At 30.8% G+C, this 57671-nt stretch carries 61 protein-coding genes (1 of these 61 running past the window's edge); 15 read left to right on the forward strand and 46 right to left on the reverse strand.

Going from position 1 to position 57671, the window contains the following annotated elements:
• Positions 1-250: 250 nt before the first annotated feature.
• Positions 251-1282, forward strand: coding sequence for a low-specificity L-threonine aldolase (gene ltaE / locus CLLI_RS09340; RefSeq protein ID WP_106063950.1), 1032 nt, complete (start codon positions 251-253; stop codon positions 1280-1282).
• Positions 1283-1407: 125 nt separating this feature from the next.
• Positions 1408-2478: a GerMN domain-containing protein gene (locus CLLI_RS09345; RefSeq protein WP_106063951.1), complete on the forward strand. Its 1071-nt coding sequence runs from the start codon at positions 1408-1410 to the stop codon at positions 2476-2478.
• Positions 2479-2533: 55 nt separating this feature from the next.
• Here CLLI_RS09345 and CLLI_RS09350 read toward each other — a convergent pair whose 3' ends face one another.
• The 5 genes from CLLI_RS09350 to CLLI_RS09370 form a co-directional block, all read right to left on the reverse strand.
• Complete coding sequence (locus tag CLLI_RS09350; RefSeq protein WP_106063952.1) at positions 2534-3043, reverse strand: NUDIX hydrolase; 510 nt, start codon at positions 3041-3043, stop codon at positions 2534-2536.
• Between the two features lie 12 nt (positions 3044-3055).
• Positions 3056-4414 carry a PFL family protein gene (locus CLLI_RS09355; protein ID WP_106063953.1) on the reverse strand — a complete coding sequence of 453 codons (1359 nt, stop codon included), beginning with the start codon at positions 4412-4414 and terminating at the stop codon, positions 3056-3058.
• 14 nt (positions 4415-4428) lie between these two features.
• Positions 4429-4698 carry an ACT domain-containing protein gene (locus tag CLLI_RS09360; RefSeq protein ID WP_106063954.1) on the reverse strand — a complete coding sequence of 90 codons (270 nt, stop codon included), beginning with the start codon at positions 4696-4698 and terminating at the stop codon, positions 4429-4431.
• A 74-nt stretch (positions 4699-4772) separates the two neighbouring features.
• Positions 4773-5459 (reverse strand): hypothetical protein, encoded by a 687-nt coding sequence (locus CLLI_RS09365; protein ID WP_106063955.1) that lies wholly within the window; start codon positions 5457-5459, stop codon positions 4773-4775.
• 1 nt (position 5460) lies between these two features.
• Complete coding sequence (locus tag CLLI_RS09370; RefSeq protein ID WP_106063956.1) at positions 5461-6120, reverse strand: tetratricopeptide repeat protein; 660 nt, start codon at positions 6118-6120, stop codon at positions 5461-5463.
• A 202-nt stretch (positions 6121-6322) separates the two neighbouring features.
• On the opposite strand from CLLI_RS09370, the gene CLLI_RS09375 reads away from it, so the two are divergent.
• Positions 6323-7306, forward strand: coding sequence for an alpha/beta hydrolase (locus CLLI_RS09375; protein WP_106063957.1), 984 nt, complete (start codon positions 6323-6325; stop codon positions 7304-7306).
• A gap of 50 nt (positions 7307-7356) precedes the next feature.
• Here CLLI_RS09375 and CLLI_RS09380 read toward each other — a convergent pair whose 3' ends face one another.
• The 13 genes from CLLI_RS09380 to CLLI_RS09440 all read right to left on the reverse strand — a co-directional run bounded on the left by CLLI_RS09380 (position 7357) and on the right by CLLI_RS09440 (position 20674).
• The gene (locus tag CLLI_RS09380; protein ID WP_242975571.1) at positions 7357-10614 is read right to left on the reverse strand and encodes an ABC transporter permease; all 3258 of its coding nucleotides are present in this window, start codon (positions 10612-10614) and stop codon (positions 7357-7359) included.
• Positions 10608-11312 (reverse strand): ABC transporter ATP-binding protein, encoded by a 705-nt coding sequence (locus CLLI_RS09385; RefSeq protein WP_106063958.1) that lies wholly within the window; start codon positions 11310-11312, stop codon positions 10608-10610. Before CLLI_RS09385 ends, CLLI_RS09380 begins: the two co-directional genes overlap by 7 nt.
• A gap of 83 nt (positions 11313-11395) precedes the next feature.
• Entirely contained in the window at positions 11396-12367 is a 972-nt protein-coding gene (locus tag CLLI_RS09390; RefSeq protein ID WP_242975572.1) for a phospholipase D-like domain-containing protein, read from the reverse strand.
• Between the two features lie 35 nt (positions 12368-12402).
• Positions 12403-12867, reverse strand: coding sequence for a GNAT family N-acetyltransferase (locus CLLI_RS09395; protein ID WP_106063959.1), 465 nt, complete (start codon positions 12865-12867; stop codon positions 12403-12405).
• Between the two features lie 268 nt (positions 12868-13135).
• Positions 13136-14221, reverse strand: coding sequence for a radical SAM protein (locus tag CLLI_RS09400; protein ID WP_242975573.1), 1086 nt, complete (start codon positions 14219-14221; stop codon positions 13136-13138).
• A gap of 103 nt (positions 14222-14324) precedes the next feature.
• Complete coding sequence (locus CLLI_RS09405) at positions 14325-14756, reverse strand: DUF6442 family protein (protein ID WP_106063960.1); 432 nt, start codon at positions 14754-14756, stop codon at positions 14325-14327.
• Positions 14753-14959: a helix-turn-helix transcriptional regulator gene (locus tag CLLI_RS09410; protein WP_106064018.1), complete on the reverse strand. Its 207-nt coding sequence runs from the start codon at positions 14957-14959 to the stop codon at positions 14753-14755. The genes CLLI_RS09405 and CLLI_RS09410 overlap by 4 nt, the downstream gene beginning before the upstream one ends.
• A gap of 213 nt (positions 14960-15172) precedes the next feature.
• Positions 15173-15418, reverse strand: coding sequence for a DUF3784 domain-containing protein (locus tag CLLI_RS09415; protein ID WP_341457006.1), 246 nt, complete (start codon positions 15416-15418; stop codon positions 15173-15175).
• Positions 15419-15465: 47 nt separating this feature from the next.
• Complete coding sequence (locus CLLI_RS09420) at positions 15466-16671, reverse strand: RNA-guided endonuclease InsQ/TnpB family protein (protein ID WP_106063962.1); 1206 nt, start codon at positions 16669-16671, stop codon at positions 15466-15468.
• A 345-nt stretch (positions 16672-17016) separates the two neighbouring features.
• A complete protein-coding gene (locus tag CLLI_RS09425) occupies positions 17017-18822 on the reverse strand; it encodes a M56 family metallopeptidase (protein ID WP_242975577.1) in 1806 nt (601 codons plus the stop codon).
• A gap of 5 nt (positions 18823-18827) precedes the next feature.
• Positions 18828-19205, reverse strand: coding sequence for a BlaI/MecI/CopY family transcriptional regulator (locus CLLI_RS09430; protein WP_106063964.1), 378 nt, complete (start codon positions 19203-19205; stop codon positions 18828-18830).
• A 528-nt stretch (positions 19206-19733) separates the two neighbouring features.
• Entirely contained in the window at positions 19734-20171 is a 438-nt protein-coding gene (locus CLLI_RS09435) for an NUDIX hydrolase (RefSeq protein WP_106063965.1), read from the reverse strand.
• 218 nt (positions 20172-20389) lie between these two features.
• Positions 20390-20674, reverse strand: coding sequence for a hypothetical protein (locus CLLI_RS09440; protein WP_106063966.1), 285 nt, complete (start codon positions 20672-20674; stop codon positions 20390-20392).
• A gap of 404 nt (positions 20675-21078) precedes the next feature.
• Here CLLI_RS09440 and CLLI_RS09445 point away from each other — a divergent pair, with 404 nt between their 5' ends.
• The 4 genes from CLLI_RS09445 to CLLI_RS09460 all read left to right on the forward strand — a co-directional run bounded on the left by CLLI_RS09445 (position 21079) and on the right by CLLI_RS09460 (position 22566).
• Positions 21079-21300: a helix-turn-helix transcriptional regulator gene (locus CLLI_RS09445; RefSeq protein WP_106063967.1), complete on the forward strand. Its 222-nt coding sequence runs from the start codon at positions 21079-21081 to the stop codon at positions 21298-21300.
• Positions 21281-21505, forward strand: a complete 225-nt coding sequence (locus CLLI_RS09450; RefSeq protein ID WP_106063968.1) for a hypothetical protein — start codon at positions 21281-21283, stop codon at positions 21503-21505. The genes CLLI_RS09445 and CLLI_RS09450 overlap by 20 nt, the downstream gene beginning before the upstream one ends.
• Before the next feature lie 121 nt (positions 21506-21626).
• The gene (locus tag CLLI_RS09455) at positions 21627-21953 is read left to right on the forward strand and encodes a PadR family transcriptional regulator (RefSeq protein WP_106063969.1); all 327 of its coding nucleotides are present in this window, start codon (positions 21627-21629) and stop codon (positions 21951-21953) included.
• Positions 21946-22566 carry a DUF2812 domain-containing protein gene (locus CLLI_RS09460; protein ID WP_106063970.1) on the forward strand — a complete coding sequence of 207 codons (621 nt, stop codon included), beginning with the start codon at positions 21946-21948 and terminating at the stop codon, positions 22564-22566. The genes CLLI_RS09455 and CLLI_RS09460 overlap by 8 nt, the downstream gene beginning before the upstream one ends.
• A 154-nt stretch (positions 22567-22720) precedes the next feature.
• On the opposite strand, the gene CLLI_RS09465 is transcribed toward CLLI_RS09460, so the two are convergent.
• Positions 22721-26491: a phosphoribosylformylglycinamidine synthase gene (locus CLLI_RS09465; protein ID WP_106063971.1), complete on the reverse strand. Its 3771-nt coding sequence runs from the start codon at positions 26489-26491 to the stop codon at positions 22721-22723.
• Positions 26492-26686: 195 nt separating this feature from the next.
• On the opposite strand from CLLI_RS09465, the gene CLLI_RS09470 reads away from it, so the two are divergent.
• From CLLI_RS09470 to CLLI_RS09485, 4 genes are all read left to right on the forward strand, one after another.
• Entirely contained in the window at positions 26687-28567 is a 1881-nt protein-coding gene (locus CLLI_RS09470) for an LTA synthase family protein (RefSeq protein WP_106063972.1), read from the forward strand.
• A 99-nt stretch (positions 28568-28666) separates the two neighbouring features.
• Positions 28667-29704, forward strand: a complete 1038-nt coding sequence (locus CLLI_RS09475; protein WP_106063973.1) for an FAD:protein FMN transferase — start codon at positions 28667-28669, stop codon at positions 29702-29704.
• On the forward strand, positions 29688-30077 hold the full coding sequence (locus tag CLLI_RS09480) for a NusG domain II-containing protein (protein WP_106063974.1): 390 nt from the start codon (positions 29688-29690) through the stop codon (positions 30075-30077). Before CLLI_RS09475 ends, CLLI_RS09480 begins: the two co-directional genes overlap by 17 nt.
• 27 nt (positions 30078-30104) lie before the next feature.
• Positions 30105-30635, forward strand: coding sequence for a Gx transporter family protein (locus tag CLLI_RS09485; protein WP_106063975.1), 531 nt, complete (start codon positions 30105-30107; stop codon positions 30633-30635).
• Positions 30636-30668: 33 nt separating this feature from the next.
• Here the strand turns inward: CLLI_RS09485 and rnfB are convergent, their stop codons facing one another.
• The 7 genes from rnfB to CLLI_RS09520 all read right to left on the reverse strand — a co-directional run bounded on the left by rnfB (position 30669) and on the right by CLLI_RS09520 (position 36780).
• On the reverse strand, positions 30669-31496 hold the full coding sequence (rnfB, locus tag CLLI_RS09490; RefSeq protein WP_106063976.1) for an RnfABCDGE type electron transport complex subunit B: 828 nt from the start codon (positions 31494-31496) through the stop codon (positions 30669-30671).
• A 15-nt stretch (positions 31497-31511) separates the two neighbouring features.
• Positions 31512-32087 carry an electron transport complex subunit RsxA gene (gene rsxA / locus CLLI_RS09495; RefSeq protein WP_106063977.1) on the reverse strand — a complete coding sequence of 192 codons (576 nt, stop codon included), beginning with the start codon at positions 32085-32087 and terminating at the stop codon, positions 31512-31514.
• Between the two features lie 39 nt (positions 32088-32126).
• Positions 32127-32732 carry an electron transport complex subunit RsxE gene (gene rsxE, locus CLLI_RS09500; protein WP_106063978.1) on the reverse strand — a complete coding sequence of 202 codons (606 nt, stop codon included), beginning with the start codon at positions 32730-32732 and terminating at the stop codon, positions 32127-32129.
• 2 nt (positions 32733-32734) lie between these two features.
• Positions 32735-33295, reverse strand: a complete 561-nt coding sequence (locus tag CLLI_RS09505) for an RnfABCDGE type electron transport complex subunit G (protein WP_106063979.1) — start codon at positions 33293-33295, stop codon at positions 32735-32737.
• A 1-nt stretch (position 33296) separates the two neighbouring features.
• Positions 33297-34229 carry an RnfABCDGE type electron transport complex subunit D gene (locus CLLI_RS09510; protein WP_106063980.1) on the reverse strand — a complete coding sequence of 311 codons (933 nt, stop codon included), beginning with the start codon at positions 34227-34229 and terminating at the stop codon, positions 33297-33299.
• Positions 34230-34258: 29 nt separating this feature from the next.
• Positions 34259-35533, reverse strand: coding sequence for an electron transport complex subunit RsxC (gene rsxC / locus CLLI_RS09515; RefSeq protein ID WP_106063981.1), 1275 nt, complete (start codon positions 35531-35533; stop codon positions 34259-34261).
• Between the two features lie 407 nt (positions 35534-35940).
• Entirely contained in the window at positions 35941-36780 is an 840-nt protein-coding gene (locus CLLI_RS09520; RefSeq protein ID WP_106063982.1) for a PhzF family phenazine biosynthesis protein, read from the reverse strand.
• Positions 36781-36921: 141 nt separating this feature from the next.
• Here CLLI_RS09520 and CLLI_RS09525 point away from each other — a divergent pair, with 141 nt between their 5' ends.
• Both CLLI_RS09525 and CLLI_RS09530 read left to right on the forward strand, forming a co-directional pair.
• A complete protein-coding gene (locus tag CLLI_RS09525; protein ID WP_106063983.1) occupies positions 36922-37695 on the forward strand; it encodes a threonine/serine exporter family protein in 774 nt (257 codons plus the stop codon).
• A complete protein-coding gene (locus CLLI_RS09530; protein WP_106063984.1) occupies positions 37692-38135 on the forward strand; it encodes a threonine/serine exporter family protein in 444 nt (147 codons plus the stop codon). The genes CLLI_RS09525 and CLLI_RS09530 overlap by 4 nt, the downstream gene beginning before the upstream one ends.
• A 15-nt stretch (positions 38136-38150) precedes the next feature.
• Here CLLI_RS09530 and CLLI_RS09535 read toward each other — a convergent pair whose 3' ends face one another.
• Positions 38151-38420 (reverse strand): metal-sensitive transcriptional regulator, encoded by a 270-nt coding sequence (locus tag CLLI_RS09535; RefSeq protein ID WP_106063985.1) that lies wholly within the window; start codon positions 38418-38420, stop codon positions 38151-38153.
• 190 nt (positions 38421-38610) lie between these two features.
• Between CLLI_RS09535 and CLLI_RS09540 the strand changes: the two genes are divergently transcribed.
• A complete protein-coding gene (locus tag CLLI_RS09540) occupies positions 38611-39081 on the forward strand; it encodes a DUF4883 family protein (RefSeq protein WP_242975575.1) in 471 nt (156 codons plus the stop codon).
• Between the two features lie 143 nt (positions 39082-39224).
• Here CLLI_RS09540 and CLLI_RS09545 read toward each other — a convergent pair whose 3' ends face one another.
• From CLLI_RS09545 to hprK, 4 genes are all read right to left on the reverse strand, one after another.
• Positions 39225-40634, reverse strand: a complete 1410-nt coding sequence (locus tag CLLI_RS09545) for an aminopeptidase (protein WP_106064020.1) — start codon at positions 40632-40634, stop codon at positions 39225-39227.
• A gap of 103 nt (positions 40635-40737) precedes the next feature.
• Positions 40738-41676: a magnesium transporter CorA family protein gene (locus tag CLLI_RS09550; protein ID WP_106063986.1), complete on the reverse strand. Its 939-nt coding sequence runs from the start codon at positions 41674-41676 to the stop codon at positions 40738-40740.
• An 8-nt stretch (positions 41677-41684) separates the two neighbouring features.
• Positions 41685-42236 carry a 5-formyltetrahydrofolate cyclo-ligase gene (locus tag CLLI_RS09555; RefSeq protein WP_106063987.1) on the reverse strand — a complete coding sequence of 184 codons (552 nt, stop codon included), beginning with the start codon at positions 42234-42236 and terminating at the stop codon, positions 41685-41687.
• Positions 42226-43155 (reverse strand): HPr(Ser) kinase/phosphatase, encoded by a 930-nt coding sequence (gene hprK, locus CLLI_RS09560; RefSeq protein ID WP_106063988.1) that lies wholly within the window; start codon positions 43153-43155, stop codon positions 42226-42228. Before hprK ends, CLLI_RS09555 begins: the two co-directional genes overlap by 11 nt.
• A 130-nt stretch (positions 43156-43285) precedes the next feature.
• Here hprK and mtnP point away from each other — a divergent pair, with 130 nt between their 5' ends.
• Complete coding sequence (gene mtnP / locus CLLI_RS09565) at positions 43286-44071, forward strand: S-methyl-5'-thioadenosine phosphorylase (protein WP_106063989.1); 786 nt, start codon at positions 43286-43288, stop codon at positions 44069-44071.
• Between the two features lie 25 nt (positions 44072-44096).
• Here the strand turns inward: mtnP and glpX are convergent, their stop codons facing one another.
• The 15 genes from glpX to CLLI_RS09640 form a co-directional block, all read right to left on the reverse strand.
• Positions 44097-45068 (reverse strand): class II fructose-bisphosphatase, encoded by a 972-nt coding sequence (glpX, locus tag CLLI_RS09570; protein WP_106063990.1) that lies wholly within the window; start codon positions 45066-45068, stop codon positions 44097-44099.
• Between the two features lie 224 nt (positions 45069-45292).
• The gene (locus CLLI_RS09575) at positions 45293-45853 is read right to left on the reverse strand and encodes a flavodoxin family protein (RefSeq protein ID WP_106063991.1); all 561 of its coding nucleotides are present in this window, start codon (positions 45851-45853) and stop codon (positions 45293-45295) included.
• Between the two features lie 28 nt (positions 45854-45881).
• Positions 45882-46283 carry a hypothetical protein gene (locus tag CLLI_RS09580; protein ID WP_106063992.1) on the reverse strand — a complete coding sequence of 134 codons (402 nt, stop codon included), beginning with the start codon at positions 46281-46283 and terminating at the stop codon, positions 45882-45884.
• Positions 46284-46306: 23 nt separating this feature from the next.
• The gene (locus CLLI_RS09585) at positions 46307-47482 is read right to left on the reverse strand and encodes an FprA family A-type flavoprotein (protein WP_106063993.1); all 1176 of its coding nucleotides are present in this window, start codon (positions 47480-47482) and stop codon (positions 46307-46309) included.
• A 50-nt stretch (positions 47483-47532) separates the two neighbouring features.
• On the reverse strand, positions 47533-49809 hold the full coding sequence (gene helD / locus CLLI_RS09590; RefSeq protein ID WP_106063994.1) for an RNA polymerase recycling motor HelD: 2277 nt from the start codon (positions 49807-49809) through the stop codon (positions 47533-47535).
• Positions 49810-49925: 116 nt separating this feature from the next.
• Positions 49926-50423, reverse strand: a complete 498-nt coding sequence (locus CLLI_RS09595; protein ID WP_106063995.1) for an ECF transporter S component — start codon at positions 50421-50423, stop codon at positions 49926-49928.
• A gap of 175 nt (positions 50424-50598) precedes the next feature.
• Positions 50599-51006: a hypothetical protein gene (locus CLLI_RS09600; RefSeq protein ID WP_106063996.1), complete on the reverse strand. Its 408-nt coding sequence runs from the start codon at positions 51004-51006 to the stop codon at positions 50599-50601.
• 217 nt (positions 51007-51223) lie between these two features.
• Complete coding sequence (locus CLLI_RS09605) at positions 51224-51868, reverse strand: V-type ATP synthase subunit D (RefSeq protein ID WP_106063997.1); 645 nt, start codon at positions 51866-51868, stop codon at positions 51224-51226.
• Positions 51869-51882: 14 nt separating this feature from the next.
• Positions 51883-53274, reverse strand: coding sequence for a V-type ATP synthase subunit B (locus tag CLLI_RS09610; protein ID WP_106063998.1), 1392 nt, complete (start codon positions 53272-53274; stop codon positions 51883-51885).
• Positions 53267-55039: a V-type ATP synthase subunit A gene (locus CLLI_RS09615; RefSeq protein WP_170063695.1), complete on the reverse strand. Its 1773-nt coding sequence runs from the start codon at positions 55037-55039 to the stop codon at positions 53267-53269. Before CLLI_RS09615 ends, CLLI_RS09610 begins: the two co-directional genes overlap by 8 nt.
• Before the next feature lie 18 nt (positions 55040-55057).
• Positions 55058-55375 (reverse strand): V-type ATP synthase subunit F, encoded by a 318-nt coding sequence (locus CLLI_RS09620; RefSeq protein WP_207655091.1) that lies wholly within the window; start codon positions 55373-55375, stop codon positions 55058-55060.
• Positions 55362-56363: a V-type ATP synthase subunit C gene (locus tag CLLI_RS09625; protein WP_106064000.1), complete on the reverse strand. Its 1002-nt coding sequence runs from the start codon at positions 56361-56363 to the stop codon at positions 55362-55364. Before CLLI_RS09625 ends, CLLI_RS09620 begins: the two co-directional genes overlap by 14 nt.
• A 12-nt stretch (positions 56364-56375) precedes the next feature.
• Complete coding sequence (locus CLLI_RS09630; protein ID WP_106064001.1) at positions 56376-56972, reverse strand: V-type ATP synthase subunit E; 597 nt, start codon at positions 56970-56972, stop codon at positions 56376-56378.
• A 68-nt stretch (positions 56973-57040) separates the two neighbouring features.
• Positions 57041-57547, reverse strand: a complete 507-nt coding sequence (locus CLLI_RS09635; RefSeq protein WP_106064002.1) for a V-type ATP synthase subunit K — start codon at positions 57545-57547, stop codon at positions 57041-57043.
• Positions 57548-57558: 11 nt separating this feature from the next.
• A protein-coding gene (locus tag CLLI_RS09640) for a V-type ATP synthase subunit I (RefSeq protein ID WP_242975576.1) crosses the window boundary here: on the reverse strand, positions 57559-57671 show its 3' portion. 1861 nt of this gene lie beyond the right edge of the window; 113 of the gene's 1974 nt are visible here — the last part of the coding sequence; its start codon lies beyond the right edge, outside the window — the gene reads right to left on this strand; it ends in the stop codon at positions 57559-57561.

Consider the following 57671-nt stretch of genomic DNA (forward strand, 5'->3'; position numbering starts at 1 on the left):
TAAAAAATTAAGGGGATAAGTACGCCCTTTCGGGCCGCGGGCGAAGCCCTATTGGATAAAATTTTCAACTGAATTTATAATGGGAAAAATTCAAAAAATAAATTGCCCACTTTAACTTGACACAAACGTTTAGAACAATTGGCATTTATTTATATCTGTTATTAGACTATAATAATAGTAAGAAAGTATAAATATATATTATTAAGGCTCAAGTATTAACTTTTTTAATAACACTAAGGGGGTAATATTAATGAACTTTATTGATTTAAGGAGTGATACTGTAACTAAACCTACAGAAAAAATGAGAAAAGCTATGTATGAAGCCGAAGTTGGCGATGATGTTTATGGTGATGATCCCACAGTAAATGAGTTGGAAAGTTATGCTGCGGAATTAGTAGGAAAAGAAGCTTCCCTATTTGTTCCTAGCGGCACCTTTGGGAATCAGCTTTCTCTATTTACTCATTGCACTAGAGGAAATGAAGTAATTCTCGGGGAAGATTGCCATATACTAATGCATGAAGTTGGAGCACCTGCAGTTATTGCTGGTGTACAGTTAAGACCTATAAAAAGTAATAAAGGAGAAATAGATCCACTTGAAATCGAAAAAAGAATAAGAGGTGTGGATATTCATTTTCCAGAAACCGGTCTTATATGTGTTGAAAATGCTCATTCCAACGGAAGAGTTATATCCTTAGAAAATATGAGAGAAATATATACAATAGCTAGAAATCATAATCTTCCTGTTCATTTAGATGGAGCAAGATTATTTAATGCAGCTGCCTATCTTAATGTAGACCCAAAAGAAATTACTCAGTATTGCAGTTCCGTAATGTTTTGTTTATCTAAAGGGCTTTGTGCCCCAGTAGGCTCAATGGTTGCAGGGAGCAAAGACTTTATTGAAAAGGCAAGGAAAAAGAGAAAGATCATGGGCGGAGGTTTAAGGCAAGCTGGTATATTAGCTGCTGCAGGATTGGTGGCTTTAAAGGACATGAGAAAATATTTGATGGAAGATCATCAAAACGCCCTTTATTTAGGAGAAGAATTGAGTAAAATACCTGGAATAAATATAAATCTTGACGATATTAATATAAATATGGTATTCTTTAACATGAACGATGAGTTATATGATATGAATAATTTGGCGAAAGAATTTTATAAAAAAGGGATAAAAATCAATGGTCCAGAAAATGGAGAATTAAGATTTGTAACAAATTATTGGATTAAAAGAAAAGATATAGATTATATAATAAATACTATGAAAGAAATTTTAAATAGAAAATAAAAGCTGTATGGGGGCAGACTTAGTTCTTCTCCCCCATTTTTTACTTATATTTTTAAATAATAATAATGTACTTATATTTATTGTTTTCGTATATCATTACAAGAACTATACAAGGAGGGTTATATATGAAAAAATTTATAGTATTACTTATTTTACCTTTTGTTTTGCTAACTTCCTGTAGTAAACCTATTAATACCGAAAAGAATAAACCTGATAGTACAAAGATTGAAAGTCATGTAACTGATAAAAATATTTCCCATAGTGTTAAAGATTACTATCCTTTTAAAGAAAATATTAAAATGAAATACAAAGGAACAGGTAATGAATTTGCAGAAAAGACTGTATACACTGATTATATAAAAGGTGACAGAATTCAATTGAGGATTGTAAATCCAGGAACAACTTCTGCACAAATACTAGAAAATAAGGATGGAGAATTAAGGCTTATAACTTCTAAAGGCGAATTTTATTACAGAGATGATATAACTGATAGTAAAAATGATAAATATGAAATTTTATTAAAAGAACCTTTAGCAAAAGGTACTTCCTGGACTTTGGCCAATGGAAGCAAAAGATATATATCTGATGTAGATAAAGAAATAGAGACTCCTGCAGGAAAGTTTAAAGCTTTAGAAGTTACTACAGAAAGTGCTGAATCAAAAACCCTTGATTATTATGTCTTAAATATGGGTCTTGTTAAAACCGTTTTTAAATCAAAGGATGCTGAAGTTATTACTACCCTTGAAAATGTTGAAGAAAATGCTCCTGTACATCAAACAGTTAAATTTTACTATCCAGACTATGTAGAGGATAAAATTATATTTGTAAAAAGGCAATTAGATTTTAAAACTAATGATGATTTAAAAAATCTTCTAGAAAATAATTTTAAAGAAGTTCCAAATAAGGATATTAGTCATATCTTTTCAAAGAACGTAAAAATTAACAAAGTATATTTAGATGATAAAAGCAATACTGTAAAAATTGATATTTCTGATAACTTTGTAAAGGAAATGAATGCTGGTGGTGGATTAGAGTCTGCTATACTAAAATGTATTACAAATACCTTAGGTGATTATTACAATGTGGATAAGGTTTCTATTACTTTAAATGGTAAACCCTATGCTTCTGGTCATATAATTTTAAATGAAAATGAAACCTTAAAGGTAGATTATAATGGAATATCAGAATATAAATAATAAAAAATCTGTTGAGTGCAAACTCAACAGATTTTTTATTAAAGAGAAAATCCATTTATTTAACAATACTTTTTAAATAAAAATATGCCATTATAGTTTTATCATCTACTATCTTCTCATGCATAATCATATTTTCAAATTTTTTAAATGGAACCCAAGCTCCTTCAGTAACATCCACATCCTCTATTCTTTCTGAATTGAAAGCATTTTTACTTACTTTTACCTTAAACATATACATAGTACTTGCACTAAATCCTAAAATAGGCTTATAGGAAACAATCTTTTCTACTTCCTCTTTTTTTATATCTAAAGCAGTCTCCTCTTTAAGTTCTCTTACCAAGCACTCTTCTATGCCCTCTCCTTCTATATCCAACAGTCCCGCTGGTATTTCTAAGGTTTCTTTCATTATAGAAGGTCTAAATTGCTTAACTAATAATATTTCATCAAATTCGTTAATAACAATAGCTGAAACTGCACTATGATTTTTAACTACTTCATAGTTTTTCCCATTTATATTTCTTTTATACAGCTTTAGCCATCCATCATATATGCAAGTGTCTTCCATTTAACTCACTCCTTAATTTTTAAAACTATGTATAGGTGCAGGTATTCTTCCTCCCCTATTAACAAAGTCAGCACTAGAAAATTTACTTACAGCCATAATTGGAGCCCTTCCTAAGAGTCCTCCAAATTCAACAGTGTCTCCAATAGTTTTACCTGGCACAGGAATAATTCTAACTGCTGTGGTTTTATTATTTACAACTCCTATGGCAGCTTCATCAGCTATTATAGCTGATATAGTTTCTTCTGGGGTATCACCTGGTATTGCAATCATATCAAGACCAACTGAGCATACACAAGTCATAGCCTCTAATTTTTCTATATTTAAGGAACCTTTTACCACCGCATTTATCATTCCAATATCTTCACTTACTGGTATAAAAGCTCCGCTAAGTCCTCCTACATGACTGCAGGCCATAACTCCACCTTTTTTTACTGCATCATTTAAAAGAGCAAGAGCTGCTGTAGTTCCTGGTGCCCCACAGCTTTCAATACCCATTTCTTCTAAAATATGAGCTACACTATCCCCTACAAAAGGTGTTGGTGCTAAAGATAAATCCACTATGCCAAAAGGTACATTAAGCCTTTTTGATGCTTCTTTGGCAACTAATTGACCCATTCTTGTGATTTTAAAGGAGGTTTTCTTTATGGTTTCTGCCACCACATCAAAGCTTTCCCCCTTTACGCTTTCCAATGCAGATTTAACTACTCCTGGTCCACTTACACCTACATTTATTACACATTCTCCTTCCCCTACGCCATGGAATGCTCCTGCCATAAATGGATTATCTTCCACTGCATTTGCAAAAACTACAAACTTAGCATTGCCTATGCCATCTTTATCCCTAGTTAATTCTGCTGTGCTCTTAATTATTTTTCCCATCTGTTTTACTGCATTCATATTTATGCCCGCTTTTGAAGAACCAATATTTACAGAAGAACATACTTTTTCAGTAACACTAAGGGCTTCTGGTATAGATTCTATAAGAATTCTATCTCCCTTTGTATACCCTTTATGTACAAGAGCAGAAAAACCTCCTATAAAGTTTACACCTACTGTGTCTGCGGCTTTATCTAAAATTCTTGCATACTCTACATAATCATTATCATCTGAAGCTCCTGCTATTAATGAAATAGGAGTTACGGATATCCTTTTATGTATTATAGGTATTCCATATTCTTTTTCTATGTCTTCACCAACTTTAACTAAATTTTCAGCTTTTGTTACTATCTTGTCATATATTTTTTCTCTTGCTGCCCTACCATCAGAGCTTATACAATCTAAAAGAGAAATACCCATGGTAATAGTTCTAATATCCAACTTTTCTTTTTCTATCATCCTTATAGTTTCTAAAATATCATATGAATTAATCATTTGTCTTCCCCCTTTTATATGCGGTGCATGGACTCAAATATTTCTTCATGCTGTATTCTAATGGATACTCCTAATTCTTCACCTTTTTTATTCAATGCATCTTTTATCCCATCAAAAGATACATTGGTTTTTCCTATATCTACTAGCATAATCATGGTAAAATACTCTTGGATTATTGTTTGACTTATATCCAAAATATTTACCCCCATACTTGAAAGTTCACTACTGACACCAGCAATTATTCCTACTTTATCTTTGCCTATTACAGTTATTATAGCCCTCATTTTTATTACCCACCTTTATTTATTATTATATTTAATCCCCAAAATTTAATAATAAATTTTGGGGATATTTACAGTTAAAAATCACATTCTATATTCATTTCTTTTAAGAATTTAATTTTTCTATTATATATTTCTTCCCTTTCTTTTATTATAGCATTCATAGGATTATCACTACAAATTTCATCATATGCTAATTGCCAAGCTCTCAAATACTCCATTGATTTAATTATTGCACTACCCTGAGTATGAAACTTTTTGCCTTGCATCATATCAGTTAGTTTACCACAAAACTGAAGCAATAATTCTTTCTCTAGCTTTCCTCCACCAGCCCAAACTAGTTTAGGAGATAATGAACTCCATAGCTCTGATTTTGTATCTTTCCATATTTTTATGGCTTTGTTTTTATCTTCATTTTTCCTAAATAGCTCTTTTAGCTCACTATCCATGCTTTCATTAATTTCTCCATGAAATAAGTTTAGTACTCCGCCAGTTTTCTTATATGCAGATTGATATAAAAATTCTGTCTTATCTAATGGAAGCATCCTATTGTACTCCTCTAAAATAGGAGAGTTTTTTAATTCAGGGAGTATTTTTAATATTCCCGAATTATCATTATGTATTATTGTATATTCATAAAGAGTTTTCCCATCTAATTGCTCATAACTTTCATTAATTGAAAACTCTACCTGGTCCAAAAATAATTTTACTGCTGACAACTGATTTGGAAGCCATACACTTTTTTCTTTTGCCTGATTTTCCATTCTATGCATCTCCCTTCAATGCTCTTAAAGTTGCTAGTGCTCTATCATAATTAGGATCTTCCTCTAGAATATCATTTAAAATTTTTTCCGCTCTATCATAGTCATTTTCTACAGTTATATAATAAACTGCAACGTTATGAAGAGATTTTAGTTTAAGTTCCTTTGGATTTTCAGAATTCTCGCTATAGTATACAGCTTTATTAAAGCATTCTAAAGATTTATGAAAAACTCCTAATAGATTATATATAAATCCAAGAGCATAATAACAGTTAGAATCATCTTCCTTTAATTCTAATGCCTTTTTAAATCTATCTTTTGATTCAAAAATATTTCCATAATACATTAGATTAATATCCCCTAATGTGTATTCTATAAAATAATTTTCTGGATAAGATTTTAACTTTTTATAGAATTCTTCCACTGATGTTACATCTTTTTTCTCGGCAGATTTTATAAATAAGTACATTAAACATCCCCATTCAAGATCTAGCTCTGCATTATTTTTCTCCATGTACTCATTAAAATAGCCTTTTAAACTTTCTTTCCCATCCATTTCCTTTAATATACATTTTTTATAATTTTCTTCAGTTATTGCAATTTGATATTTTTCTAAAATTGTCTTTTGGTAATCCTTAGTAGTATATTTTATACTCTTACTCATTTGCTTCACTCCTTGTATTATGGTTAACATTTCTATTATATATCGAAATCTATAAAAAAATCTACACTAAATCACTTTTGTTAACAATTAATAAGGGTGGAAAACTCCAATTTCCTTTTCTTCAATATATAACCATTTTACTAATGCCCTGTTTTTATTGTACAATTATATTTAAACTTTAATATTTTTAAGGAGCTATATTATGAAAAAAGTCTTTAAGTCTCTTAAAATATTTTTACTTTTAATCTTTATTGTTATTTCATGTTTTGCTTTTATTTATAAGGACAAAATTAAACTTTATATAAATATAGGGGAAAAGTATGTAAATTTACAAAAGGATACATCTTCTATACCTAAAGTTAATAATTCACGCAATATGAAGGCCTCTGACTTTGAAACTATTGTTTATAAAAATACTAATAATGTCCCATTAACTTTAGATATTTATAAAGCAAAAAAACAGCTTTCAAAAGGTTCTCCCGTAATTTTATATGTTCATGGCGGATCATGGATCTATGGTGATAAAAATATTCCATCAGTACTTTCTCCCCCTTTAGATTCTTTTCGAGAAGAGGGTTTTACCATTATAAGTGTTGAATATAGGTTGATGAAACCTGGAGTTAGTTTTGATAGACCTACCTCTGATGTAAAAGATGCTATAAGATGGGTTTACAAAAATAAAGATGTTTATAATTTTAATTCAAATGAAATAGGAGTTTTAGGTATTTCATCAGGGGCTCATTTATCTTTGCTGGCAAGCTATACAGATGACAAACAATTTATGGATGATAAAAATTTAGAAAATTATCCTTCTAAGGTTAAATACCTTATTGACTTTTTAGGGCCTACTGATTTAAGCACTCTAGATACTTCAAAAGCTAATTGGGATATGAATAATATTTTAAAATCTGTTCCCAATGTTAAGGAGCTAACTTCCAAATATAGCCCTATAAGCTATGTTCATAATGGAGCTCCAAAGACTTTAATGATTTATAGTAAAAATGATACTTTAGTTCCTTATAAAAATGGTGTTGAACTTTATAATAAATGTAAAGAAAATAATGTTTTTGCAAAATTAATACCCCTTGAAAATTGCAATCATGATTTATCAGGTTTGAGCAAGGAAGACATGCTTACTTTATCAAAAGAAGTATTAAAATTTATCCTTCAGAACTCATCTATTTAATAAAAAGAGCTTTTCTGCAGTTTAATACAGAAAAGCTTCTTTTTATTACACTAATCCACTGTTTTTAGTGATTCCACCATTTCAATATTCTTAAGCTTATAATACATTGCAATATTAACTAAAACTGCAAATACAAGTGTAAGTATTGTTGAAATTATATAGCTTTTTATATCTATGGTAAGTCCAAATATCATATTATCCATTTCAACAGTAGTCATTATAAATTTGTGAAGAAATACCCCCATAACCAATCCAGCTGCTGTTCCTATAAGTGTTAGAATTGTGTTTTCCCTATAAATATATGCGGATACCTCATTATCATAGAAACCAAGGACCTTTATTGTAGCAATTTCTCTTATCCTTTCACTGATATTAACATTAGTTAAATTGTATAAAACTACAAAAGCTAAAGCCCCTGCTGATACAATCATCATAAGTACAACATAATTTAAACTTCTTATAGTATTTTCAAAGTTCTCCTTTATTGCAGTATTAAAACTTGCATTGGATATTCCCTTCTCTTTTATAAGCTCCCTAGACAACTTATCTTCAAAATCCTTTGAAGTATCTTTTAAAGAAGCTATTACTTCATTAAATTCTACAGGTTGTAAAAACAGTTCTTCATAGTAATCTTGGGATATATATGCATAATTGAAAAGATAGTTTTCAGCAATTCCAGTTATCTTAACTTTAGCCTCTTTGTCTTCACTATTTATTAGCTTTATTTCATCTCCAACCTTTGCTCCTATGTCTTTTGCAACCTTTTCCGTAATTACAACACCTTCAGATGGTATTGGAATACGAGATCCTTTCTTTAGTGTTTGAAGGTGTATAAAGTTTTCCACATCTTTTATATCCTTTGGAACTATTATTGATAAACTCTTTTTTTGTCCATTTAAAGAAAGACTTCCACTTTCACTGTTGATTAATTCATAACCAGATATTCTATTATCTTTTGAAATGTATTCTAAAGCTTCATTTCTTTCTTTTTCATTTGCCTTTTTATCTAGATTTACAGTCATATCATAGGTAAATATAACTCCAAACTGTTTATCTACAATAGTTCTAATAGAATCCCTTACTCCAAATCCTGTAACTATTAATGCTGTACAGCCTGCTATACCCAATACTGTCATTAAAAATCTCTTTTTATATCTAAATATATTTCTAACTGTAACCTTACCGCTAAAGTTTAATCTATTCCAAATAAAAGGTATTCTCTCAAGAAGGATTCTTTTTCCTTCCTTTGGAGCTCTTGGCAGCATTAATGCTGATGGAGCTTCTATTAACTCCTTATAGCATGCGAAAAAGGCTGATAATGTAGTTACTAATATAGCTGCTGATGATATTGTTACCGCTAAAGGAATATCAAAGGTTATAACTACAGGTGGTAACATATACATTATTCCATATGCATTAAACACCACCGTGGGAAATATGGTAAATCCTATAGCTAAACCTATTATACATCCTAAAGTACTGGCAGCTAAGGCGTAACATATATATTTTGAAGCTATGGCTCCTTTTCCATATCCTAGAGCTTTTAAAGTTCCAATGTTAACCCTTTGCTCATCCACCATTCTTGTCATAGTAGTAAGGCATACTAGTGCCGCTACTAAAACAAAGAATACAGGAAATACCCTTGCTAAGGCATCAATTCTATCCGCTGCTCCACCGTAATCCATATAGGAGTAATGGCTTTTTCTATCTAATACATACCACTTAGGTTTCTTAATTTTTTCTAAAGCTTTTTCTCCTTCATCAATTTTATTCTTAGCCTTTGATAGTTCTTTATCCGCTTCTGCTTTTGAATTTTTATATTCTTCCTCACCTTTTAATAAGTCTTTCTTTCCACTTTCTATCTTATCTCTTCCATCTTTAAATCCAGCAAGGGCTTTACTCTTTTCCTGCTGAAGATTAAGTTTTTCCTTCTCCAGTTTTGTCCTTGAAGATATTAAAAAAGCTTTAGAATTATTTAATTTTTTTTCTCCTTCAGCTAACTGAGCTTTCTTCTCTTCTAACTTCATTTTCCCCTGTGCAACTTTGTCCTTAGTTTCCTGCAGCATTCCAATTGTTGTTTGTAATTCTGACTGCAGCTTATTTTTTTCTTCTACTGAAAGCCCTGGATTTTTAAGAGCATCTTGAAGCTGGACTATTTTACCTTCTAATAGTTGTATAGATTGCTGCCCTTTTGCTAGTTCTTCCTCAGCTTTTTTGGAACCTTCTTCCGCTAACTTTTTATTATCATTAAAGGTTTTAATATTTTTTTGTAACTCATCTTCACCTTTTGATAAATCTTCTTCACCTTTAGCTATCTTATCTTCTGCTTCTTTAATTGAAATATTAAAAGTTCTTTCCTTATCATTTAAATCTTTCTCTGAATTATTTATTTTTACTTTAGAATCTTCAATTTCTTTTGAGGCTTTATTTAACTTTTCTTCTGTTTCCTTTCTCCCCTTTAAATACTCTTTCCTGCCTTTTTCTAAATCATCTTTAGCTTTTTTTAAAACTTCTTCATGTCTAATTTCTTCTCTAGATTTTGCTAAATTCTCAATATCCTTTGTAACCTTATCAACCACATTAAAATAATCATCCTTATAGGAATTCAGCCCTTTAGCTCCATTTACAGTAGCAAAAATTTCCGTATAGGCAGGCATCTTAAAATCTTCCTGTGGAATCATTATAAAACTTTTTATTTTCCCATTGCCAATGGCACTGCTGCCTTTTTCAGAGGATAAATAGTATGGAGTCTGCACCTTTCCAACAACCTTATATTCTGTTTTCTTAATATCCTCTGACAATGATTTATCTGTACCAGAATATAACCTAATAGTGGAACCTATGGGGATAGTTAAATCATCACTTTTCCCCTTTTCTATTACACATTCCCCAGACCTTTCTGGTAATCTTCCTTCTATTAAATTTACCCTGTTTATATAATCCTTATGATTATTTTTTAATTTATCTAAAGACAATCCATGAACTTTTAGTACAACTTCCTTAGAATCAAATTCAGCAAGCACATCCATACTGCAATTTCCTGAAACTCCATTTACTCCTGGCACTTTTTTTATTTCATCAACATCACTCTGGGTTAAGCCTAGGGTTGATACAATTCTAATATCCATTAAATTATAATCATCATAATATTTATCTGCAGTTATTTTCATATCCTGTGGTGATACCTTTACTCCTGAGAAAAAAGCTACTCCCAAGGCTACAATAGCTAAAATGGATGTAAATCTGCCTATAGATTTTTTAATATCTCTTATGGTATCTTTCATTAAAGCATTTATTCGCACTACCACTCAATCCTTTCTACTGGAGTAGGATTCTCATTTATGGTTACGCTTTCAATTTTGCCATTCTTAACCTTAATCACTTTATCCCCCATAGGAGTTATTGCTAAATTGTGAGTTATTACAACTACAGTCATGCCCATTTTTCTACAGGTATCTTGAAGGAGTTTTAATATAGATTTTCCTGTATTATAATCTAAAGCTCCTGTTGGCTCATCACAAAGAAGCAGCTTTGGATTCTTTGCTAAGGCTCTTGCTATTGCAACTCTTTGCTGTTCTCCCCCTGATAATTGAGCTGGAAAGTTATTTTTTCTATTACTAAGGCCTACTGCCTCTAATACTTTATCAATGTCTAGTGGATTTTTACATATTTGTGTTGCTAATTCTAAATTCTCAATGGCGGTTAGATTTTGTACTAAATTATAAAATTGAAATACAAACCCTATATCAAATCTTCTATAAGTTACAAGTTCCTTATTGGAATAGGCATTGATTTCATTATTATCCACTATAACCTTTCCGCTGGTTGGCTTATCCATGCCTCCTAATATGTTTAGTATTGTACTCTTGCCAGCACCACTAGCTCCTGCTACAATAACAAATTCTCCTTTATCAACAGAGAAGTCAACTCCACTTAGAGCCTTAATTTTCACTTCACCCATTTTATATACTTTTTCTACCTGTTTAAATTCTATATATTTATTCAAAATAAATCTCTCCTTATCAAATAAACATTATCTTCATTATAAAATTGGTGATAATAATCTTGTTATGGATTCTAATATTTTACTTAATATGCCCATAATTGCTGTTCCAACACTGCATAAGGAATTATCTGAAGCAATTGTTTTATAATGTATAAAGCCATTGTTATATAAAAATACTCTAGTACTGAGAAATATTTGGTGTAATCATTAATATCTTCTTTAGAAGCATAAGTCCAATCCATTAGAAATCTTCCTTGTAATTGATTAATGGCTTCTCCTTCTATTTTCATGTGAGTATCTCTCCAGTTACCTATTTTTTTATCCTCACCTATGTATTCATTGCCTACATTAAAACCACCAAGAAAAGCTGTTTCACCATCAATAACTACAATTTTTCTATGATTTCTATAATTAACTCTTTTACCTATTAAGAAAAGGGAGCCTGGAAAAAATATAGCATATTTACCTCCGGCTTCTTTAAAGGGTTTAAGAAATTTCTTATTATTTCTAGCAAATTTGCTAGAACCCATAGCATCAAACAGAAGCCTAACCTCTACTCCCTCTTTTGATTTTTTCGTTAATAAGTCCATGAGTTTACTTCCCAATTCATCAGGCTGTATTATGTAATATTGTATATGTATATATTTTTTAGCATTGTCTATATAGTAAAAAAGATCCTTAAATTTTTCTTTGCCATGAAAATATAATTTTATATTATTTCGTTGAGTGTACAGAGCTTTAGCATTTCTATAATGCATTTTTATTATATCCTTATTTTCTAACATACTTGTGTCATATTCATAACTCTTTGCTATTTGGGTCATATATTCATTTTTTTTCACATCTTCTATAAGCTTTTTATTGAATATTTTTTCATTACTTAAACTTTTTCCAAAAAGTAAATAAACAATAAAACCTACTATAGGGAAAATGGTCAAAATTAAAAGCCATGCCCAAGTAGTAGCAGGATTTCGTCTTTCGAAAAATATTAAAAACATAATAAATACTATATTTATTATTACAATTAACGTTCCTATATTAACAGATATATTCATACATAGATTCCCCTTCTACAAATTAATTATAAATGCTATTCATTGATCTGTTCTAAAATTACTCTCCTTTTATAAAAACCATACCTTTTATAAAACTCCAATACATTTTCGTTTCCTTCTGCTACTGCGATTATCTTTGTTTTTACTTGTCTGCTATTTAACCAATCTAATGCTCTATTCATCAACTTATCCCCTAGACCATATTTACGATATTCTTTTTCAACAAAAAGAGAATCAATTTCCCCAACTAATTCCTTGTTAACTGTGCTAATACAGTACCCAATATATAAGTCTTTCTCTATATCCTTAATTAAATCCACCTTAACCTCTAAATTGTTATCATTAATAAACTTATTTTTTCTAACCTGAAATTTAAGATCTGTAAATCTACTTTTGAAATAATTTGAGTTAACTTGATGGTGTTTATTTAACTTTTCCCATAAAGGTTGTACAAAATCAAGTAATTCTATACTTCCAGTTACAAATTTAAAATTATCCATGTTTAATTCCCCATTTATTCTTTATTATTTTTTCTTTATTATTTAAAAAAGTTACGATTATCCATATATCGATTATACACTACTTATACGCCATATGGAATAAATTCAATGAGTATATAATCGTAAATATTCTATAAGCAAATAAACATACATAGATTTGATTTACACAAATCCATGTATGTTTTCTTATATATTTAACCTCAACAATGGCTGAATCGATTTATTTCTTTTAATGCTTGTTTTTCCAAATTGTGTTCCCCCTTTATTCTTATAGCAGATCCATAAATAATATATCTTTTCCATATTGCTTTTCACAAAATTGATTTTGAATATAGGTTATATAATCACCTTTTATGAACAACCTTTTACTTCTCGAGTTCCCACATTTCTTTATCATTTGTCCAATTGGCATTGCGTTTATGATACTCTGTGCTTTTGTCTTATTGTTTATATAATTATCTAAAATAGCATTTACTGAATCAGTTTTTAGGTTTCCTAAACACCACCAAGAAGCTGGGTGAGTGATATTTGGGTAAACATTAAAAGTATTATCTATATAAAAAATAGGTGAGCTTGAAACAAAAGACATTGTAGAATTATCATTTATTAATTCTGAAAATAACTCCTCTTCTGTTTTACCAAGCACATCAAATAAATCCCGCTTACCAAAATATTTTAATGTGTACTCCACTAATTTGGACGAAATCTTTATTACATCTTCTGGCATTATACGAATATTATATAATTTTTCGTTTTCTCCATCACAAGAACCTTGATGAATAAAAAGTTCAAATTCTTGTCCAATTGTTTTGCATCGTTTATCTAGGTCTAATTCAGCTATGAGTTTCTCAATTAAAGGTAATTCCATTACATTATCTTTATTAATAAAAATTTGTAGTCTGGGAGCTATGTTATTTTCCAGCAGAATATTTATTGATTTCAGAATTTCTTCAAAAGCACCTTTTCTTCCTACATAATGGTCAGTCATTTTTTCCATACCAAAAATCGTCAATTGACATACCCTAACACCCAAAGAATATATCCACTTTACATATTCACTATCTCTAACTATTCTCCAGTAACTCAGCAACTCAAAATGCTTCATATGCTCTGTTGAGAGCCAATGTTCTAATTTCCAAAATTCTTTATAATCATTTCTAAAATCAGGTTCCCTATACCAACTTGTAACTTCTAAATTGTTTGCATATGATCTAAATATTGAAGCAACAAATTCCAGATCTGATTTTTTCAAACTAACATTTGGAGTAACTCCAAGCCAACAATGTTTACACCGATTCGGGCAACCTGCCATATCAAGACATGCGGTTATTTTATTAAAGCTTAGTTTTTCCACTTTAACAAACTCCTTTTTTGTTCATCACATGAATTCAACTTGAAAGCATTTTCTTACAGGTAGGCACATTTTAAGAATAATGTGTAAGCATAATGCTCATTATCTACATTTCTTTATCAAATTTGCAACGATAATAAACACCATATCCAATGACAAATAAATACGCAAAAACTAAAAGAAGAACAGCTACCATATCAACGCCCATCAAAGCGAAAGCAAACATTAAAGCCCCAAAGACAAATATCATCATATCATATGCCTTAGCTTTTGCACGATTCCCAATAGTAACATTACGTTCGTCATGTTTGTCAATTTTCATTTGTTTCTCAACATTAGGATGATTTTTTATTGCTATGCGACTGATAATTTCTCCCATGCCATGGCCAAAAATACCACATCCCAATCCTATGCACACATATGGTAGTGCTCGCAGAATTCCTTGTGGTTCAATAATTATTTTAATAAGGTATAACCCTGTACCTAACAGTAATAATCCAAATACGATTTCAATGTAATGTGTAATACTTCTTTTCATTTTATTTCATCCTCCTCATAAATAAAAATTTCTTCGATACTCATACCAAAATATTTTGCAATTTTGAATGCCAATATAATCGATGGATTGTATCTTCCGTTTTCTAATGAACCGATTGTTTGCCTTGATACTTCAAGAGCAACTGCTAAATCTTCTTGCTTTATACCATGCTCTTTTCGTATTTTCTCTAAACGATTTTTCACATTTACACTTCCCTTTACGTAAAGCTCGCTTTCCATATCTAAATAATATTACTTCCCTTCAGAAATGTCAAGCTAACTTTCCATAAAAAATAGCAGACCATATTTCATGTCTGCTAAGGGGCATCTAAATTATCCTTACTTCGTATTTTCTTACTGATGTGACACATAAATAAGAAGATTATGAACTAAATATTGTATTTATTTTGCACAATATCATTTTTTAAATCTATTTTTGGTGTTTGTATAAATTACAATAAATATGACTGTACCGATAAATAAGACTATTCCAATACCAAATACTATAGGTTGTTTAATTAGCTCACTTAACCCCCACAAAAAAACACAAAAAGCAAATACAAACATTGATTTTCCCATAAACTTACACAGTGCCTTTTCATCATATTCAGCTTTCTCTTCTTTGCTGGATGTATTATATCCTGATAGTGAACTCACCCCCACTTTAGAAGTTGGGGCTTCTTGGGTAATACCCTCCAATGAGGATAACTTTACCAAGCTAACAAGGCAGAACCAGCCTCTTTTATGTTTAGTGCTGCATTATAATCCCTATCTATAGTACAGCCACACTTTTCACATTTATATATTCTTTCTGATAGCGGTAACTTTTCTTTGATAGCTCCGCAATTACTGCACATTTTGGAAGATGGAAACCACTTATCTATTTTGATAAATTGCTTTCCTCTATCTTCTAACTTATACTTTAGAAAGTTTCTGAATGTTCCGAAACCATTATCGGATAATGATTTACTTAGCTTTAAGCATTGTCCTACTGCCTTCAAGTTTATATCTTCTACTATTATTGCATCATATGCTTTTGCTAGATTATATGCTTTTTTATGAAGCCAATCTTTCCTTTGTTCTGATATTTTGTTTTGTATTTTTGATATTTTCTTTTTTTGTTTAATCCAGTTATTCGATTTTAATACTTTTCTACTTAACTTTTGCTGTTCTTTTTTTAATTTTTCTTCAGTCTTTTTGTAATATTTAGGGTAGTTGGCTTTCCTACCCTGGCTATCTACATAAAAATCATGCTGAGAATAATCTAATCCTAGAATTATTTTTGAAGGAGTTTGTTTTTCCTCAATATAATATTCTACTGTGAAGCTTATATAATATTGATTTCTACAATTCTTTGATAATGTAGCACTTTTTATAATGCTGTTTCCAGGTAATTGTCTATGATTAACAAACCTAATAGGTTCTTTTAATTTAGGTATCTTAACATACTTTTCATCTACTATTGATATAGTGCCATTTTGATTATTGGTGGTGAAAGAATTCTGATTTTTTCTTTTACTTTTGAAGTTTGGAATACCCTTTAAGTCCTTGAATGTTAATTCTTTGCCTAAAGTTTCAACTTGCTTCAATGCTTTTTTTGAGTATGTTTTACCATCAAATTCACTATTGTATTTTTTTATGGCATCCCTAAAATTAAGCTGTACATTTGCAAAAGCTAATGAATCTATTTCTTTCATATACTCATAATCTTTTTTTATTATTGCTGGTGTTGGCAAGTTTATAGCCTTGTAATCAATTTTTCCATTAATAAAATTTTTCTCGTCAAGCTGTTTATACAACATATCAACATATAAGTTATACATTTTTCTACTACAACCAAAAGCTTTTTCTAAGTATATCATTTGCTCTTTATTAGGTTTTAGCCTAAATTTATACCCCTTATTTTTCTTAATCACAGATTTTCACCTCATTTCATCATTTATTACTTTTCCCCTATATTTAATAACTAATACTAAATGATAATTTGGTAAGAATACTGAATGATTAATCGAACCTAAAATAATAAGAGGGGTATCCATCCCCCACCTAAGAGAATGGGAGAATTCCGTCCATTATGTTAAATTTATAAGATATGAGCATATCAAAAGTTTTCCAATTCCTCAGCATTTAAAACCATTTTATAAAAGTTTAAAACCTAATTATTAATTCTAATAGCCAAATTAAAAAACATCCATAGATTTAATTTACACAAATCTATGGATGTTCCCAACTCCACCTGAACCTAAGAATCACTTGATATTTTATCCCTCTCCTCCATCATCGATTAGCCAAGGAGAATTATCATTTTCTTTTATTACTGTATACCATTTAGTGTATTTTCCGCTATCCTCAGGGCCTACACCATCCTTTTTATATTTAACTTCATAATCTACCTTATAAACTCGTACATTTTCTTCTTTAACCCCATTGATTTTTCCACGTCCATAATGCATATACGCATCTCTTTGAGCTTTTGTATCATCTTCTATTTTAATTACTTTAATATACTTTAGGTTATCAAAGCCCCATACTACATTAGGTGCCTTATGCCAATCCGTTAAAGTTGTAAGTAGCTTTTCCTTATTTTTTTCATTATAAAATTTAAAGTAGTTTTTTACTACCTGCTCTGGTGTTTGAGTTTTTGGATCATATATTTCACTCCAATCTTGTTTCTCCAGCATAGGTAGAAATTCCTCTTTAAATGTTTTTAATGAGGAAGAATATTCTCTTATATCTTTTTTAAATACACTATTAAAAATTTCTCGTTTAAATGAGAAACTACTAATTTTCTCTCCGTCATCAAATTTAAATGTAACTGTACCAACATTATCCACAAGACAAAATATTACCGCTGCATTTTCTAGCATATTACTATTTGCCTTACTAATATTATTCTGCCACAGTACTTCAGGCTTAATTTTATAGTTTACAGTTATACCATAGGGCTCAGAATCTGTTTGTAAAGAAAATCCATTCTTATACTCAGAATAATTTAAGTAATCAGTAAGATTACCAATTTTATATGCTGCTCCCACATACTGCGTCTTATACTGATATAGTTTTTCAGCATTGAACTTACTATTAACTTTTGTATAAGATTTCACTACTGGATTTGTAAGGCAAATGGCTGTAACTAAAATTCCAATGGAAATTGCAGCAATGCTCCATATTACCTTTGGCTTTTTGAAATAGACAATATATTTAATTCTTTTAGTTACATCCTTTTCCCCATTTTGCAGTGATGTAGTACCTAATATAAATTTATTTTTCTTTAAAGCAGTTTTAAGAAGTACACTAGCATATTCTTTTTTGTTTTTATTTATTTCTACAACTCTATAATCACATAAAATCTCCATGTCTCTTCTAAATATAAAGAAGCAATACCACATAATAGGATTATACCAATAAACACAAAGTAATAAAGTGCTTATAATATTCCATAAAACATCTTTATGCTTAAGATGTAAAAGTTCATGAGTAAATACACTGTATAGCTCTTCTATTGTATATCCTTCTGGCAATAAAATTTCTGGTTTTATTATGCCCTTTAACAAAGGGGTTTCTCCACCTAACTTTACTATAACTCCCCTATTTATTCCTACTGCTTTCCTGCATTTATCTAGTATAGAAAGGGTTTCTGAATCTTTCAGTGTCTGAAGTTTACTTGTTTTTTTATGAAATGAGTAATATGTCACTATCATAAACAATAATATAATTATTGCACCAATTGCCCAAATAAAAAATATATTATTCACTAAGGCTTCACTAAAAATAAATTTCTTCTCCCTTTCTCCCAAAACAATATTTCCTGTAACAAAGCTTTTGCTTTCAGCAGAAATATTCTCCACAGCCTTTTGAGAAATTTCAATATTTTTAATCTGAGGCACAGAATTAAAAATACTCATATTGCTTTCAGGGAAAACAGGTATTAATAATCTTATAGCAAGTATACTCCAAATAAGGAACTGCCAATTAGGTGAAATTTTGTTTTTCAGTATGGTCTTTACTATGAGTATAACAAATGCTGTGATAGAAGTTGTTATGGTTATATTTATGAAATAATCCATCACCACTACTTACCTCCATCCATGTTTTCAATAATTTTTTTAAGCTCTGCAATCTCTTTTGAAGAAAGTTCCTCCTGCTTAGCAAGTGTTGAAATCATCATTGATACAGATCCATTAAAAACTCTTGTAAGAAAACTTTTTGTTTCCTGTACTTTGCATTCTTTTTCCGGTGCAACAGGAAAGTATCTAAAATTCGAAGATGATGATTTATCTGCATCAATTGCTCCTTTTTCCATAAGTCTTGTTACCAAGGTTCTTATAGTGGTATAGCTCCACTTTGTATCTTTAAGGCTTTCTGAAATTTGTTTTAAGGTTAAATTAGGTTCCTTCCATAAACAGGTCATTACCTTCCACTCTGCCTCACTTATATTATATTTACTCATAATATATACCCTCCGATTACATTTGTAGTTATATTTAAGTTTACATCTGTAGTCAGCATTTGTCAATATTAAACAGGCAAACTTTGTATTTTTATAAATTAAAAAACATACATAGAATTAAGTAAAAAAAGCAGCATACTAACTATTAGTGTAATAATTATGCTAATACTAAATAACTTTTCAAATTCCTTTATCCTTTCTCCTTAAAAATTATGAATTCAACATTCGGGGTAGCTCCAGGCCAACAATGTTTACAATTTGAAAACATTTTCTTACAGGTGGGACACATTTAAAGAAGGTTGCGATGCGACCTTTTTAAATAATAAGGAAAAAATAATAAAGAATAAATATGGATGATTTTCTTTCGTTTCTCTACAGAAAATCTTTAAATTAAATTTGACCTAATGAAAATGGAGAAAAATTCTCCTTATTTATTATCTATTCTCTATTATTTATTATTTTAAAAAATTATGTCATAATTTTTTACCATTATGAGCTTAATATCTTCTCGACAATAGAGAGGCACAGTTATATATCTTTTAGAATGTCTAATACTTTCTTATGTAAAAATGGTTGAATCAAAGGATAAGTTAAGTTATCTGGTATATCATCAAATAATTTAATTTCACTTATCTCAAAATGAAGCAGATTATCTAATTCTTCTACTTCTGAATAAAATAGTTGTCCAAAAGATTCAGTATAGTCAATAGTTTCATCTCTTTCTACAGAATAGACACATATTGGCGTTAATCTAAACTTTGTTGCTCCAGTTTCCTCAAATAATTCTCTTGAAGCAGTATCATTAATATTTTCATTTTCTTCTCTATGTCCTCCAGGAATTTCCCAAGTATTCCTATCTCTATGTCTTACATAAAGCCATTGTCCGTTAAATCTTGTCATTATTACAGCAAATAGTAATTTATTATCTTCTATAGTATTTAGTTTGTAAAAGTTTATTTTAAACATATACCGTACCTCACTTGTTAATTCATTTTTCTAAAATAGAAGTTAATGTAACGGAGGATTTAAATTTAATAATATTAAACTACTTTTATCATTAAATTTTATAATTACAGTTGCCTGCTTAATGTCTTTTTTAAAAAATTTCTCTTCATAAACAATTCTCCTTTTAATATATTACTAATAGGACTATATATAAGAAGAATGCGTAATTATAAAAGAAATTATTTTTTATTTTTTAATTCTAAAAGTATAGGTGTTATATTAAGTACAATAGATATAATCGTCAAAACCCATAACGCCCTTTCCATACCAGGTACTACATCTAATAAAGCCGACCAATCCTCCACTTTTACCCACCCAGATACAAGACTGTATTCTAAACAAAGTTCTAATGCTGTAAATGATAAACCTATTGCCATAGCAAGTTTATAATCCTTTCCTGCTTTATACATATAAAGATTAGTAAAAGTTGCTACTATAGCAATAGCCCCTAATATTATCCACATAATTTTACCTCCATTATATTTTTATTTATGTAGTATAAACTTACTATTTAGTCTCTCTTTCATTGTACAAAATATGGAAACATAAATCAAATATACAACATACTGTAAACAAATTATCCAAAAAATAAAAACATACATAGATTTGATTTACGCAAATATATGTATGTTCCTAATTCAAAAATTTTTCGTAATATCAATGGAGAAAAATATCCTTTCCATTTCACCATATACGTTAATGCTTACATTTCCCCCTATTCTGCCTAAGCGTGCCATTTTATCTATTATTCTTCCACCTAAACCCAAGGATCACTTGACCACCAGCCCTTGACACATTAAATCCATATGCTATAATATGAAATATACTTCATGTGAAGCTTACTTCATATTAATAAGGGGGTATATATTTGAAAAATAAAGTTAAAGAACTGAGGGTTGCTAACAATTTAACACAACAGCAATTAGCTGATTTAGTCTGTGTTTCATCACGAACTATTATTTCACTTGAAAAATGGCAATATAATCCCTCTATTATGTTAGCATATAAAATAGCCTGCATTTTTAACACAACTATCGAAGATCTATATTGTTTGGAGGAGAATTTAAAAAATGAGGAAAAAAATATATAATAAAAAAGGATTTTTTAGTGGAATCATAAGCTTACTATTAGCTACAATACTTATTATAACTATGATTATTAAAGACTATCATCAAATGAGTAATATGAAAATCCAACTTAGCCAGCCATATTTCTCATTTTTTGAAATAGCTAAAAATACACCTCCTATTAGACACAAAGGAATACCTATGATAACTACTTTACCAAAATTATGAATATAAATACTTTGAATTACTATTAAAAAATTTCAATATAATGTATGAAACTTCATTGACACATATTACGTTTAGTGATATATCTATATTACAGTAACCGTAATAAGGAAGGGGTGATTATATGAGGGACAATGTAAAAGGTGGTGCTTTAACGGAAACGACTTTATTTGTGCTGCTAGCTGTGTATCAGCCTAACCATGGATACGGCATAATGCAGTTCATCGAAAGTAAAACTTCAGGTCGCTTATCTTTGGGGGCAGGGACACTTTATGGAGCCATCAATACTTTAGTAAAGAAAAAGTGGATTGTTCTTTATGGGGAAGATAGGCGTAAAAAAGAATATATAATAACAGAAGAAGGAAAAAAAATTGTTGAACTAGAGGTTAAGCGTTTAAAGAAACTTCATGATACTGCTATAGAAATTATTGGAGGTATAAGTAATGAATAAAAGGGTGTATCGATATTTTTTAGGTTTTTTAGAGAAACAGGAGAAATTTTTAAATGATATGTCTGCCAAGGGTTATCGCTTAGTAAAAACAGAGAAACTATTATATGAATTTGAAACTTGTACTCCAGAAAAATATGAGTATTGTATTGAATTTGTAGCTGATAAATCTTATAAAGAGATAAAGGAATATCAAGAGTTTTTAGCTTCAATGGGTTTTAGGAGCTTTAATAAAAATTTAAATCTGAATTATTCCCATGGTAAAGTAAGGTGGCGCCCTTGGGCAAAAGGTATGGGTCAAATTGCTGCAAATCCTGGAAGCTATAATAAAGAAATATTAATTCTTGAAAAAGAAAGGGATGGTAACCCTTTTAAGCTGCATACAGATTTTCGGGACTTGATAAGCTACTATAAATCCATTCGCAATATATATTTAACAACTATGGTATTAGCATTGGCTTTTTTCATATGGAGCTTCTTTCCTCATTTTATCACCAATGGAACCATTGTATTTAGAATGGCCATGGCTGCAATAGAGTTGATATTTTTAATTCCTACAATTATGTATACAAGGATAGTTTTAGAATATAAAAATGAATTGAAAATCTATGAATAATAAAAATTAAGGTAAGAGCTATTACTTCTTAGTTCTTACCTCTTACTTATCCATAAATTAATAATTTAATTTTTCGTAATGTCAATGGAGAAAAATTCTCTTTAACTGTCAATTGTCCATTGTCAACTGTCAACTAAATAAAGTGCTGTGCACTTTATTTAAAGTACTCCACTCCAGACTTAAATATCTTCATATCCATTTCGCCATATACATTAATGCTAACATTTTCCCCTATTCTCTCTGAGTGTGCCATTTTACCTAATACCCTTCCATCTGGGCTTGTTATTCCCTCTACTGCATAGTAGGAACCGTTAGGATTAAATTCAATGTCATAGGTAGCATTTCCATTAAAATCTACATATTGGGTAGCTATTTGTCCATTGGCAATAAGTCTTTTTATTTCTTCTTCACAAGCCACAAATCTTCCCTCACCATGGGATACTGGCACTGTAAAAGTATCTCCCACATTTACATTGCTGAACCAAGGAGATTTATTTGAAGCTATTTTTGTTCTAACCATACGGGATACGTGTCTCCCAATTTTGTTATAAGTCAGTGTTGGAGAATCCTCAGTTATTTCCCTTATTTCACCATAAGGTACTAGTCCTAACTTAATTAGTGCTTGGAAGCCATTACATATACCTAAAGCTAATCCATCTCTCTTGTTTAAAAGATTCATAGCAGCTTCTTTAATTCTTTCATTTCTAAATACAGTTGCAATAAACTTTCCCGATCCATCTGGTTCGTCTCCTGCACTAAATCCTCCAGGAATCATTAATATATTACATGAATTTATAGCCTTTACCATAGCTTCTATAGAATCTTCTATATCTACTATACTGTTATTTTTAAACACTACTATATTTGACTTTGCTCCTACCCTCTGGAATGCTCTACTAGTATCATACTCACAGTTAGTTCCCGGGAATACAGGTATAAATACTTCTGGTTTAATATTTTTTAATACTGAAACCCTCTTTACTTCACTATCGTATTCTATATTTTCTATATTCATATGAATAGCTTCTGTTTTAGTTTTAAATACGCTTTCTAAAGGAGCTTCCCACCCCTGTATTAATTTATCTAGGTCTATTTTTTCATCTCCTATAGAAAAATAAGATTCCGCTGTTGTTTCTCCTAATAATTTATAAGAAATATCCTTTAATTCTTCTTCCACTTTTACTTCATCATTAAATTCTACTACTATAGAACCATATTCTGGTGAAAGTAAGTTCTCTATATTTATCCAAGAATCTTTTTCAAACTGAACTCCAACCTTATTACCAAAGGCCATTTTGCTTACTGCCTCTACTATACCACCCCCTGTTACTGCATAAGCTGAAATTATTTTTTCTGTGTTTACAAGGGAGTTAATTCTCTCATAGTTTTTCTTTAATGCTTCAAAATTTGGCACATAGTACTTATCCCTTGGTAAGCTGATTAATACTACTTTATGTCCCTCACCTTTAAATTCTGGTGATATTACATTCTCTACATTTACTACATTTACTCCAAAAGCTATTAAAGTTGGTGGCACATGTAATCCTTTAAAGCTTCCTGACATACTATCTTTTCCACCTATAGCTGGTATATCTAAAGCAGTCTGAACTTTTAATGCTCCTAATAGTGCTGAGAAAGGCTTGCCCCATTTTTCTGGATTTTCACCAAGCTTTTCAAAGTATTCCTGACAGCTTAATCTTATTTTTCTGTAATCTCCACCAGAAGCTACTATTTTAGCTACAGCTTCAATTACCGCATATAATCCTCCATGAAATGGACTCCACTCTCCAATATAAGGATTATATCCATAACTCATTATAGTACCAGCATTAGTTTCCCCTTCTAGCATAGGAATTTTAGCTGCCATACTTTGAGAAGGTGTTAAAGAATATTTTCCCCCAAAAGGCATTACCACAGTTCCAGCTCCAATAGATGAGTCGAATCTTTCTACCAACCCTTTTTGGCTGCATACATTTAATTTTTTTAATGTATTTATAAATGCGCTTTCAAAAGTTTCATAATTCTTATCATATTTATTAAAGAAGTTTTCACTTTCTTCTGGAGCTTTTACCATTATATTTGTATAGCTTGTTGCTCCACTGGAATTTAAAAATTCTCTATGAATATCTACAATTAAATTTTCTCTCCAGTACATTCTAAGTCTTTTTTCTTCTGTTACTTCTCCAATTTTTGTAGCTTCTAAATTTTCCTCATGGGCAAGTTTTATAAATCTATCTACATTATCTGGACTAATTGCTATAGCCATTCTTTCCTGTGATTCAGATATAGCAAGCTCTGTTCCATCTAATCCTTCATATTTTTTAGGAACTAAATCTAAGTTTATATTTAAGCCATCAGCAATTTCTCCTACAGCTACGGACACTCCGCCAGCACCAAAGTCATTACATCTTTTAATCATTCTAATTACTTCTTCATTTCTAAAAAATCTTTGAATTTTTCTTTCTGTTGGTGCATTTCCCTTTTGAACTTCTGAACTACATTCTACTATGGATTTTTCATCGTGTTCCTTTGAGGAACCAGTAGCTCCACCGCAGCCATCTCTTCCTGTTCTTCCACCTAATAGAATAATACAATCCTTCGGCATTGGAGTTTCTCTTATAACATTTTCTTTCTTAACTGCTCCAATAACTGCTCCTACTTCCATTCTCTTAGCTACGAAACCTTCATGATAAACCTCTGACGCATGACCAGTAGCTAATCCAATCTGATTACCATAGGAACTGTATCCTTTAGCAGCTGATAGAGTTATTTTTTTCTGAGGTAATTTTCCCTCTAAAGTTTCCTCAATGCTCTTTCTAGGATCTCCACTTCCTGTTACTCTCATTGCCTGATATACATAGGATCTTCCTGATAGTGGATCTCTTATGGCTCCTCCAAGACAAGTAGCTGCTCCACCAAAAGGTTCAATTTCTGTAGGATGGTTATGGGTTTCGTTTTTAAACATAACTAACCATTCTTCTAACTTTCCATGTACTTCTATATTCACCGTAATACTACATGCATTTATTTCTTCACTTTTATCTAAATCTTCTAATTTGCCTTCCTTGGATAACTTTTTCATGGCAATAGTAGCTATATCCATAAGTGAAACTTTTTTATCTCTTCCTTTATATAAATCCTTTCTAATGTTTAAATAGTTTTCATATGTTTCTTTTAATGGTGCATTTTCTTCTTTATCCTCTATATTAACTTCTTCAATTACAGTGTTGAAAGTAGTGTGCCTACAGTGATCTGACCAATAAGTATCAATTACTTTAATTTCTGTAATTGAAGGATTTCTATTTTCCTTTATAAAATATTCTTTACAGAACTTTAAATCATTTAATGAAAGAGCTAAGCCTTCACTATCTATAAATGCCTTTAACTCTTCCTCACTAAAATTAATAAAATTGTCTATAACTTTTATATCCTTTGGGGTTTCTAAATTTAAATCTAATGACATAGGCTTTTCAAGACTTGCTTCTTTAGAATCTACAGCATTTATGCAATATGATTTTATTTTTGAGAATTCTTCTTTGTTTATATTTCCTTTTAAAATATAAACTTTCGCAGTTTTTATGTTAACACCACTGCTTTCAGTAAGTATTTGAACACATTGAATTGCTGAATCCGCTCTTTGATCATATTGTCCTGGTAAGTATTCTACTCCAAATACTTTTTCTCCAATTCCTACAGGTAATTCTTTCTCATATATATAATCTACCACTGGTTCAGAAAAAATTATATTCTTAGACTTATCTAACTCTTCCTTAGTAATTCCTTCTATGTCATATCTATTTATTATTCTTATATTTTCTATGCTGTTAATTCCTAAAGTTAATTTTATATCCTTTAAAATTTCATCTCCTTCTACATCTAATTCCTTTTTCTTTTCTACGTAAATTCTAAATATTTCATTTTTCATAATGCTATTTATCCCCCTCATTACGAACAATATTTTATTAATCATATTATTTATTCGCTTTTATTATAACATATAATATTTAACATTCATAGATAAAATCAAAAATTAATAAATAGTTTATTGTTATTAAATCTTCATTATGTTATTTTAATTAGTGGGTAATGTGATAATTATTTTCATCTAAGGAGGACAATTATGATTTTGCTGAAAAAATATATTAAAAAGCTTTATAATTTTTCATGGAAATTTGAGGATATTATACTATTTATCTTTATCTTTATAATTAAATCCTATATTTTTCAAAAGAATATTTCTCCCACATATTTTAACTTTAAGAGTATATTAAATCCAATTTTATGTTCACTACTAATTATAATTTCTATAGGACTTTTATTGACTAGGAGATTAAGATGGATTTATCTATATATAGTAAACATTTTTATTAGCATACTGTATATAATTGATTTAATTTATTACAAAAGCTCTGGAGATTTATTATCCTTTGTTTCAATAAATAATGGATATCTAAAAGATATTATTTTAACTAGTCCTTTAAATAATTTTTTAAATATACAAAACTTATTATTTATTGCTGATTTTATAATTTTATTTCCTCTTATCCGTAAAAATGCTACTAAGCACAGTAAAAATATACACTATATGACAAGAATAATAATCTCCCTAATGCTTTTTTTAGTAAGTATTGTAACTAATAATTCATTTATAAATACTTTAGATAAAGAACAACCTGGACTTTTAAAGAATATGTCAAACAAAACCTATGTGAGCCGAGTTATTGGAGATTTAAATTATCATGCCATTGATGCTTATAATTATTTTATAAGAAATAAAAAGGACATCATTTCAATAAATTATAGTGATAAAGAAATAAAGGATTTTCTATACAGCAATTTTAATAAAAAAGCTGCCAATAATTATACTGGACAAGGTAAAGGCAAAAATTTAATAGTAATACAGATTGAATCACTACAAAATTTTCTTATTGATAAGAAAGTTAATGGTGAAGAGATAACCCCTAACTTAAATAAATTTATAAAAAGAAGTTTATACTATAATAATTGCTTTTATCAGGTTATGGATGGCAATACTTCAGATAGTGAGTTCATGTTAAACAATTCACTATATCCTTTAAGCTCTGGGGCAGTTTATTATAAATATGCATCAAACTATTTTAATTCATTGCCTAAGTTACTTAATGATAAAGGCTATACTACTGCCGCTTTTCATGGAAATAATGAGGGCTTTTGGAATAGAGCTGTTATGTACAAGTCCCTTGGCTTTCAAAATTTTTTTGGTGCTCACAGTCTTAATATCGATGAAGAGATAGGTTTAGGACTTAGTGATAAATCTTTTTTTAATCAAAGTTTAGAAAAGATAAGTTCACTTCAGGAACCTTTTTATTCTTTCTTAATAACCTTAAGCAGTCATTATCCTTTTACAAACACTGATAACACTTTTAATAAGGGAGAATTAAAAAACACCTTTTTAGGTGATTATTTTAGCTCCATACACTATACGGATGCTCAACTAGGAATGTTTCTAGAAAAGTTAGAAGCTGAAGGACTTCTTGACAAATCCATTTTAGTTATCTATGGAGACCATAATGGTGTTCCCTATGGCTATATGGAGGATTTATACAAATTAGATAAAGTCAATAATCCAAATGAGCTGGATTATTTTATGTATCAAAAGGTGCCTCTTTTAATTCATTTTCCAAAGGATGAGTACAGTGGATTGAATAATAAATATGTAGGTCAAATGGATATATATCCTACTATAGCAAATTTATTTAATTTGAATAATCCCTATATGTTTGGAAATGATATTTTAGATTCTTCACAAAATAAGGTACTTTTCTCTAGTGGTTCATTTATAGATAAAAATATAGTATATTTTTCCTCAAGTAATTGCTATTATGATATAAGCTCTGGTAAGAAAATGCCTCCTTCTGAATATCTTAAAAATTTAACTAACCAATATAAAAAAGAATTGAATTACTCTGAAACCATATTAAAAAATGACTTGATTAAAACATTTGCTAAAAACAATCCATAATAATTTTAATAGAAAGGTTAATATGTTATAATGATTATGTTTGAAAACATTTTAGCTATATAAAATAATAAACAAATCATATTTCAAGGTGGGAAGCGCATGAAAAAGAAATTTACTCTACTGTTTACAATAATTTTTGTATCTTCTATTTTATTTTCATCCTGTGCTAAAAAAGAAGAACCTTCAGTTACTAAAGAAAATTATTTATTAGGCACCATAGTTCAGTTAACGGTTTACGGAAAAAATGCAGAAGCAGCTTCAAATAAGGCTATGGATGTTATTTCTGATTTGGATGATAAAATGTCACCTAGCAAAGATACTAGTGAAGTATCCAAGATAAATAAAAATGCAGGTAAAGCCTTTGTTAAGGTTAGTGATGATACCTTTACAGTAATTAAAAAAGCTTTAGAGTATTCATCCCTTTCAAATGGAGCCTTTGATATAACTGTAGGACCATTAGTTAATCTTTGGGGAATAGGTACAGATAAAGCTAGAGTGCCTTCTCCACAAGAGATAAAAGATAAATTAAGCTTAGTAAATTATAAGGATGTAATACTAGATGAGAACAATAGATCCGTTAAATTAAGAAAGCCAAATGAGGCTATTGATTTAGGTGGTATAGCAAAGGGTTATACTGCAGATAGGGTTAAAGAAGTATTAGTTAATGAAGGAATAAAGACTGCTTTTATAAATTTAGGTGGAAATATAGTTACTTTAGGGAATAAGCCAGACGGTTCTTTATGGAACATTGGCGTACAAGATCCATTACAGACTAGAGGAGAATACTTTGGTATAGTTAAGGTATCTCATAAATCTATAGTCAGCTCAGGTAATTATGAAAGATATTTTATGAAGAACGGTAAAAGATATCATCATATTTTAGATACAAAAACTGGATATCCTTCAGATAATGGTATAATTGCTACCACAATTATATCAGATAAGTCTATAGATGGAGACGCACTTTCCACTACAGCCTTTGTACTAGGTTTAGATAAAGGAATGAAATTAATTGAATCCTTAAAGGGTGTGGAAGCTATTTTCATAACAAAGGATAAAAAGGTATATACCACCTCTGGATTAAAGGATAATTTCAAAATTACAAATCAGGAGTATATTTATGAAAAAGGGAGATAAAGTAATTCTTATTGTAATATTAGTTGTGATTATATTAGGATTCTCAGGTACTTTTATTTATAAAAATTATATGAAATCCTCAGATAAAATTGCTGTAATAAAACAGGATGGAAATGTACTAAAAAGAATCAATTTAACTAAGCTGACTAGTTCTACAGAAATGACTATAAAAACTAAAAATGGACATTTCAATAAGATCGTTATTGAAAAAGACAAAATAAGAATATTAGATGCAGATTGCCCTGATAAAGTTTGTGTAAAAACGGGTACAATATCACAGCCAGGAGACAGTATTGTATGCCTTCCACATAAGCTGATTATTACTATTGAGGGAGATAAAACTCATAGTGAAGTGGATGCTACTGCTTATTAAAATTATTGGATACGTGCAGGTGATTAGATGAAAAATACAAGAAAGTTAACTTTTTTAAGCTTATTAATTAGTATTGCCTTAGTTATATATATAGTGGAGGCTCAATTTCCTTTAATAATCCCAGGGGTTCCAGGTATAAAATTAGGTCTTGCTAATTCCGTATCACTTTTTGCTCTTATTACCCTGGGAGGCAAAGAAGCATTACTTATAATGTTTCTAAGAACTATTCTAGGTTCCTTTTTAGGTGGAACAATGTCCTCCTTCATTTACAGCATAGCAGGAGGATTATTGAGCAACCTAGTTATGATACTGCTTTATAAGAAATTTAATAAGCATTTAAGCCTTTGGAGTATTAGTATATGTGGAGCTGTATTCCATAACATTGGACAATTATTAGTTGCTTCTTTGGTAATACAAGATTTTAGAGTTTATTTATATCTGCCAATACTTTTAATTGCTGGTGTAATTACAGGTTATTTTATTGGTGTATTCACTAGCTTTCTATATAAACATACAAAAAAATTGCCTCTATTTAATGACTTAAAAACTTTAAATTAAAAAAAGCGTAGGTTTAAACCTACGCTTTTTTTATTAGCTATTTACAGCTTTACTTTCTACTTTTGTATTTAAGTTAGCAATAGCCTTCGTTGGACATTTTCCTACACATACACCACATTGTGTACATTTATCATAATCTATTACAGGTAAATTATTGACCATAGTGATTGCTTCACTTGGACAATTTCTTACACATATACCACAGGAAATACATCCTACTGAACAAGCATTTTTAACTTCTAGTCCTTTATCATGTGAGTTACATGATATACGTACTTTCTTTGATACAGGTGTTAATTCAATAACATTCTTTGGACAGATATTGACACAAGCTCCGCAGCCTGTACATGCTTCTTCATCTACTACAGCTATGCCGTTTACTACATGTATAGCATCAAATGTACATGCCTTAACACAACTTCCTAATCCCATACATCCAAATCCACAGGACTTTGAACCTGCTCCTGGAATGTTTGCTGCGTCAACACAACTCATAGATCCAAAATATTCATATTTTTCTTTAGCTTTATCACAAGTTCCCTGACATTTTACATATGCCTTTTTAGGTTCTGATGTATCAACTTTTACACCCATTATATCACCTATTTTTGCTGCAACAGCTGCTCCACCAACTGGGCATCTATTTGGCTCTGCACCTGCATTTACAACAGCGTCAGCATAAGCGTCACACCCTGCAAATCCACATCCACCGCAATTTGCGCCAGGTAATGCTTCTCTAACTTTTGGAACTCTTTCATCAACTTCTACAGCAAATTTTTTAGATGCATATCCCAATAGAATACCGAACACTATACCAAGTCCACCCAGACTTAGCATAGGATATAATATAGCACTATCCATTATTTTGCACCTCCCTTAAATTAATCCTTGGAAGCCTAAGAATGCAATAGACATAAGTCCTGCTGTAATTAAGGATATTGGTAAACCTTTTAAACATTCTGGCATTCCTTCATTTAAATCCATCTTCTCTCTTATTCCTGCAAGGAGAACTATAGCAAGAGTATATCCTAAAGCTGCTCCTAATCCGTTTACAATAGATTGTATTAAATTATATTTTTCATTCATATTTAAAACAGCAACAGCAAGAACAGCACAGTTAGTTGTTATAAGTGGAAGATATATACCTAATGCTTTATAAAGATCAGGACTTGATTTTTTAATAACCATTTCAACAAACTGAACCAATGCTGCTATAACAAGAACAAAGGCAAGAGTATATAAATATTCTATATGCAATGGTACTAAAATATAATTAAATACTAAATATGCCATTGTAGATGCTAATACCATAACAAAAGTAACTGCTGCTCCCATACCAGTTGCAGTTTCAACCTTTTTAGATACTCCTAAGAATGAGCATATTCCAAGAAATCTTGACAAAACAAAGTTATTTATTAATAACGCACTTATAAATATGGCAAAAAGATTCAATATGGTTCACCTCTCTTTTATTAAAAACCAAAATACAAATTAATTGTTTTTAGCTTTCTTTAAGTTGTTTTTTGCTATTAAAGCCATGATAATTCCAAGAGTGAAGAATGCACCTGGAGCGAGTATCATTATTAGCGCTGGTTGATAGCTTCCAGGCATTATTTGGTATCCAAGTATTTTACCTGTTCCTAAAATCTCTCTTATGGATCCCAATATAACTAGTGCTAAAGTAAATCCGAGTCCCATACCTACTGCATCCCAAAATGATTCAATAACAGTATGTTTATTGGCATAAGCTTCTGCTCTTCCAAGAATTATACAGTTAACAACTATAAGTGGAATAAATATACCTAGAGCTTTATTTAACTCAGGTGCATATCCTGCAAGTAAAAACTGAATAACTGTAACAAAGGCTGCTATAATTGTTATATAGGCTGGTATACGTATTTCATCAGGTATAACCTTTCTAAGAAGGGATATAGCTATGTTCGAACCTATTAAAACTACAGTAGCAGCTATTCCCATACCAATACCATTTTTAACACTTGTACTAACTGCTAAAGTTGGACACATACCTATAACCTGAACAAATATAGGATTCTCTTTAAAGACTCCCGCTTTTAACCTTTCGGACATTACGCTCATTGTTATTTTCCTCCTTTCAAATTGGAATCATAAAACTTAACTGCTTCGTTAACTCCAGTTGTTACTGCTCTAGAAGTTATTGTTGCGCCAGTCAAAGCAGAGATTTGGTCATCTCCTGAAGCTTCACCTTTAACAACTTTTAATTCTTTTGCAGGCTTATTTGTATATTGACCCGAAAATTTTGGGTTAGGAGCGTTAGCACCAAGACCTGGAGTTTCTGAATGGCTTAATATCTTAATTCCAGTAATTTTTCCATCAGTTGATATTCCAACCATCATATCAATTAATCCACCATATCCCTTTGGATCAACTCTTAATATATAGCCATCTATTTTACTTCCATTGTATCCTTCATTTACTTCTTTAATTAACCCAGAAGCTTGTTTATTGGAAGCCTTAAATTCAGTAGCAGATGGAAGGATTATCTGCATTGCTTCACTTTTAGTTTTTTGTTCTTGTATAGCTATAGGTTCCTTAGTAATCTTTTGTGCAAATCCTAAAAGGAAACCAGAAACTGCTGTAATTATAAGTAAAATTATACCTAATCTAATATCATCCTTCATTTTATTTCACCTTCCCGAATATTTTTGGAGTTGTCCATCTTTCGATTAGTGGAACAAATAAATTCATTATAATTATTGAATAACAAACACCTTCTGGATATCCTCCTAATATACGGATGATGGAAGTCAATACTCCGCAGCCAACTCCAAATATAATTTTACCCTTAGGAGTAATTGGTGATGTGGCATAGTCAGTAGCCATAAATATAGCCCCTAGCATTAATCCACCTGTGAATAATTCATAAAAAGGATTTGGAGCTCTTCCAACTATTGCAGTAATTACAAAGGTTGTTCCTATAAAGGTTACTGGAATTCTCCAATCAATTACATGTTTATATAATAGATAAGCTCCCCCTATTAAAAGGGCTAAAGCTGAAGTTTCACCTATGGATCCACCAACATGTCCTATAAATACATTCATTAAACTTGGAGCAACAGCACCTGTTACTTCTTTGCCTTTTAATATAGCAAGTGGTGTAGCTGTTGTAACTCCATCTAATGTCCAAGTAGTCATTAGTACTGGCCATGATGCAAGTAAAAATGCTCTAGCTGCTAAAGCAGGATTCATTATATTTTGACCTATTCCACCAAAAAATTGTTTCACAATTATTATTGCGAATATACCACCTATAACTGGTATCCAAAGTGGTACTGATGCTGGTAAACAAAAGGCTAAAAGTAATCCTGTTACAACAGCGCTCAAATCTCCAGTAGTATTTTTTTGTTTTGCTGCTTTTTGCCAAATATACTCAGAAGCTACACAGGAAATTACTGATACAAGTATTACTAATAATGCCTTTAATTTAAAGAAGTATACTCCTGCAATAGCTGCTGGAAGTAATCCAATTATAACATCTCTCATAATTGACTGTGTAGTGTCTTTTGCACGTATATGTGGAGATGAGGATACGGTATACATTGTTGTTTCAGACATTTATATTCACCTCTTCATACTTTCTATTATTATTTCTTCTTAGAAACTGCTTTTTTGCCTGTACGAATTCTTTGTAATAAGTGACGTTTTGCTGGACATATAAATGAACAACATCCACATTCAATACAGTCTCTCCCGTTGAATTCATTGAACATTTCAAAGTTATTTAAGGCTGCTGCAGTAGCAATTTTTGTAGGCATTAAATTCATTGGACAAACTTGTAAACACTTTCCACAACTTATACAGTTTGATTCTTCTCCAATTTCAGCTGCACTCTTAGTTAGGCAAAGAATTCCTGATGTTCCCTTAGTTGCTGGTACATCTAATGAATACATTGCCATACCCATCATAGGACCGCCAGATATAACCTTTAATGGTTCTTCTGAGAATCCGCCTGCAAAATCTACTAATTCTCTTACAGAAGTTCCAATTTTAAATCTAATATTCTTTGGTTCCTTTACAGCGTCACCAGTAACAGTAACAACTCTTGATGTTAAAGGTTTACCATTTACAACTGCATTGTATATTTCATATACTGTATCTACGTTTTGAACTATACAACCTGCATCTGCTGGAAGTCCGCCTGATGGTACTTCTCTCTTAGTTATTGCATAAATCAACTGTTTTTCTGCTCCCTGAGGATACTTTGTTTTAACAGCTTCCTGCATAGCTTGGATAGCATTCATCTTATTATCCTCTATGCCAATATATCCTTTAGCATTTGGGAACAATTTTAAAATTATTTTCAAACCCTCAATAATTTCATTAGTTTTTTCAAGCATCATTCTGTGGTCACATGTTAAATATGGTTCACATTCTGCTGCATTTACAATTATGAATTCTATCTTTTTATCTGGTGGTGGAGCAAGTTTTACATGAGTTGGAAAAGTAGCACCACCCATACCTACTATTCCTGCTTCTTTAATAGTATTAAGGATTTCTTCATTTGAAAGCTTGCTATAATCTTTCTTTTCAGTTGGTATTTCTTCATACTGTCCATCATTTTCGATGATAACAGCTGTAGATTTAGCACCATTAAATAATGTTACTGGAACTACATTTTTTACAGTACCAGAAACACTAGCATGTACATTGGCTGAAACAAATCCTTTGGCTTCACCTATTTTCTGTCCAACTAATACTCTGTCTCCCTTTTTAACAGTTGGTTCAGCAGGTGCGCCAATATGCTGTGACATTGGAATAACAATATCTCCCTTTGGTAAATATTCTTCTATTTGTTTGTTTTCAGTATAATGTTTACCATGAGGAGGATGTACTCCGCTTTTAAAAGTTAATAATTCCATAAAGACCCTCCAATCTATTAATTTATACATTAAATTACCAATATTGAATTTGGTCAATTTATAATAATGCCCAACTTCAATATTAAATTGTTCTGCGAATCATGTCAAGGGTTTTTAAATATTTTTAATTTTAAAACGGTGAAATAAAGAATATATACTTTCAACCAGTTTATTATTCTACAATAATATATAAATTACTCTATTTTTATCAATTTGAATACATATTTTATCCCATGTAATGATGAGAATACTTGCTATATTTCAACTATTTACACTATTCTGATGAGGAATTCCACTTCCTACATAACACTGTAACCTCATCATTACAATACCAATATATCCATTGGTTAACACTGCTATAATTAAGGAATAATTATAGATAATTGAATATTTTTTTTATTATTTATTCATGCATCTATTTCTACCTCTCCAAATATTATAGCATTACCACCCAAATATATGGAGCCATTCTTATTAAGTATATAAATTATACCCTTTTTATTCATAATCCACCCTTGTTCTACAGAAAATTCTTCTAAATCCTTATTCCAATAGGATTTTAAATATTCTCCTAAAGCTCCAGCAGCAACCCCTGTAATGGGATCTTCATTCACTCCAAATAGTGGATTAAATTGCCGAGCATGTATTAAATTTCTTTTATCTATAGTATCAAAGGTAAAGGGATAAAAGCCCTTACTATTGGTGCGTTTTGATATTTCCTTTAATTTCTCAAAACTTGGTTTCAAATTAAATAATATCTCTCTATTCTTTAAAGGTATCATAATTTTAGGTGTACCTATAGAAGCTATTTTTATGGGTAAAGAATAATCCCTTTGTTCTTGACTGATGCCTAAAGCTTCTAATATTATATTTTCTTTTATATTTATATCCTTTATTTCAGCCTTTGCCCCTTGCATAAATATTTTATCTTCATTAATAATCACATTAAGTTTACCTGCTTTGGTGTGCATAAATACTTTTCCATTAATGTTTTCTTTAATCTTCATATATTTAAAAGCGGAAATAGTGCCATGTCCGCATAGGTTTGTTTCCACCTCTGGAGTAAAATATCTCAATTCATAGTTTAAATTATCCATTTTCCTTATAAAGGTGGTTTCTGAATAACCTAACATCTTTGCTATCTTTAGCATTTCATCTTCTTTAAGTCCTTCATTTAACACTATTCCTGCAGGATTACCCTGATCTTTTGAATCTGTAAAAGCTTTAAATAAAAATACTTTAACCATAATCTTACCCCCCAATTCCCCTTATTTATATTATAGGAGATTAATTTTTTCTTGCAATAACATATATTCATTTTATTATGATATAATACCGTTGTAAATATATGAAATTCTAAATGTAATGCTTAGAAATGGAGAAATGTGATGGATACTAGTAGAATACTTTATATAGCAGCATTTGCTGGAGAAATAATGCTTCAAAGCGGCGGGGAAACCTATAGAGTAGAGGAAACTATTTCTAGAATTTGTGCTTCCTATGGTGTAAAAGATGCAGATAGTTTTGTAACACCTACTGGAATAATTATTTCCGTAACAGATGTGAAAGGTACTACTATCTCTAAGGTAATACGAGTTAAACATAGGACTGTGGATTTAGATAAAATCTCTGAGGTTAACGATTTATCTAGAAGAATTTGCGCTGAAAATTTATCTTTAGATTTTGTTGAAAAAGCATTAGATGATATACTTAATAACACTAAATATAGTAATCGCACTCTGATTTTTGCTTCTTCTATAGCAGCTGGCTTTTTCACATTACTTTTTGGTGGAAATTATAAAGACTTTTTTGTATCATTATTTATAGGGGCAGTCATAGAAGTTCTTTCTATAGCATTAAGCAGAATAGAAACAAATGCATTTTTTATAAATGCCATTGGAGGTGCCACTGCATCTTTTATCGCTCTTTTAAGTACATCTTTAGGTATAGGAAACAATACAGATAAAATAGTTATTGGATCATTAATGCTTCTTGTTCCTGGTCTTGCAATTACCAATGCAATAAGAGATTCAATAGCTGGAGATTTAGTTGCTGGCACTTCAAGAACCGCTGAGGCATTTTTAACAGCTATTGCTATTGCTGTTGGCAGCGGTATTGTATTTACACTATGGATAAAATATTTTGGAGGAGCTTTTATATGATTGGTAATATATTACTTTATTCTCTTTATTCCTTTATTGCTACTTTTGGTTTTGCAATTATTTTTAATATAAAAGGCAAAAAGCTTTTCTTTGCTGCCCTAGGCGGAGGTTTAAGTTGGTTTATATATTTAATATCTTTACAATGTAATATGACCAATGTCTTATCCTTTTTTTATGCTTCTGTAGTTGGAGCTATTTACTGTGAAGTCATGGCAAGGATTTTAAAAACTCCTGTTACCACTTTTATAATTTGTACTATAATTCCCTTAGTTCCTGGTGGAGGTATGTATTACACTATGTTAGAAACTACTAGAGGAGATATAAACAAATCCTTAAGCACAGGTTTAAATACAATTATAATTGCCGGAGCTATAGCCGTAGCATTGGTTATGGTATCATCCATTACCAAACTTATTACCTATAAGAAAAGGAAAAAATGAGCAAATCCATTCTGCTCATTTTATAAACATAGTTAATGTACTTAACAGTTCATCTACTTTGCCTTCTGATTTATCATTGTCACCTTGAAGAAAACAGTCCTTAGCATAATTTTCTAAAACCAAGGTCCCAACCTTATTGATTGCCGCCCTAATAGCCGCTATTTGAATCAATATATCTTTACAACAGGTTTCATTATCCACCATTTTTTCTATTCCCTTTACCTGACCTTCAATTCTTTTAAGTCTATTTTGAATATCTTTTTTTGCTCCGCAATCTTTCGCCATGATATCACTCCTATTCCGAATACCCTTACCAGGTATATGGGTATTATATCATTTATCTTTAACTTATTCAATGATTATTATTCAATACTTATTTAAAAACCTTTTTATTTAATCATATATAAAATGTAGTGAATAATATCCATGTTTAATACATATTCTTCATATATAAATAAATTTAAAGGTGATTGATTTGAAAAAGAAAAATTACATATTAGTGTGGATTATTATAGGTGCTTTATTTTCACTGACTTCCTGCAATAATATGAATACAATAGGCAAAACTAAAAAAAATAATTATTATTATACAAATATAATTGCCAAAAATATTAAAATGGAATCTGAGTATAAATGTGCTATAGTAGATACAAACTTTTACAAAGGAAAAGAATTGACAAACAAGGATTCACCTATTATAGATAACTTTATAAAATGTTTAAATACTAAATATTTTATATCCAAACCTAAGGATCTGCCAGATAAGCCTCTTTATAAAATGTTTTTAACTTTTAAAGAGGATAAGTTTGTGATAAATGTATATAACAAAAAATATGTATCTATTCATCCCTGGGATGGTTATTATGAAATGGACTTTATAGATATGACCAATATACCTTCCTCCTACAATCTTTTTAATCTTTGTAATTATCTTATTCCAAGATAAAAAAAGTGCGATGCACTTTTTTATCTTGTAGATAAGTAAGTGGCAAGAGCTAAGAAGTAATAGTTGTAGTTAAACTCTTACTTCTTAACCCATTAGCTCTTACCTAAATAACACTGTACTCTAAAAAAGTGTTTCACACTTTTTTATGCTTCAATTAAGAAAGCATGGTATCCTTTCATAGTCTCATATATATCCGCCTTGCTTGCTATTTCCCAAGGTGCATGCATATTATGTAGAGCAACACCGCAATCTATAACTTCCATACCATATTCAGCTAGAATATATGCTATAGTTCCACCGCCTCCTTGGTCAACCTTTCCAAGTTCTGATGTCTGCCATGATACATTATGCTTTTCCATTATATTTCTTATCTCTGCTATAAATTCAGGATTAGCATCATTACATCCTGATTTACCCCTGGCTCCAGTATATTTGTTAAATACTATTCCCTTTCCAAAATAAGCTGCATTTTTCTTTTCCATTACTGATGGATAGTTAGGATCAAAAGCTGCACTAACGTCGGAAGATAACATCTTTGAATTTGATAGAGCTCTTCTTAATTTTAAGTCATTATATTCTTCACAAAGATCTATAATTTCCGCTACAGTATTTTCAAAGAATCTTGAATGCATTCCAGTAGCACCAACACTGCCTATTTCTTCTTTATCTACTAATAGAGTAACACAAGTTTTATCCGTGGATTTCATTTTCATCATTGCTTCAAAGGAAGTATAAGAGCAAACTCTGTCATCTTGTCCATAAGCCATAACCATGCTTCTATCAAAACCATAGTCTCTAGCCTTTCCTGATGGTACAATCTCTAATTCAGCGGATACAAAATCTTCTTCTTCTATATTATATTTTTCATTTAAAAGTCTTAATATATTTAATTTAACTCTTTCTTTAGTGTCCTTATCCTCTGCTGGAATACTTCCAACTAAGATATTTAAATCTTCTCCCTCTACTCCTTTAGCTAACTTTTTGTCCATTTGATCTCCAGCTAAATGAATTAAAAGATCGGATACTCCTATAACAGGATCATTATCCTCTTCTCCTATAACTATATTTATTGCGGTGCCATCTTTTTTAACTATAACACCGTGGATAGCAAGAGGTAATGTAACCCATTGATATTTCTTTATTCCGCCATAATAATGAGTTTCGCATAGTGCTAAATCTGTATCTTCATAAAGCGGATTTTGTTTCAAATCTAATCTAGGAGAATCTACATGGGCTCCTAATATTTTCATTCCATTTTCTAAAGGTTCCTTACCTATTAAAAATAATGCTAAGGTTTTATCCTTATTATTAGCATATACCTTATCTCCAGCCTTTAGTTTCTTTCCGCTTTTAATAATTTCCTCTATATTCTTATATCCATCTTTCTCAGCTATAACTATAAATTCCTTTACACATTCCCTTTCGGTTTTGCATTTTGACATAAAATTTTTATACCTGTCAGACAATGAAAATACATCCTTTAAATCCTGCCTTGAGTACTTTTCCCAAGCATATTCATATTTTTTGGTTAAATTCTTTTTATTTTCAGCCATATTTTCTGCTCTAAAACTTTTTAGAGCATTTTCACCTCCATGTCTAAGATTTACTATATACATTTTATCATAAAAGGAACATTTTCCATAGAACTTGTTATATTTAAAACCATTTTTTTCTTCTGAATAGCCAAATCAGCCATAAGGATATTGATATCATCATAATAATCACATAGTAATACCCATATTCTAAATGCATGAAAGGAATATGCTTTACATTCATACCATATATACTAGTAATTAAATTTAAGGGTAAAGAAATAGTAGCGATAATAGTAAATATCTTCATAAGTTCATTGGTTTTATTAGCTATCTCTGATTCAAAGGCTTCTCTTGCCAAAGCCAAATCTCCAACTAAACTTTCCAGAGCCATCATTAATTTATCTATTTTATTGTTTAAACTTTTAAAATGATCTATAAATCCATCATCTATCATAGAATTATCATTACTTATCAAACTATCTCCAATGTATCTTAATGGATTTAAATATTTCCTTATCTTATATACCTGTCTTCTTAAATTTATTAGTTCATTTAATTGTTCATGCCTGGGATTTTTTAATACCCTAATTTCAATTTTATCTGCCTCTGCTTCAAGTTCTGATATAACCTCATAATTCTTTAGTATAATTCTATCTAAAATATAGTATAAAAGCATAGATGGATCGGGATTCTTCTTAAGCATAAAACAATTTCTAAATTCCTTTAAGTCCTTTAATATATTCTTAATTAAGTCTAAATCCTCCTTATAGGAAGTTATTATGTAATCTTTATTTAAGAATATATATAATTCCCTAGAATGTACTCCTTCATCATAATAATCTAATATGTTAAATATGATAAATATGTATTCTTCCAAGAACTCAATTTTTGTGGATTTATCAAAATCCTTGCAATCTTCAATATTGTCTTTACTCATTTGAAATATATGTTTTATGCTATCTAATTCATCTACATAGCAGCAAATCCAATATTTGCTTTCCTCAAATTTTTCTTCTCCATGAACTTCACTAAATTTATTTAAAACATCATATACCCTCATTGATGATATCACCCATTGTATATTATGCCATCAATCTTTACATCCAATTCATCCATAGGAACTTTATCTATTATCTGCACATTATAAGCTATTGCAATTTTAGGGACATCTTCTCTGAGTTTAACTAAAAATCTATCATAAAATCCTCCCCCATACCCAATTCTGCCACCTTGCATGTCAAATACAGCCCCTGGTACTAATACCAAGTCTATATCCTGCTCATTAACCTTCTCATTTTCTATACCCGGTTCCAGTATTCCATATTTACCGGGTTTTAAATCAGAGAATTTATTAATTTTGGCACCATACATTCCATCTTTTTTAGATATTACCTTAGGAACACATATAGTTTTTCCATCCTCCAGTGCTTTTTTAATTATTTTATGTGTATCCACTTCTGTTTTATAACTTACAAATATAAAAATATTCTTTGCTTCCTTATAATACTCACTTTTAATTACCTTATTAAAAATTTCTTCATCATATTTTTTTCTCTCATCTGTAGAAATTCCATCTCTAATTTTCAATATTTTTTCTCGTATTATCTTTTTATCTTCCATTTCTTTCCCTCCTTATAGCCTCTTCATCCATTCTTGCATTTATAATATCCACTGGTGTAGTATCAGAGTTAAGGGCATATCTATAATTTACTGCAGCTGTTTCTATTATTACTGCAATATTTCTTCCAGGTCTTATAGGTAATGTTATTTTTCTTACAGATACATTGAGAATTTCCGCAGTTTCTCCGTCCACCCCGAGCCTATCATAGTCATGTTCCTGCTTCCACGGCTCTAAATTTATAATAAGTCCAATAGTTTTTACATCCAAAACAGAGCTCAATCCATATAGAGCTGGTACATCTATAATTCCCATTCCTCTAACTTCCATCATACCAGAGGTAATGTAAGGTGATCTTCCCAAGAGTTTCCCATCTATTTCTTTTATATCCACCGCATCATCAGCTACTAGCCTATGGCCTCTTTTTATAAGTTCTAAAGCCGTTTCACTTTTCCCTATACCACTTTCCCCGGTTATTAAAATTCCAATACCATGTACATCTACCAATACACCGTGAAGTCTTGTCTCTGGCGCAAGGCTTTCATCTAAATAATTGGTAAGTTTACTTATAAATCTGGTAGAGATACTATTAGTTCTTAAAACCCACCTATTGTATTTTTCGGCACTTTCTAAAAGTTCTTTATGTGGTTCTAAGCCTCTAGTAATAATTATACAGGGAGTTTCAAATTGAAAAAACTTTTTGAGTCTCTTTTTCCTAATTTCTGACTGCATTACATCTAAAAAACTCCATTCTGCCTTTCCTATAAGCTGAACCCTTTCATTGGCAAAATAATTATAGAACCCTGAAAATTGTAATCCCGGTCTATTTATATCACTAACAGTTATCTCTGTATTTTCTTTTCCTCTATTTATAACTTCTAATTTTAAATCCTTTATAAGCTCTTCTACAGTTACTGCCATGTCTAACCTCCTAATTGTGCAATTTATTTTTTATTATAACATAATTATATTATTTAAACCTATTATGTATATATCAATTAGAGGAAATATTATGATAATTGTAGAATTATTTATTAAGGAGATGATTTAAATGAAAATAGGGATTATTGGAGGAACTGGTGTATATGATAGTTCTTTCATAGATAAAAGTGAAAATATAGAATTAGACACCCCCTATGGGAAAGTTCAATTAATAAAGGGTTATAGAGGAAACAAAGAAATTTTCTTTTTAGAAAGACATACTAAGGGTCATAAACTAATTCCTTCTAAAGTTAATTATAAAGGTAATATTTACGCATTAAAGTCTTTAAATGTAGATTATGTAATATCCACTGCAGCCGTAGGAGCTATAAATAATTGCAGTGTAGGTGATTTTGTTATATTAAATGATTTTATGGATTTTACTAAAAATAGAAGCTATACATTTTTTGATGAGGAAAATTCCGAAGTAGTCCATGTTGATATGACTGAACCCTATTGCAAAACTTTGAGAACTAATCTTATTGATGCATTACAATGGTCAAATGCACCTATAATTAAAAATGGTACCTATGTATGCACAGAAGGTCCAAGATTCGAATCTCCTGCGGAAATATCTATGTATAAAAAATTAGGAGGCGATGTGGTAGGAATGACCAATGTACCAGAAGTTATTCTTGCTCGAGAAGCTGCTCTTTGCTATGCCACAGTTGCTTTAGTTACCAATTATGCTGCAGGTATATCTAAAAAAGGTCTTACCCATAAGGAAGTAAGTGAAAATATGTCAAAAATGATGGATACCTTAAAAAAGGCTTTTATATACTTAATAGATCATATGACTTTAGATAAAATATGCAACTGCAATGAAGCTTTAAAAGAATTAAATACATTAAAATAAGGCTATGCTGTCATAGCCTTTCATATTACACTACTAAATTACTTTTCAATAACTGGTGATGAGCATTTATAAATCTAATTGTTCCTGTTTTAGAACGCATAACAACTGAGTGAGTAGTGCCCCAATTATTTTTTGAATAAACTACGCCCTTTAATAGATCGCAATCGGTAATACCAGTAGCTGCAAAATACACATCATCACTTTTTACTAAATCATTTATATATAAGACCTTATTTATGTCCTTTATTCCCATGGTTTTGCATCTTTCTATTTCTTCTTCATTTTGGTGTACCAGCTTAGCTTGCATGTCTCCTCCCATACATTTTATAGCCGCTGCAGCTATAACTCCTTCAGGAGCTCCTCCTGTTCCTATCATTATATCGATACCAGTATCCTCAAAGCCACAGGCAAGTACTGCCGCTATATCTCCCTCAGAGAAAAGTTTAACTCTAGCTCCTACTTCTCTAGCATCTTTTATTATGTCTTCATGCCTTTCCCTTTCCTGGACTATAACTGTAACTTCAGATACATCTTTATTTAATGCCATAGCTACATTAATAATGTTATCCTTATTTGACTTATTTATATTTATTGCTCCCTTTGCTCCTGCACCTACTGCAATTTTTTTCATATACATATCTGGAGCGTGAAGTAAACTCCCTTTAGGCCCCATGGCTACTACTGCTATGGCATTAGGCAATCCCTTTGCTATAAGTGCAGTTCCATCTAGTGGATCCACTGCTATATCCATTTCTACCATATCATCCTGGCCTATTCCTAGCTTTTGCCCTATGTATAACATAGGAGCGTTGTCCAATTCCCCTTCTCCTATAACCACGGTTCCTCTTACCGGCAACATAGAAAAGGCTTTTTCCATACCATCTACGGCTGCTTGATCTGCTGCAATTTTATCTCCCCTTCCCATATATTTAGCTGAACAGAGAGCTGCTGCTTCCGTAACTCTTACTAAACCCATAGCTATATCTTGCTTCATCATTTATATATACCTCCCAAAATATTTATACAGGATAAACACCTAATAATATAGTAAATACAGACATATAACATATAATTATAATACTATTTATAATATATAATAGGTATAATAACGCTAATTACATAAATATTATATCACATTTATAAATTATCACAAGCATAATCAATTAATATGTTACATGGAAAAATGATAAAAAAGAAAACCAGAATTATTATACTTCTGGTTTAAATAAATTCATTTCTTATTTTAACTCCAAGTCCATAGGCTTCCTTTAATACTTCTTCATTCTTTTCCACAGGTATCTTATCCGTATTAACAGCATAAACCTTTTCCATATCCTTTGCATCCATAGCTGCAAAGGTATGATTTAATACAGCTTCTAAAGGTTGAAACATATTTTCCCAATAGCTTCCTGAGGTCCCTAATATCACAGCTTTTTTTATTTTAATATTTTTCCTATCTTTTCTTATATATTTCTTGCTCCAATAAACTTGAAGCCTATCAATGATGGCTTTCATAGGTGCAGATACAGAAGAAAAATACAATGGAGTTGCTATTACTATAACATCACTGACTTTTATTTTTTTATATATTTCCTCCATATCATCTTTTATGGCACACTGTTCCTTTGAATAACAATACTTACAATCTGTACACGGAGCCACTTTTTTATTATAAACATAAATAACATCTACTTCTCCCTGAATACCTTCTATAAACTTTTCTACCAGCTTATAAGTATTACCTTTTTTGTTAGGAGAAGCGAAAAAGATCAAAGTCTTCATAAATTTTGCCCTTTCTTTAAAGAGTTAATTATAAATCAAGTTTTTCTAAAACTTCATCAATTTCAACCTTCTTATCCTTAGGATAAAAAATAGCTATAAATTCTGTATAGTCTGGTTCTTCTTCATCTACTTCATAGGAAGTAAATTGAGCTTCTACCTCCAAGTCTTCCATTAAATCTTCAATGATCTGACCAACTGTATCAACAGCTAATTCACTTAAATAAGGTATAAAGAATTCACCCTTCCATTTTTTGCTTCCATTTTTCTCTCCACTCTCATCATCAGCATAGGCCTCTGCAGCACTTACTTCTTCCTCATCAAAATCATAATAAAATCTTAACACTACTGCATCTTTATCATCATAGGGTAGTTCTTCTACTTCGCTAAGTTCATTATCCTCTAAGTATTCTATAACAGCATTTTTATCCATATTGGTTTCCTCCATTCTTATATTTAAAGGAGAGCTGCAAATTTTTCTACAAACTCATCTGCCCTTTTAAAATCATCTTCACTTGGAACAAATTTAAACTTTAATCCTTCCTCTACAACATTTAATTTTAAAGATTTTAATCTTTCTGTCATCATCGGTACACCTTCGCCGCTCCAGCCATAAGAACCAAAAGCTGCTGCTGCTTTTCCCCTATTGGTAATTGGGCTTATTCCGGATAGTACATCCCAAACAGGTTTAACTGCATCCTGATTGATTGTAGGAGAACCTATAATAAATCCAGAAGATCCCTCTATAGCACATAATGCTTCTTTAACCCCTATGGTAGTAATTTCACGAACCTCTGATCTAATGTCTTTCTCTATTAGCCTTTCTTTGATGTATTTAGCCATTGCTTCTGTATTTCCATAAGCAGATATATAAAGCACTAAAACTTTTTTATCATTCACTTCGGGTAAAGTAGCCATTTTCCTATACAAATCTAAATATTTATGAATATTTTTCCCGCTGTGAACTGGTCCATGACTAGTACATACTAAGTCGAAATCCAAGTCCTTTATTTTGTCTAATCCCATTAAAACGAACTTCTTAAAAGGTGCCATGATAACATTAAAATAATATACCATTTCATCCTCATAATCTTCCTGTTCCCCTGCCACTATGTCATGATCTGGACAGTAATGACATCCTAGGAAGTCGCAGGTAAATAGAAGTTTTTTTCCTTCCACAAAGGTAAACATTGTATCAGGCCAATGTAAATTTGGTGCCTGTATAAATTTTAAAGTTGTTTTCCCTAAAGATAATTCTCCAGGTGCTATCTGGATGTTTAAATCCATATTGGTTATATCTTTAAGATATATTGAAGCTGCTCTAGAACAAATGATTTTGGCTTCTGGATAATCTGTTACGAGTTTTGCTAAAGAACCACTGTGATCTAATTCAGTATGCTGAGCTATTATATAGTCAATTTTTCTATCACCTATAATTTCTTTTATATTTTCTTTAAATTCTTCATAGTATCCATCTTTTACTGTATCTATTATAGCTACTTTTTCATCATCTATTAAGTATGCATTATATGTAGAACCCTTTTTTGTTTCCATTATTATATCGAAAACTTTTAATTCCGGGTTCTTTACCCCTATCCAATATATGTTATCTCTTAATTTAACACTACCCATTGTTATGGCCTCCTTATTCTTAACTTATACCATTTATTTTAACACATTTTTTAAATTAAAGAAGATTTTTCTCCATTATAAAAAATATATTCATAATGGAGTGGTCTAGTTAAAGCTACATATAAAATTTTTCTATCTAATTCATTTTCATCATAGTTTTTCTCATTGCAATTATATATTATGCTGCAATCAAATTCTAATCCTTTAGTCATGTATGCTGGTATTATTATTCTACTGCTATCAATAGATTTACTGGTGTCCTTAATTGTTGTCCATTCATAAGAACTATATTTATTTAAATAGCTTTTTAACCTTTTACATTCATTATAACTCTTGCATATCACTGCCACTGTATTTTTCCCATTGTTTACAATAAATTCAACAATTTTATCTAGCTTTTCACCAAACTCTTTATTGTTTTTGAATTTTATTACTTCTACTTCTTTACCGTGTCTAAAAACTGGTATAGGTAAGTCCGCACCTTTCATTAAAACTTTTGATGCAAAATCCATTATTTCAATTGTAGATCTATAACTTTTATTAAGTTTTATATAATTAACTCTATCATTAAAAACCATTTTAATAACCTTATTCCAATCATTTATTCCCTTATAAAAATATATTCCTTGTGCCAAATCTCCCACTAAACTTAGTGAATTTTGCTCCACCATATACTTTAAAGTTACCATTTGAAATTCACTATAATCTTGAGCTTCATCTACTACTATATGCTTATATTTAAATTTTTCGGGAACATCCTCTATCTTAAATTTTAAATATAACATTGGAGCTAAATCATCACTGTCTATTATGCCTTTATTCATATTTTCTGTTATTTCATTTAATAATTTTTCAATAATCTTTTCATTTATAAAAGCATTATCTTTAGGTATAAATTTATAGGCATTTTTCAAGAAATCCATATATAGATTTTCAGTTTTTACTTCTTTCCATTTGGTAAAATACTCATTGAAACATAAATTACTCTTTATTCTTATATCTTTCTTTTTATTATCTCTTTCATCATATATTTCTATTAATTTTTTTCTTCTTTCTTCTCCGTCCTCCATTTGGTTTTTGATTCTAGCTACTTTATATTCATAATAAAAATTAATTTTATCGATAATGTTACATATTTTTTCTTCTAATTTTAAGGTGAAATATCTTTTTATTTCATCTTTTCTAACATTTATAGCCATCTTCTTTAAATCTTTAGTAAAAAGTCTTATGATCTCCTCTTTATTGAAAAGAACATAATTATCAACCATAATATCCTCTATATTTTCACCATCTATCTTTTCTATGTATTCAATATAGGAATCAATTAAAGCTTTGAATTCCATGCTGCTCTTTACATTGCTAATTAAAATTAAATTCTCTGAGTCTTTTCCTTCTTCTAAAATACGTGCTAATTTATTATCCTTTGTAATTATTTTCCTCTTTATATTGAGTATCTCACAAACTATTTCTTCGTAGGTATTTTGTTTTATATTATCCACACCTAAATTAGGTAGTACATCTGAAATATAATCTAAAAAAATTTTATTTGGGGCTATAATCAGTATATCCTTTGGCAATAACTTATCTTTATATTTATATAAAAGATATGCTACCCTATGTAATGCTACAGTGGTTTTTCCAGAGCCTGCAACCCCCTGTAATATAAGCGGTATATTTTTTTCACTTCTTATAACTTGATTTTGTTCACTTTGAATGGTAGCTACAACTTCTTTTAGCTTACTGCTGCCACTCTCTTCTAAATTTACTCTCAAAAATTCATCTACTAGTGCACTGCCTTCTTCAGTGTTTCCTCTAAGTATTACTTCATTTATTCCTTCATCAAAGGCCTGAATTAATTTTCCTTCTCTAATTATAAATTTTCTTTTTAAGGTAAGATCTCCTATAACCAATCCCATTGGAGCCTTGTAATAACACTCACCAAAAGTTCCACTATAATACAAATCTGCAATAGGCGATCTCCAATCTATAACCCGTTCTTCCCCTGTGTTGCTATCACCTAGACCAAATTTACCAATATAGAAACTTTCTGTATCCCTTTTTCTTTCTTTAAAATCTATTCTTGCAAAATAAGGACTATTTTTTCCCTCCACATATTTTTCTAAGCTTTTAGATGTTATATTATAGAGCTTCTCCGAAGTTTCCAGTTCCTCGTTATATTTTCCCTTTGACTTTCTTCTTAAATCTTCTATTTTTCCCCTTAAATGATCCTTGTTTTCTTCTACCCTGACTATCTCATTATCTATCCATTTAATAGTATCTTCTAAATACCTTTCTTCTGTTAATTTATCTTTTTCTTCTATTGCCATTCAATCCACCTCCACTGAAGTACACTAATGTAATATTGTACTTTTTAGAAATATTTATGTCAATAGTAAAAAAGAAGCTTCCACCCATTTTTGTAAAATAGGTGAAAGCTTCTTTTTTAAGCGCTTTTTATTAACTTTAGGTTTAAAGCTTTTGACAATGCCTGTACTACAGCAAATGCTATAATTCCATCCACTATATGATGAAGTGAAGAACCTATTCCCACAGTAATAAGTATCTTATCCAAATTAATACCAAATGGAATAACCACCAAGGCCTCTAATATTCCATGAAGAGGAGCAGTTATTGCTACCATTTTACTATAACCTACTCCACTTTTAATTAGTATGGCCCCTGCTACGCCAACAAAAGTGTGCATAAAGGCTCTCGCAGCTATATAAGAGCCCTTAGTCAATAAAAATCCTATTCCTGATCCAATGCCCACCATAGCTGCAGGAGCTGGTCCCAACAGTATAGCTAAAAATAGTGGAACATGAGAGGCCAATGTAGCAGAAAACGGTCCAACCTGTATGCTTAAAAATCCAAAGGCTATTGGTATTACTATTGCTAATGCAGTTAATAAAGCTGAGTATACAAGTATTTTTATATCTTTCATGATATACCTCCATATTTATAAGTGTATATACAGCAGTATATACTATTCTAACTACATTGTAAATACATTTAATAAAAAGTCGGAATATTCACATATATACAGAATATTCCGACTTTTTATTGCTTTCCTGTACTTCTATATTCTTTTTTCTTTAAAGTCATTTAAATATATTTTTTTATACTGCTTCACTGCATTTATTCTGTTCTGTTACACCAATGTTATAAAATTTCCATTCCCCATTTAATTGTTCATATGCCTTACAGTAAATGCATCCTTCCTGAAAATCATATCCTATTTTTATAAGTTCCTCATGATTTTCTTTACTATTTCTTACATCATTTAAATCTACTACAGCTACATCTATTACATTCCCTTTATTGGTTTCTACTAATGCTCTGAATTTTGGAAGATTATTTTCTTCTTCTTGCACATAGTACAAATCTACTATCTTTAAAACCGTACATTCTTCTAATGATATTTTACTTTTGTATAGATTCCAACCTTGAACCAATGATGAGTAATCACCTATTTTAAATACACTTTCTCCTATCATACAAGCTTTTATTCTATCTCTTGATGTCATTTTAACCCCTCCCCATTTATGCATTTCTTGTTTTAATTTATTATACTATGGTTGTTAAATATTTGTCAATGCCATTATGTATAATCTTCTGAAATTTTTATATATTAATATAAACCCTTCGCAGTTATTTGTAATATATTCATTTTATTGGGGAATATGAATAAATTAAACAAATCATTTTCATAATAAAAAAACTGAGGTAATTGCGCCCCAGTTTTTACATGTTATCTTTTTCTTTCATCATGCTCTTAACTTTCATTAATCTTGTAAGATTTCCTCTTTCATTTTCATCTAATTTCATTACTATATATTTTATAGTTTCTTGAAGCTGTGGTATGGTCATGTATTCCAAAGCATTAACTCTTCTTCTAGTTTTCTCTATTTCACTAGACATTAGCTGGCACGATTTCTCTACCTCAGCTAATTCTAAAAGCTTTGGAAGTATTAAATACAACTTTTCTATTGCACTATCTAATTCTCCAGAAGTATTTACAAACCCGTAAGGATAAATGCTGCCCTCATCATCTTCCATTTTCCTTTTAAACTTCATAACAGGAACATTAACACTCATTACATTCTTTTTCTCAACCTCTAGAGATATACTCTCTTTAGGATAGACTATGGCCTCCTCGAGAAATTCTGAAGACATTACGGCTCTAGCCATAACAAAATCTTTTAAAGATTTTTGCAGTTCTTCTTCCACATCTTTTCTCAATTCATTATTATACTTTATAAGGTCAATAAATCTTCTCATTAATTCATCCTGTTTGTCTTTTAAAAGTTTATGTCCCCTGGTGGCTGTTACCAACCTTTTTTTAAGTTTTGTGAGCTCCATTCTTGTAGGATTAACATTTAATCTCATAGCTAATCATTCCTTTAATCATTCACTTTTTTATCAGTTTCGGGTAAATACTTTTCTAAATATTCATCTCTAATTCTCTTGAGCTCAGTTTTTGGTAATATGGATAACAGCTTCCATCCCAAATTCAAAGTTTCCTCTATAGTTCTATTGGTATTAAACCCTTGGGAAACATATTCTTTTTCAAAGGCTTCTGCAAATTTAGCATAAAGTTTATCTGTATCAGAAAGTGCTGATTCACCAAGTATAACTGATAATTCTTTAGCCTGTTTACCCTGTGCATAAGCTGCAAATAACTGGTTCATTGTATCCGCATGATCTTCCCTTGTCTTTCCTTTACCAATACCCTTATCCTTTAATCTTGATAGGGAAGGTAATACATCTATTGGAGGCATAACTCCTTTTCTATATAGCTCCCTACTCAATATTATCTGACCTTCAGTTATATACCCTGTTAAGTCAGGAATTGGATGAGTTTTATCATCTTCCGGCATAGTCAGTATTGGTATTTGTGTAATAGATCCCTCTCTACCTTTTATTCTTCCAGCTCTTTCATATATAGTAGCCAGGTCTGTATAAAGGTATCCAGGATATCCTCTTCTACCTGGAACCTCTTTTCTTGCTGCAGAAATCTCACGTAGAGCCTCACAGTAGTTAGTCATATCTGTAAGTATAACAAGTACGTGCATTCCCTTTTCAAAAGCTAAATATTCTGCTGTGGTAAGAGCCATTCTAGGAGTGGCAATTCTTTCAATAGCAGGATCATTAGCAAGATTCATAAATAATACTGATCTATCTATTGATCCAGTCTTAGTAAAATCATCTACAAAAAATTGAGCTTCTTCAAAGGTGATCCCTATGGCCGCAAATACAACAGCAAATTTTGAATCAGATTTTAAAACCTTTGACTGTCTTGCAATTTGAGCAGCAAGTTGAGCATGAGGCAATCCTGAACCAGAGAAAACAGGCAGCTTTTGTCCTCTAACCAATGTGTTAAGACCATCTATGGCTGATATCCCTGTTTGAATAAATTCAGAAGGATAATTTCTAGACACAGGATTTATAGGAATTCCATTTATATCTCTTCTCTCTTCTGGAATTATCTTAGGACCATTATCCTTAGGTCTTCCCAATCCATCAAAGACTCTCCCTAACATATCCTCAGATACGCCTATTTCAAGAGGTTTTCCTAAAAACTTTGCTTTACTTCCCTTTATATTTATACCGGCAGAGCCTTCAAATAGCTGAATCAATGCCTTATCCTCATTTATTTCAAGAACCCTACCACGTCTAATTTCTCCTGTTTGTATTTCTATTTCTACCAATTCATCAAATTTTACATTTTCTACTCCATCTACTAGCATCAAAGGACCTACTACTTCTTTTACTGTCCTATATTCCTTAAGCATTTGCTATCCCCCCTTTGCTGATAAGTTCATCAACGTCATTAGTAAGCTGTTCAGATATATTATCCATAACCGAAATATCATCTTCTGGTATATATTTTGATCTAGCTATTTTATCTCTTATTTCTAGGTTTAGTATATCCTTTAAGTATACACCAGCTTTTAATGCCCTTGCGCCTTCATCTCCAAATTTTAATACAAGCTTTAACATCTTGTATTGCTTATTTAATGAAGCGTAGGTATCTATATCATTGAAAGCATTCTGCTGAAGATAATCTTCCCTTATGGATCTAGCTACCTCTAGTTTTAATCTATCCTCTTCAGATAGAGCGTCAATACCTACAAGTCTAACTATTTCTTCTAGGTTTGATTCTTCCTGAAGAAGTGCCATTGCCTTTGTCCTTAAGCTATCCCAATCATCAGCCACATTCTCATTCATCCACTGTCCTATCTTATCCATATAAAGAGAATATGAATTCAGCCAATTTATTGCTGGGAAATGTCTTTTATAAGCAAGTTGGGAATCTAGTCCCCAAAATACTTTAACTATTCTTAAAGTAGCTTGAGTTACAGGCTCTGATAAATCTCCTCCTGGAGGGGATACTGCGCCTATAGCTGTAAGTGCACCTTCTCTGCCGTCCTTTCCAAGGCATATAACATTTCCAGCTCTCTCATAGAATTCTGCAAGTCTTGACCCTAAATAAGCTGGATATCCTTCTTCACCTGGCATTTCTTCAAGTCTTCCAGACATTTCTCTTAATGCCTCTGCCCAACGAGAAGTTGAATCTGCCATTAAAGCTATAGAATAACCCATATCTCTGAAATATTCTGCTATGGTAATACCTGTATATATTGAAGCCTCTCTAGCTGATACAGGCATATTTGAAGTATTTGCAATAAGAACAGTCCTCTTCATTAATGGCTCCCCAGTTTTAGGATCCTTTAATTCTGGAAATTCGTTTAAAACATCTGTCATTTCATTTCCACGTTCTCCACAGCCTATGTACACAACAATTTCAGCGTCTGCCCATTTTGCTAACTGATGCTGAACTACTGTTTTACCACTACCAAAAGGACCTGGTACACAGGCAGTTCCGCCTTTAGTTACAGGGAAAAATGTATCTATTACCCTCTGCCCTGTAACCATTGGTTCTGTAGGATTCAATTTTTTACTATATGGTCTTCCTTTTCTTACAGGCCATTTTTGCATAAGAGTTAATTCTTTTATGCCTTTTTCTGTTTGAACTTCTCCAATTTTGTCTATTATAGTATAATCGCCTTCATTTAAAGAAGTGATTTTTCCTGTTACTCCAAATGGAATCATAATCCTATGTTCTATTACTGGAGTTTCTTGAACTAATCCAATTATATCCCCAGGTTCAACCTCATCTCCTACAGCTTTTGTAGGGGTAAAGTGCCAAACCTTTTTCCTATCTAATGCTGGAACATCTATTCCTCTTGTAATGAAATCTCCTGCTATTTCTGCTATAGCCTTAAGGGGTCTTTGTATTCCATCAAACATACCTTCAATCAATCCAGGTCCTAATTCTACGCTAAGTGGAGCACCAGTAGTTACTACTGGAGCACCTGGTCCCAAACCTGATGTTTCCTCATATACCTGAATTGAAGCTCTATCCCCTCTCATTTCGATTATTTCACCTATAAGACGTTGCTCTCCAACTCTTACTACATCGTATAAGTTTGCTTCATCCATACCTTCTGCTATAACTAAAGGTCCTGAAACTTTTACAATTCTACCAGTATTCAAGTCCACCTACCTACCTTCCTATAAAATATTCACTCCAACAGCTTTTTCTACATTATCGCTAATTCTTTTCATTCCAATATTTAGTGAGCCTTGATTGCTTGGAATGAGTATAATGGCAGGAAGAATCTCTCTATTATACCTTTCAATGGTTTCTTCCAAATCTTTTGCTACCTGTTCAGTAATAAATATAACACCATATTTGTTTGCTGCCATAGTATCAACTGTTTTTCTAGCCTCTTCTATATCAGTTACTGGGAAAACATCAATACCTATAGCCTTAAAAGCCAATACAGAATCCTTATCTCCTACAACTCCAATTTTTCTATACATAGACATCACGCAGCCTTTCTCTAATAACTTCCGGCGCTATATTGTTTAATTTCCCAACCATTATTATTCTAAGAATTTTTATTTCAGTTTCTTTGGCAATTATGTAACCAATTAAAGGTTCCACTCCAAAGCTTACATATTTTGCTTTTTTTACAAATTCCATAATATAATTTTCTGAAAGCTTTTCAAAATAACTAATATTATTAGTTTTACTATAATACTCTAAACCTGATTTAATAATTTTTTCGTAATTTGTATAAGACAATTTATTTATTATGTTATCTACAGATTCCATTTCATAGCTAATCAAAGTTTTTTTGTCTATAGTTCCGCCTTCTATTAGTATTTCTTCTAAAAACTTTCTTTTTTTATTTTGTTTTTTGGCTCTTAACAAAGTTTTTATATTAGTTAGATCTATGGAAATCTTTAAGTAATCCCTTATAAAATCTTCATTAATTTCTTCAGCTTTTAAAAGCATCTCCTTGTACATAAAGCTATCTAATATTATATCTATCTTTTGAGGGTCTTTTTCTTCTTCAAAAGCTTTTTCAGCCTTAGTAATTCCTTCTCTCATAATAGGACTTATTTCTCTATAGTTTTCACTAGAAAAAAATTGTTTAAGTTTTTCTTCAGGAATAGTTCCAACGGGAATTAAGAGATAGCATAAATCCTGCTTAAGTATTTTCCCCTTCAGCATTACCTCTAGGTTATGATAATCATATCTCAAAGCCATAATATCGATAATGCTTTTTTCAGGGGATAAGCTATACATGAGATTATATAATCTTTTTAATTCGTCACTCAATAATGTTTCATAATCCTCTGGCCTATTTATATTAGACATGTAATTTGAATATTCAGTTTCCGAAAGGGCCTTTAAGGCTTCTTCAGAAGAAGAACTATCTATTATCTTATCTATTTTTGCTTTATCAAGGAGTTTAGTTTCAAGGGCCCTAATTCTGGCATTAGCATTGGCGAACTGCAAGTGTTCCATTTAACTAACCTCCTAACTAAATATCATGTCTATTATCTGAGACTCTAATTCATCCTTTAAAGAAAATATTAAAGCTTCAAAAGTATTATTTATCTCTATACCATTTTTAGATAGTATAAATCCACCTATAAAATCTCTCTTTTCAGGGCTGACTTTTATTTCACCTTTTCTGCCATTTTTCTTTAATTCTTCATTTATTTCATCTATAAACTGTTGTTTTATATATTTATCATTATTCGATAATATTATATCTTCATCACCTTGTATATTAAGAGATAATAAGCTTTCCTTGATAAAGGTTAAATATACATCCTGAGGAAGTTTATTTAATTTACCTAAAGCTTCGTCATAAACTTTATTAAGTATTTCTCCCTTTGCTTCTAATTTTCTATTACGAACAGATAAATGAGCATTTGAAATAATTCTTTCTTTTCTACTGTCGGCTTCAATATATGCTCTTTTAACTATTTCATTCTTTTCCTTTTCTGCTCTGCTTACCTCTTGATTTATAATGTCGTTCTCTTTATTTTTAGCTTCTTTTACAATCTCTTCCGCTTTAAAATTAGCATCTGACATTATTTTAGAAATTAAGTTGTCTAAATTAGTCACGGAGAATCCTCCTTTACTATTTATTTAAATCCTAATTTAAAAGTATTTCCTCATTAAACTATTAAAGCCTATAGTTTTATTGCAACTATCATTATAATAGAAGCAACAAGTCCTATAACTGCATAAGTTTCAACCATAGCTGCAAATAATACACCTTTAAACATATGTTCTGGTCTCTTTGCTAATATTCCTATACCTGCTGCTGCAGTTTTACCCTGTGATATAGCTGATTTCCAACCTGCTAAAGCTATTGGCAATGATGCTAAAAATATAAGGAAACCTGCACTAAATGATACTGTCTTTACTCCTCCACCAAGTATTCCTATTTTGTTTAATATTATAAGTGTAGTAACAAAACCGTAGAAACCCTGGGTACCTGGTATGACCTGTAAAATAAGTGCCTGACCAAATTTATCAGGATCCTCTGTGATAAGCCCTGAAGCTGCCTCACCAACTATTCCAACTCCTCTTGCTGAACCAATACCTGGTAGTGCTGTTGCTAAAGCTGCACCTAGCAATGCAAATATCATTCCTCCGTTTTGAGCCATAAATTCCAAAAAACTATTAAAAGTCATATTTATTCCTCCTAATCCTTTATTATATTTACATATTCATTTTTTGTTTTAAATGGAGTGAATTGTCTACCACCACCATTATAAAATTTACCAAAGAACTCTAAATATTGAAGTCTACATGCAT

The organism is Clostridium liquoris (assembly GCF_002995785.1).
GTDB lineage: Bacteria > Bacillota > Clostridia > Clostridiales > Clostridiaceae > Clostridium_AO > Clostridium_AO liquoris.

Excerpts from the sequence above, each read along its gene's own strand:
- hprK (WP_106063988.1), bottom strand. The coding sequence starts at position 43,155 with ATGGCAGTAACTGTAGAAGAGCTTATAAAGGATTTAAAATTAGAAGTT.
- rnfB (WP_106063976.1), bottom strand. The coding sequence starts at position 31,496 with ATGGATAGTGCTATATTATATCCTATGCTAAGTCTGGGTGGACTTGGT.
- CLLI_RS09530 (WP_106063984.1), top strand. The coding sequence starts at position 37,692 with ATGATTGGTAATATATTACTTTATTCTCTTTATTCCTTTATTGCTACT.
- CLLI_RS09605 (WP_106063997.1), bottom strand. The coding sequence starts at position 51,868 with ATGAGATTAAATGTTAATCCTACAAGAATGGAGCTCACAAAACTTAAA.
- CLLI_RS09370 (WP_106063956.1), bottom strand. The coding sequence starts at position 6,120 with ATGAGTAAGAGTATAAAATATACTACTAAGGATTACCAAAAGACAATT.
- CLLI_RS09365 (WP_106063955.1), bottom strand. The coding sequence starts at position 5,459 with ATGGAAAATCAGGCAAAAGAAAAAAGTGTATGGCTTCCAAATCAGTTG.
- CLLI_RS09430 (WP_106063964.1), bottom strand. The coding sequence starts at position 19,205 with ATGAGTAAATATAATATAAGTGAGGCAGAGTGGAAGGTAATGACCTGT.
- helD (WP_106063994.1), bottom strand. The coding sequence starts at position 49,809 with ATGGCAATAGAAGAAAAAGATAAATTAACAGAAGAAAGGTATTTAGAA.
- CLLI_RS09465 (WP_106063971.1), bottom strand. The coding sequence starts at position 26,491 with ATGAAAAATGAAATATTTAGAATTTACGTAGAAAAGAAAAAGGAATTA.
- CLLI_RS09470 (WP_106063972.1), top strand. The coding sequence starts at position 26,687 with ATGATTTTGCTGAAAAAATATATTAAAAAGCTTTATAATTTTTCATGG.
- CLLI_RS09375 (WP_106063957.1), top strand. The coding sequence starts at position 6,323 with ATGAAAAAAGTCTTTAAGTCTCTTAAAATATTTTTACTTTTAATCTTT.
- CLLI_RS09535 (WP_106063985.1), bottom strand. The coding sequence starts at position 38,420 with ATGGCGAAAGATTGCGGAGCAAAAAAAGATATTCAAAATAGACTTAAA.
- CLLI_RS09625 (WP_106064000.1), bottom strand. The coding sequence starts at position 56,363 with ATGGAACACTTGCAGTTCGCCAATGCTAATGCCAGAATTAGGGCCCTT.
- CLLI_RS09405 (WP_106063960.1), bottom strand. The coding sequence starts at position 14,756 with ATGAAAAGAAGTATTACACATTACATTGAAATCGTATTTGGATTATTA.
- CLLI_RS09575 (WP_106063991.1), bottom strand. The coding sequence starts at position 45,853 with ATGAAGACTTTGATCTTTTTCGCTTCTCCTAACAAAAAAGGTAATACT.
- CLLI_RS09620 (WP_207655091.1), bottom strand. The coding sequence starts at position 55,375 with ATGTCTATGTATAGAAAAATTGGAGTTGTAGGAGATAAGGATTCTGTA.
- CLLI_RS09350 (WP_106063952.1), bottom strand. The coding sequence starts at position 3,043 with ATGGAAGACACTTGCATATATGATGGATGGCTAAAGCTGTATAAAAGA.
- CLLI_RS09360 (WP_106063954.1), bottom strand. The coding sequence starts at position 4,698 with ATGAGGGCTATAATAACTGTAATAGGCAAAGATAAAGTAGGAATAATT.
- CLLI_RS09585 (WP_106063993.1), bottom strand. The coding sequence starts at position 47,482 with ATGGGTAGTGTTAAATTAAGAGATAACATATATTGGATAGGGGTAAAG.
- CLLI_RS09455 (WP_106063969.1), top strand. The coding sequence starts at position 21,627 with ATGAGGGACAATGTAAAAGGTGGTGCTTTAACGGAAACGACTTTATTT.
- CLLI_RS09395 (WP_106063959.1), bottom strand. The coding sequence starts at position 12,867 with ATGGATAATTTTAAATTTGTAACTGGAAGTATAGAATTACTTGATTTT.
- CLLI_RS09435 (WP_106063965.1), bottom strand. The coding sequence starts at position 20,171 with ATGTTTAAAATAAACTTTTACAAACTAAATACTATAGAAGATAATAAA.
- CLLI_RS09580 (WP_106063992.1), bottom strand. The coding sequence starts at position 46,283 with ATGGATAAAAATGCTGTTATAGAATACTTAGAGGATAATGAACTTAGC.
- CLLI_RS09525 (WP_106063983.1), top strand. The coding sequence starts at position 36,922 with ATGGATACTAGTAGAATACTTTATATAGCAGCATTTGCTGGAGAAATA.
- CLLI_RS09440 (WP_106063966.1), bottom strand. The coding sequence starts at position 20,674 with ATGTGGATAATATTAGGGGCTATTGCTATAGTAGCAACTTTTACTAAT.
- CLLI_RS09485 (WP_106063975.1), top strand. The coding sequence starts at position 30,105 with ATGAAAAATACAAGAAAGTTAACTTTTTTAAGCTTATTAATTAGTATT.
- CLLI_RS09480 (WP_106063974.1), top strand. The coding sequence starts at position 29,688 with ATGAAAAAGGGAGATAAAGTAATTCTTATTGTAATATTAGTTGTGATT.
- CLLI_RS09520 (WP_106063982.1), bottom strand. The coding sequence starts at position 36,780 with ATGGTTAAAGTATTTTTATTTAAAGCTTTTACAGATTCAAAAGATCAG.
- CLLI_RS09510 (WP_106063980.1), bottom strand. The coding sequence starts at position 34,229 with ATGTCTGAAACAACAATGTATACCGTATCCTCATCTCCACATATACGT.
- CLLI_RS09600 (WP_106063996.1), bottom strand. The coding sequence starts at position 51,006 with ATGACATCAAGAGATAGAATAAAAGCTTGTATGATAGGAGAAAGTGTA.
- CLLI_RS09450 (WP_106063968.1), top strand. The coding sequence starts at position 21,281 with ATGAGGAAAAAAATATATAATAAAAAAGGATTTTTTAGTGGAATCATA.
- CLLI_RS09555 (WP_106063987.1), bottom strand. The coding sequence starts at position 42,236 with ATGGAAGATAAAAAGATAATACGAGAAAAAATATTGAAAATTAGAGAT.
- mtnP (WP_106063989.1), top strand. The coding sequence starts at position 43,286 with ATGAAAATAGGGATTATTGGAGGAACTGGTGTATATGATAGTTCTTTC.
- CLLI_RS09550 (WP_106063986.1), bottom strand. The coding sequence starts at position 41,676 with ATGAGGGTATATGATGTTTTAAATAAATTTAGTGAAGTTCATGGAGAA.
- rsxC (WP_106063981.1), bottom strand. The coding sequence starts at position 35,533 with ATGGAATTATTAACTTTTAAAAGCGGAGTACATCCTCCTCATGGTAAA.
- glpX (WP_106063990.1), bottom strand. The coding sequence starts at position 45,068 with ATGATGAAGCAAGATATAGCTATGGGTTTAGTAAGAGTTACGGAAGCA.
- CLLI_RS09545 (WP_106064020.1), bottom strand. The coding sequence starts at position 40,634 with ATGGCTGAAAATAAAAAGAATTTAACCAAAAAATATGAATATGCTTGG.
- CLLI_RS09475 (WP_106063973.1), top strand. The coding sequence starts at position 28,667 with ATGAAAAAGAAATTTACTCTACTGTTTACAATAATTTTTGTATCTTCT.
- CLLI_RS09460 (WP_106063970.1), top strand. The coding sequence starts at position 21,946 with ATGAATAAAAGGGTGTATCGATATTTTTTAGGTTTTTTAGAGAAACAG.
- rsxE (WP_106063978.1), bottom strand. The coding sequence starts at position 32,732 with ATGAGCGTAATGTCCGAAAGGTTAAAAGCGGGAGTCTTTAAAGAGAAT.
- CLLI_RS09635 (WP_106064002.1), bottom strand. The coding sequence starts at position 57,547 with ATGACTTTTAATAGTTTTTTGGAATTTATGGCTCAAAACGGAGGAATG.
- ltaE (WP_106063950.1), top strand. The coding sequence starts at position 251 with ATGAACTTTATTGATTTAAGGAGTGATACTGTAACTAAACCTACAGAA.
- CLLI_RS09355 (WP_106063953.1), bottom strand. The coding sequence starts at position 4,414 with ATGATTAATTCATATGATATTTTAGAAACTATAAGGATGATAGAAAAA.
- CLLI_RS09425 (WP_242975577.1), bottom strand. The coding sequence starts at position 18,822 with ATGGATTATTTCATAAATATAACCATAACAACTTCTATCACAGCATTT.
- CLLI_RS09345 (WP_106063951.1), top strand. The coding sequence starts at position 1,408 with ATGAAAAAATTTATAGTATTACTTATTTTACCTTTTGTTTTGCTAACT.
- CLLI_RS09595 (WP_106063995.1), bottom strand. The coding sequence starts at position 50,423 with ATGAAAGATATAAAAATACTTGTATACTCAGCTTTATTAACTGCATTA.
- CLLI_RS09505 (WP_106063979.1), bottom strand. The coding sequence starts at position 33,295 with ATGAAGGATGATATTAGATTAGGTATAATTTTACTTATAATTACAGCA.
- CLLI_RS09610 (WP_106063998.1), bottom strand. The coding sequence starts at position 53,274 with ATGCTTAAGGAATATAGGACAGTAAAAGAAGTAGTAGGTCCTTTGATG.
- CLLI_RS09390 (WP_242975572.1), bottom strand. The coding sequence starts at position 12,367 with ATGAATATATCTGTTAATATAGGAACGTTAATTGTAATAATAAATATA.